The organism is Paracoccus aurantiacus, from assembly GCF_007993065.1.
Classification (GTDB): domain Bacteria; phylum Pseudomonadota; class Alphaproteobacteria; order Rhodobacterales; family Rhodobacteraceae; genus Paracoccus; species Paracoccus aurantiacus.
Genome location: NZ_VOPL01000002.1, coordinates 507,021 through 563,077, shown reverse-complemented (window position 1 = coordinate 563,077; position 56,057 = coordinate 507,021). Strand labels below are relative to the sequence as shown.

Below are 56,057 nucleotides of genomic sequence, written 5' to 3'. Positions count from 1 at the left end.
TCGCGAAGCTGCGGAAGAACAGCCCGATGTCATTGTCGACCGGAATGCCCTTCTCCAAAGCCTTGGCGATGACCGGGTTCGGGTTCGGGTAAAGATGCGGAATGCCGGGCGAGGTGATCAACGTCGCTATGCCCGTCCAAGCGTCATCGCGCGTCAGATCACGGACCTCCAGCCCCTCCGCCTCTGCCTGCGCCCGTGCCTCCTGCCCGTCATCCCAGACAACAACCTGCGCCCCGCCCGCCTGCAACGCGGCGGCGGTGGCCTTGCCGGAACGGCCGAGGCCCAGAACGGCGATTGTCTGATCGGTGACGCCTTGGACGGGGATCATGAATTAACGAGAACGTAGATGGCACACCCGGCGACACCAAAATATGTGACTGATGCCAGAACAGCGATTGCCGCCCTCACGAAGGGAACCAGTCCGGTATTGCTCACCTTCGCTTGCTCCTCACCGTGAACTCCCGGATTGCCAAAAAGGTAGTTGTACTGCTCCAACTGCCTAACACCCAGAAATGCTGTTAGAAGAGTGAAAACAATTCCTACAATGATATCTAGAGGCCCCCACCATGTAAGGTCTCCCGGCTTAAAAAACGCAGCGGCCAAGACTGCTGTGGCAGAACCGGAAAGAGCAGTCTCAACGATATTTCCGACGAGCCCCGTCTTCCCGTCTAAGAGTCTATAGTTTTTGGGCTTTGACAGGTCAAAGTTCATAGATCTCATCCTCTTAAATTACCTCAACTTCAGCGTCGACAACCCGATCAGCGCCAGCACAAGCGCAATGATCCAGAAGCGGATCACGATCTGGCTTTCCTTCCAGCCCTTCTTCTCGAAATGGTGGTGGATCGGGGCCATCAGGAAGACGCGTTTGCCGGTGCGCTTGAAATACAGCACCTGAATGATGACCGACAGCGCTTCGACCACGAACAGGCCGCCGACGATGGCCAGCACGATCTCGTGCTTCGTGACCACGGCCATTGCGCCGAGCGCGCCGCCAAGCGCCAGCGAGCCGGTGTCGCCCATGAAAACGGCGGCGGGGGGCGCGTTATACCACAGGAAGCCAAGGCCGCCGCCGATCAGGGCCGCGACGAAGATCACCAGCTCTCCCGTGCCCGGAACGCGGTGAACGCCCAGATAATCGGCAAAGGTGGCGCTGCCCACGGCGTAGGAGATGATCGCGAAGGTTGCGGCCGCGATCATCACCGGCATGATCGCCAGACCGTCAAGCCCATCCGTCAGGTTCACGGCATTTGCGGCACCGACAATCACGATCATCGCGAAGGGAACGAAGAACACCGACAAATTCAGCAGCAGATCCTTGAACAGCGGGAAGGCGAGCCGCCCAGAAAGCTCTGCCGGGTGCAGATACATGGTCCAGACCGCCGCCAGCAGCGCCAGCCCAAGCCCTAGCGCCATTCGGATGCGGCCCGGCACGCCCTTGGTGTTATGTTTCGAGACTTTCGCGTAATCGTCGGCGAAGCCGATCGCCGCATAGCCATAAGTCACTATCAGCACGATCCAGACATAGCCGCTGGACAGCCGCGCCCAAAGCAGCGTGCCGACCAGCAGCGCCGACAGGATCAGGATACCGCCCATCGTTGGCGTGCCAGCCTTCACAAAATGGCCCTCGGGCCCGTCATCACGGATCGGCTGGCCCTTTTTCTGCTGGCGGCGCAGCACGTCGATCAGAGGTTTGCCGAACATGAAGGCGAAGATCAGCGCGGTAAAAAACGCCCCTCCGGCGCGGAAGGTGATGTATTGGAACAGGTTGAATACGCCCTGTCCGCCTGTCAGGTCATAAAGCCAGTAGAGCATATGTCACGTCCCCGTTGCCGTGGCCGTGTCCCCGGCCTTTCGCAGCGCCTGAACGACGCGGCTGATGTAAGAGCTTTTGGAGCCCTTGATCAGCACCGTATCGCCCTCTTGAACCAATTCGTCCACCCGGCTTGCCAGATCATCGGCGGATTCCGACCAGATGCCGCGCTTCGCCTCTGGCAGCGCATCATAAAGGTTGCGCATCAGCGGGCCTGCGGCGTGGACCAGATCGACCGACGCCATGACCGGATCGGCGGCAAGGGCGCGGTGCTGTTCGGCCTCGTCCGGGCCAAGTTCAAGCATATCTCCCAGAATCGCGACGCGACGCTGCGCAGGCAAGCGTGACAGCGTGCCCAGCCCCGCGCGCATGGAATTCGGGTTGGCATTGAACGCATCGTCGATCAGGCGGATTCCGCCCAGTTGTTCGACCGCACCGCGTCCCTGCGGCGGAAGCCAGTCGCCAAGGCCCTTCGCGGCCTCGATCACATCGGCACCGATGGCACTGACCGTCGCCAGAACGCCCATCGCATTTTCCGCAAAATGCGGGCCGACCGAGCGCAGCGTGAAATTTATCGGCTTGCCCGACAGCGTGCCACGAAGTTGCAGCGTTTCACCTTCGGGCTGAGAAGAAAGAAGCCTCGCCTCTCCTTCAGGGCCGAAGGACAGGATCGGCGCACCGACATCATCTGCAGCCTGACGTAAAATCGCTGTGGTCGACAGCCCGGTCGGGATAATTGCCGCCCCCGCCGGAACCAGCCCCTGAAAGATCGCGGCCTTTTCATGCGCAATGCCGTCGATATGGCCAAATGCACCGATATGAGCGGGTGCGATTGTGGTAATCAGCGCCGCATGGGGCCGCGCCATTTTCGACAGGGGCGCGATTTCGCCTGGATTGCTCATCCCGATCTCGATGATCGCGAAATCGGTATCGGCGGGCATCCGCGCCAGCGTCAGGGGCACACCCCAGTGGTTGTTATAAGAGGCCTCGGCGGCATGAACGCGGCCCTGCTTTGCCAGCGCCGCGCGCAGCATTTCCTTGGTCGAGGTCTTGCCGACCGATCCGGTGACGCCAATCACCTTGCCGTTCATGCGCGCCCGCCCTGCACGGCCAAGCGCCTCCAACCCGTCCAGCACGTCGTCGACGATAAGCAGGGGCGCATCGTCCGCCACCCCGTCAGGCACATGGCTGACCAGTGCGGCCGCCGCACCCTTTTCCAGCGCCTGCGCCACGAAATCGTGCCCGTCGCGGACATCCTTCAGCGCAACGAAAAGATCGCCTTGCCTGATCGTGCGCGTGTCGATGCTGACCCCATTGGCCTGCCAGTCGCGCGTCGCATTGCCGCCGGTCGCCGCTACGGCATCTTCCGAAGTCCAAAGCGTCATCAGATTTTTCCATCCAGTGCAGCGACCGCGACCGAAGCCTGTTCGGCATCGTCAAAGGGAAACACGTCGCTGCCGACGATCTGGCCCGTTTCGTGCCCCTTGCCTGCGATCAGCAGCGCATCGCCAGGCTGGAGCGCGTCGACGCCGCGCAGGATGGCCTCGGCCCTGTCGCCGATCTCGACCGCGTCCTTGCCAGCGCCGGCCATGACTTCGGCGCGGATCGACGCGGGATCTTCGGTCCGGGGGTTGTCATCGGTGACGAAAACCACATCCGCGAAATCGCGCGCGGCCTGCCCCATCAGCGGGCGCTTGCCCTTGTCGCGGTCGCCGCCTGCGCCAAGAACAACGATGATCCGTCCCATCACATGCGGGCGAAGCGATTGCAGCGCGGCGATCACGGCACCAGGCTTGTGCGCGTAATCGACGAAAGCCACGGCACCATTATCGCGCTGCGCGACAAGCTGCATCCGGCCGCGCACGGTTTCGAGATGCGGCAGGGTGGCGAGCACTTCTGACGCATCGCAGCCAGACGCAATGGCCAGCCCCGCAGCGGCAAGCACGTTTTCGGCCTGAAAGCCGCCGATCAGGTTCAGGCGCACCATTTGCGTGGCGCCCCTGTAACTGAAGCGAAGCTCTTGTCCTGTCGCATCGTAACGCTGGCCAAGGATACGAAAGTCGCAATCGTCGCCCGACCCGATGGTTGTCAGAACCTCGTCCCGCTCTCGCGCGATATCGGCCATCTGGCGCCCACGCTCGCTGTCGACATTGATGACAGCGCCGTCGCCGGAATCCAGAATGTGGTTAAAAAGCAGCGCCTTGGCGGCGAAATATTCGTCAAAGCCTGCGTGATAGTCCAGATGGTCCTGGCTGAAATTCGTGAATGCCCCGGCCATGATCCGAACCCCGTCAAGGCGGCGCTGATCGAGCCCGTGGCTGGACGCCTCCATCGCGACATTGGTCACGCCTGCCTCGGCTGCGGCGGCAAGGATGCGGTGCAATGTCACGGGTTCCGGCGTAGTATGGGCCAGCTTCGCCTCGTAATCGCCCTGAACGCCCATCGTGCCAAGGCTGATCGCCTTCAGCCCAAGCGATTGCCAGATCTGCCGCGTAAAATTCGCGACCGAGGTCTTGCCCGAGGTGCCGGTCACAGCCACGATTCGTTCAGGCTGACGGCCGAACCACAATGCCGCAGCCCCGGCAAGCGCCTGACGCGGATCTTCCGCAACCACAAGCGCGCCGTCCCAGCCACGCAGTTCATTCGCAGCCAGCGCCGCGCCCGCCGCATCCGTAAGGATCGCCCCGGCATCCATGCGCAGCGCATATTGAATAAACTCTCCGCCATGGATCGCCGATCCGGGCAGGGCCGCGAACATGTGGCCGGGCTTGACCGTGCGGCTGTCGACCGAAATGCCGGTAATGTTCGGGTCTCGCCCGCCGATTGCGCTCAGACCCAACTGGGACAGCCGCTTGCCCGCTTCGCTCATGCTTGCCTCGTCACTGGTTCGCGGCGACCTTTACCTTGTTTTTGGGTGGCGCTTCAATGTCGGGAAGCGGCTTCACACCAACCGGACGCAGCCCGAGAATAGGGGCGAGCCGGCTGATGACATCCGCCGCGACCGGAACAGCCGTCGCCCCCGCGACCCGTGACTCGCCACCGCCAAGCTGACCTGTCGGTTCGTCGAGCGTCACGACGAGCACGTATTTCGGATCATCATAGGGAAAGACCGAAGCGAAATTGGCGACGACCTTGTTATCGTAGTAGCCACCGCCCGGACGAGGCTTGTCGGCGGTGCCGGTCTTGCCGGCAATCTCGTATCCCTCGACATTCCCGGCGCGTGCGGTGCCGCGCTTCACGACCTCTCGCAGCATGGCAAGCGCGAGGCTCGCAGCCTGTTCGGACACCACGCGCTCGCCCGCCGCGCGCTTCTTTCCATGAACCAGCGTCGGCGTCACCTTGCGCCCGCCATTGGCAAGCGTCGCATACGCCGCGGCAAGGTGCAGCGGGCTGGCCGCAAGGCCGTGCCCGAAGCTGACCGTGGCCGAGGTCACGGCAGGCCAGCGGGCCGGAACGATGGGCTTGCCGGTCGGGGCCTCGACCATCTCTATCGTGGTCGGTGCAAAGAAACCGAGCTTTTCAAGAAACGCCTTCTGACGCTCGACCCCGATCATCTGCGCGATCCGCACGGTGCCCACGTTCGAGGACTTCACGATGATGTCGGCCACCGAAAGGCTCGGGCCGTAATTGTGATAGTCGTTGATGCTGTATTTGCCGATCTTCATCGGCGTCGTCGAATTGATATGCGTGTTCGGATTTACCAGCTTCAGGTCCATCGCCTGCGCGACCGGGAAAATCTTGAAGGTCGAGCCGAGTTCGTATTGCCCCTGCACCGCCCGGTTGAAAAGCGGGCTGTCGGACGGATCGCCCTTCAGTGCCGGACGCGGGCGGTCATTTGGGTCAAAGTCGGGCAGGCTTGCCATCGCCACGATTTCGCCAGTGCCGATCTCCATCAGGATGCCGGCGGCACCTTTTGCATTCATGCGGCGCATGCCGGATGACAGCACCTCCTCCATCGCCGATTGCGCCGTCAGGTCGATCGAAAGCGTCAGCGGCGCGCCCTCGTTTGCGGGATTACGCAGCCAACCGTCAAACGCCTTTTCCACGCCCGCCGTGCCGATCACCTCGGCCGAGTTGACGCCTTCGGCGCCGAAAGCTGACCCGCCCAGGATATGGCTCGCGATCCGGCCATTGGGATAAAGCCGCATCTCGCGCGGGCCGAAAAGCAGCCCCGGCTCGCCGATATCGTGAACCGCCTGCATCTGTTCCGGGCTGAGCTTCTTTTTCACCCACAGGAACTTGCGCTTCGGATCGGTGAAATCCTTGACGAGCCTCTCATGATCCAGATCGGGGAAAATCTTTGCCAAAGCGTCGGCCGCGCGCTTGCCATCGACCATCTGGTTCGGCTGCGCATAAAGGCTGTGGGTCAGCATGTTCGTCGCCAGCACACGGCCCCGGCGGTCGGTGATATCGGCGCGCTGGCTGATGATCTGCGCGCCCGTTGCCTGCGCGCGCGGCTCGGCCGGATCGGACGCGGCAAGCGCACCCATGCGGAACCCGACCAGCCCGAACGCCGCGACGAAACCCAGCGCCATGAAGACAAGCCGCCCCTCTGCGCGTTTTCGGGCACGGTCCTGAATCTCGGCATGTCGTTCGGCGCGGTTCTCGGCCTCGATCACGTCGGGGTCCTGACCCGTTTCACGGGCGCGAAGAATGCGGGCCAGCGGGCGCAGCGGTTTCCGGATCATCATTGGGACTCCTGCTCGGAAGGGGTCGGGTCATCGTCAGTGATCGCGCCCTCGGTCGGGGGCACGAAGTTTTCGGGCCGGCGCGGCGGGTATTTCACCGGGGGCGGCGGATAATTGATCTTGGCGCTGTCAACGAACTGGTCCGAGGTAATCGGCCCGAGGTTCAGCTTGTCAGCATTCAGCTGAACCAGTTCGCGCAGCCGCTCGGGGCGGTTCAGATAGGCCCATTCGGCACGCAGCACGACAAGCTGCTCTCGCAGACCCGCGATTTCGCGCTGCACGTCTTCCATTTCGCTGAGCGAGTCCTGGGTGCGATAGTTCTCGCGGTAGGCCCAGAAAGCCAGGGACATCACCACCATCGCGATCAGCAGGTAAAGGATCGACCTCATCGACGCCCGCCTTTCTGCGGCAATCGCGGCAGCGCAATGGCATCGCGGTCGAGTGGGCGCGGCGGCGCTTCGGTGCGGAGCCCGACGCGCAGAAAAGCGCTGCGGGCGCGCGGGTTGACGGCAAGCTCGGCTTCATCCGCACCTGTTGCGCGGCGGTTGGGCTGCGTGAAGGTTGGCGCATCGACGATTTCGGCGGGCGCGTGGCGCGACCCACCGCCCGCGGTTGCCGAGCGTGACTGCAGGAAGCGCTTCACGACTCGGTCTTCCAGAGAGTGAAAGCTGACGACCGCCAGCTTTCCGCCGGGCAGGAGCGCCCGCTCCGCCGCCGCCAGACCTTCGGCCAGTTGACCGAACTCGTCATTTACCCAAATCCGAATGGCCTGAAAGCTGCGCGTCGCAGGGTGACTTTGTCCCGGCTTGGCGCGGGGCAACTGACTGGCCACCACCTCGGCCAGTTGCGCAGTGGTTTCCAGCGGCCGTGCAGCGACAATCGCCTTTGCAATGCGGCGAGAAGCGCGCTCCTCGCCATAATGATACAGCACATCCGCGATCTCGGTTTCATCAGCGCTGTTCAGCAGATCGGCCGCGCTCGGTCCATCATCGCTCATGCGCATGTCCAGCGGGCCTTCGCGCAGGAAGGAAAAGCCGCGCTCCGCCTGATCGAGCTGCATCGAGCTGACGCCAAGATCAAGCACCACACCATCGACAGGCGCAACGGCCAGCCGGTCCATATCGGAAAACGTACCCTCGATCAGTTGCAGCCGGTCCCCGTATTGGCCGGCCCATTCCGCAGCCATGTCGAAAACACGCGGATCGCGGTCTATGGCAATGACCTTGTCGGCACCGGCATCCAGCAGACGCCGTGTATAACCTCCGGCGCCGAAGGTGCCGTCTATCCACGTCCCGCCCACCGGCTCGACCGCCCGAATCAACGGGTCGATAAGAACCGGGATGTGAGGATCGGTGGAATTTGTGTCGGGCGTGGCCATCGCCTAGCCCTCCGGCCCTTCGGGGGCCTGCGCCCCGGACAGGAAGCTGCGCGGGTCGAAATCTTCGGGGAAGCGCGACATGAACGCCTCCAGCGAGCCACTGGATTCGGAATAGTTCGCCGGGCTCCAGACTTCGATGAAGTCACCCTTGGAGGTAAAGAAAGCCTCGTTATCCAGTCCGATCTTGTCGCGCAGCTTCTGGGGCAGAACCAGACGGCCGTCTGTATCGATCTCGGCCTCGGTGGCCATCCCGTTCATCAGGGTTTCAAGCCACAACCGCTCGTCAGAGCCGCGCGGAAGCTGGTCGATTTCCTCATCGATCCGGTCGGCGGCCGCGACGGTATAGAATTCAAGCTTCTTCCAGCTTTCCGGGCCATAAACGACGATCATGCGGGCACGTTCGGAGGGGTTCCAATCAGGATCGCCGGCTTCGAAGATACGGCGAAAGCGGGCCGGGATCGACATGCGACCCTTGCCATCCACCTTGACCTCTTCAGAGCCTCTGAACTTGCGCGCCACCGGCAAGCCTTTCCTTCGATCCTGTGCCTCCCTTCCGGCCCCTGCCGGAAAAGAAAGGCGGACCGGGCCGCTGCCACTGCCCGATCCGCCGCCCTCGTTCCCATTTCTGGGTCCCGCTCGTTGGCGGGCGCGGTCCCTGGTGCCACCTTGGGGGAGGTGCTGCTCGCACATGCGGGACCGTCGTGTTCGGAGCTGGGTGCCTGTATGAAGCCTGCTATCGCCTTCAGGGTCTTGAGCGCCCTTTGAGCCCGTCTCCGTGTTTTCTGTGATGACATGGGAATTCATGGGACGCAATGGAAAAGAATGGGCGATACCTGCGTGATCGTGCGTGAGCGGGCGTGAACAAGCTAAGAACATTCAAATTCGCCCACAGATCATGGGGCAGGTATAGAAGACAAATGCCACAAATTGACTAAATGTAGTGCGTCGAGCAGTGCTTCCACCAAATCCCGGATAATCCCAAAAAACTTTGCCAAGGCTGCATCCGGCGCATCAAGGCGCGTGGAAATTCGCCCATCCTGTCCCGAATCACGGACCCTCACGCCACGGTGATTCGGGATTGCCCGCTCTCATTCCCGCAGTTTCCCAGCCTGTTTTCTGGTCTTCGCCGTATTCCCATGCATTCCCGGATGCGCCGCCGTCGGTCGGCACCGAGTGCAAGGCCGCAATAAAAAGCTGCGCAAGCCCGCGTCGGGGCCTGAAGGAACCACCCACCTACAGTGTAGCCATGTATGGCAGTCAGCCAGATGAGCCCGCCAGCATGCGCGCGATCCTTCGCCGCGCAGCGTCCCATCTGCGTCAGCAAACAAGAATCCGACGCGATTCGCGGTTCGGATCGACGCGGAAACGGGACCGGCGAACGAGGATCGCGAGTCTTTTCGACGCTGGCGCGCAGAAAAAAGACTGGCCGATGCCGTTCAAGGGAATTCTCGTTGTGACGCAACGTCACAAGAAACTCGACCGATCTTATGCGGGATTTATCGGCAGTCGCTGAATCGAGGCCGTCAAAACCTGTCCAAAAGGTCAAAAATTACTAGCGCTAACAACAGAAGTCTTAAAATTCATGTAACAAATCCGTCACGTTATCGGGCGGCAGAAGCAGCGCAATGCATTTGCTGCATGGCAGCATTGAGGGAATGATCGTTGTGCAAGCGCAGCATTCGGGCCATCTTCATCCCAACGGCGCGGATGACCGCACCGACCGAAACAACTGAAGATGAAGCGATAGAAAAATGGCCGCGACGAACATTCTGACCCAACCCGCCCGCAAAGAGCGCGCTGCCGGCACCGGCATCATGGGGCTGATCGTGCGCTTGCAGGAAGCCCGCGCACGCCGTGCCGTGTATCGCCAGACCGTGTCCGAACTGTCCAACCTGTCGAACCGTGAACTGGACGATCTTGGCCTGCACCGCAGCATGATTACCCGGATCGCAACCGAAGCAGCCTGGGGCAAGTAAGAACAGAATACCCGACCCTCCCTCCTCCCTGGGTCCGGGTTAAGGTGGCGCCTCCCCTCCTCCTCCCTGGAGGCGCCACCGACCAGATACGACAACACCCTCTCCTCCTCCCTTGGGTTTTGTCGGTGTAGCGGCGGTTCCCGCCTCCTCCTCCCTGCGGGGACGCCGCTCAACACGATACGCTGGCCCCTCCTCCTCCCTGGGCTGGTGTAAGCGATGCAGGCGCCTCCTCCCTGCCTGTGTCGCAACCTATACGCGGACCCCTCCTCCTCCCTGGGTTCGCGTCGCGCGATGCAGGCTCTCCTCCTCCCTGCCTGCGTCGCAACCCATACGCGGCCCCTCCTCCTCCCTGGGCCAGCGTTGATGCGGCGGCACCCCTCCTCCTCCCTGGGTGCCGCCGCTTTTCTTTTCAGACAGGCTGCGGGATAAGGGCTGATGTTGTCGTATCAGCACATCTATCACGCCGGAAATGCGGCGGATCTGCATAAGCACGCGCTGCTGGCGTGGATGCTTAACTATCTGACGATGAAAGAAAAACCTTTCACCTATATCGAGACGCATGCCGGGCGCGGTCTGTATGATCTAAGCTCGGCAGAGGCACTGAAGACGGCCGAGGCCGCATCAGGGATCGGACGGGCCGAGGCTGACGGCTGGCTGGCGGCGGATCATCCGCTGATGCAGGCTTTGGCCTGGGTGCGTGCCGGTTATGGCGACGAGGCTTATCCCGGCTCGCCCTTGATTTCGCAGTATTTTATCCGCGAAAGTGACAGCATGCACCTGGCTGAACTGCATCCGGGCGAGCATGCGGCGCTGGCGCGTGTGGCGGATGAGGCGAAGCTTTACCGGCAGGACGGGTTCCAGATGGCCCGCGCGGTGACGCCGCCGACGCCCCGCCGCGGGCTTATGCTGATTGATCCAAGCTATGAGGTGAAGGCGGATTACACCGAAATTCCCCATTTTATTCAGGATATTGCGCGTAAATGGAATGTCGGCATCCTGACGCTCTGGTATCCGCTCCTGAGCGATGGGCGGCAGCAGGCGATGGTTGAAAAGCTGCGCAACACCTTCCCGGAAGCGCTGCTGTCAGAGGTTCGGTTTCCGCCTGCAAGGCCGGGTCACGGGATGGTCGGGTCGGGCATGTTCGTCGTGAACCCACCTTGGGGGCTGGATGCCGAGGCGGCGCGGATCGAGGCGCTGTTTCGCCGATGAGAGGGGCGAAAACCGCGCATATTTCACGTAAATAACCCGTCGATAATCCGTATATATCCCGTATATACGCCCGGCCGCCGACCGATCAGCCTTATCTTGCAGGGGGCTTTCCGTCTGCGTCGAGGATCATTTCGCCGTCTTCCTTGAACAGCGGACCTTTCGGCGGACTGTCGAGCAGATCCAGAACCGCCTCGGACGGCCGGCACAGCCGGACACCGCGCGACGTGCATACAATCGGGCGGTTGACCAGAACCGGGTGTGCGACCATCGCGTCAAGCAGGGCGTCATCGCTGACATCCGGGTCGGTCAGCCCAAGATCCTGCGCCGGCGATTTCGAGACGCGCAGCGCCTGCGCCGGCGTCAGGCCGGCGGCGGCGAACAGGCCCTGCAGCTGCGGGCGGGTCCAACCGGTTTTCAGGTACTCGATAACGACCGGCTCTGCCCCCGAGGCGCGAATGATCGCCAGAACATTGCGCGAGGTGCCGCAATCGGGGTTGTGATGGATGACAATGCTCATGCGGGCGTCCTTTCTGCAAACAGCCAGCGGCAGGCGGGAACCGCAATCGCGGCGCCGGCGAGCTGGGCCGCCACAAAGGCCGGAAGGTCGATCGGGCGAATGCCGGAAAACGTATCGGTCAGTGCGCGGGCAATCGCGACGGCGGGATTGGCGAAGCTGGTCGAGGCCGTGAACCAGTAGGCTGCCGTGATATACAGCCCCACAAGCGCCGGAATGGCGGCAGGGTTCGCACGCAGCCCCGCAAGGATGGTGGCAACGAGGCCGAATGTGGCGATGATCTCGGCCAGAAACTGATCCGGCCCGCTGCGAACCGTCTGGCTGATCTGAAGAAGCGGCAGATCGAACATGGCATGGGCCAATATGGCACCGGCAATCCCACCCGCGATCTGCGCCAGCGCGTATTGCACGGCATGCCGCGCCGAGATGTCGCCGCGCAACGCGAAGGCCAGCGTCACCGCCGGATTGAAATGCGCCCCGGATACCGGCCCGAGAAGTGTAATCAGCACATAGAGGATCGCGCCGGTCGGGATGGTATTGCCAAGCAGCGCAAGCGCCGTGTCATCCGTCAAGGCATCGGCCATGATCCCAGAGCCGATGACGGTGCAGACCAGAAAGCCCGTGCCGATCGCTTCGGCCACGAGGTTTCTGGAAAAGGGTTCAGCAGCAGGCACGTACGGTTTCCTTCGGCGCGGGGGCGCAGCACTGAAACGCGCCGTCGCAGCATTCGACCTGACCGGCGCAGCAGTCTTCCAGAAGATAGCCCATCAGTCCGCACATGCCGTCCATATCGGCAAAATAGCGGATGGTGCGGCCTTCGCGCTGTGATTTTACCAGCCCGGATTTGGCAAGAATCGACAGATGCGTCGAAAGCGTATTCTGCACAATGCCAAGGCTTTCGCTGATCTCGCCCGCTGCCATGCCCTTGTCCCCGGCGCGAACCAGAAGCCGGATGGTATCGAGGCGGCTTTCCTGACCAAGTGCTGACAGGGCGGAAAGTGCGTGCTGCTGGTCCATACGTTTCCCGTCCAATGATTCGATATATCCCGATTAGTCGAATTATATGCACTGGATAGGCGCTGCAGGCAATAAAAAACCCCCGGCGCAATGGCCGGGGGTCTTTTGATCTTGTCAGGGCTGGATCAAGCCGCGGCGAGGTTGCGCAGCACGTAATGCAGCACGCCGCCGTTCTTCAGGTAGTCGATCTCGACCTCGGTATCGATCCGGGCCTTGAGCTTGATCGTCTCCTCGGTGCCGTCGGCGCGCTTGATCTTGGCATCGACGATCTGCAGCGGCTTCACATCGCCCAGACCTTCGATGGTGATTTCCTCATCACCTTTCAGGTTCAGCGATTTGCGGGTCTGGCCGTCGGTGAACTCGAACGGGATGACGCCCATGCCGACGAGGTTCGAGCGGTGGATACGTTCGAAGCTTTCGGCGATGACCGCCTTGACGCCCAGAAGGTTGGTGCCCTTGGCCGCCCAGTCGCGCGAGGAACCAGCGCCGTATTGCTCGCCCCCGATGATGACCAACGGCGTGCCCTGCGCTTCGTATTCCATCGCGGCGTCATAGATCGCTTCCTGATCGCCCTTCGGCCCCTTGGTATAGCCGCCTTCGACGCCGTCCAGCATCTCGTTCTTGATGCGGATATTGGCGAAGGTGCCGCGCATCATGATTTCGTGGTTGCCGCGGCGCGAGCCGTAGCTGTTGAAATCCTTCGGCGGAACCTGACGTTCGGTCAGGTATTTGCCTGCCGGGGTCGAGGGCTTGAACGAACCGGCCGGAGAGATGTGGTCGGTCGTGATCATGTCGCCCAGCATGGCCAGCACGCGCGCACCTTTGATGTCGGCAATCTCGCCCGGCTGCTGCGACATACCCTGGAAGTAAGGCGGGTTCTGGATATAGGTCGAGGTCGGCGGCCAGTCGTAGACCTCGTTATCCGTCGTCTCGACCGCCTGCCAGCGCTCGTCGCCCTTGAACACGTCGGCATATTTTTCCTGGAACATCTCGCGCGTGACGACCTTGTCGACCATCTCGGCCACTTCTTTCGAGCTCGGCCAGATGTCTTTCAGGAAGACCGGCTTGCCGTCCTTGTCGTAGGCGAGCGGTTCGCTGGACAGGTCGATATTCATGTCGCCCGCGATCGCATAGGCCACGACCAGCGGCGGCGAGGCCAGATAGTTCGCGCGCACATCGGGCGAAATCCGGCCTTCGAAGTTCCGGTTGCCGGACAGCACGGCGGTCGCGATCAGGTCGTTATCGTTGATCGCCTTCGAGATCGGGGCATCCAGCGGGCCGGAATTGCCGATGCAGGTGGTGCAGCCGAAGCCGACCAGATCGAAGCCGAGCGCGTCGAGATCTTCCTGAAGGCCGGCGGCTTTCAGATAGGCTTCGACGACCTGCGATCCGGGCGCGAGCGAGGTTTTCACCCAGGGCTTGCGGTTCAGGCCAAGCGCACGGGCCTTGCGGGCGACCAGACCGGCGGCCATCAGCACATAGGGGTTCGAGGTGTTGGTGCAGGACGTAATGGCCGCGATCACGACCGATCCGTCATGCAGCTTGTAATCCTCGCCTTCGACGGACGCTTCGTGGAAGCCGTCCAGATGACCCGGCAGGTGGTCCGGTTCCGGCGCCCCGCCATCGGCGTTCCAGGTCTTTTCTTCGCGGCGCGTCGGCTCTTTCAGCTTGCGGTTGCCGCTGACATATTTGCCGAATTCATAGGCCGCATCGGTCAGCGCGACATGATCCTGCGGGCGCGAGGGGCCCGAGATCGCGGGCACGACGGTGCTTTGATCCAGTTCCAGCGTCGAGGTATAGATCGGGGCATAATCGGCGTCGCGCCAGAAGCCGTTTTCCTTGGCATAGGCTTCGACAAGCGCGATGCGGTCCTCATCCCGGCCGGTCTGGCGCAGATAGCGCAGCGTTTCGGCATCGACCGGGAAGAAGCCGCAGGTGGCGCCGTATTCGGGGGCCATGTTGGCGATGGTCGCGCGGTCGGCCAGCGGCATGTGGTCAAGCCCGTCGCCGTAGAATTCGACGAACTTGTTCACAACGCCATGTTCGCGCAGCATCTGCACGACTTTCAGCACCAGGTCGGTCGCCGTCACGCCTTCGGTCAGCGCGCCGGTGATCTTGAAGCCCACGACCTCGGGGATCAGCATGGAGATCGGCTGGCCCAGCATCGCGGCCTCGGCCTCGATCCCGCCGACGCCCCAGCCCAGAACGGCAAGGCCGTTCACCATCGTGGTGTGGCTGTCCGTGCCGACCAGCGTGTCGGGGTAAGCGACTTCGCGGCCGTTCTGGTCCTTGTCGGTCCAGACGGTCTGCGCCAGATATTCCAGGTTCACCTGATGGCAGATGCCGGTGCCGGGCGGCACGACGCGGAAGTTGTTGAACGCCGACTGACCCCATTTCAGGAAGGTGTAGCGTTCGATATTGCGTTCGTATTCGCGTTCGACGTTATAGGCAAAGGCGCGGGGCGTGCCGAATTCGTCAACCATGACCGAATGGTCGATGACCAGATCGACCGGGTTCAGTGGGTTGATCTTCTGCGCATCGCCACCCAGCGCGGTGATACCGTCACGCATCGCGGCAAGGTCGACAACGGCGGGAACGCCGGTGAAGTCCTGCATCAGGACGCGGGCCGGGCGATAGGCGATCTCGCGTGGGTTCTTGCCGCCTTTTTCCGCCCATTCGGCGAAGGCCTTGATGTCGTCGACAGACACGGTCCGGCCGTCATCTTCGAAGCGCAGCATGTTTTCCAGCACCACTTTCAGCGCGGCGGGCAGCCTGGAAAAATCGCCGAGTCCGGCTTCGGTGGCGGCGGGGATGGAATAGTAATCGACGCTTTGACCGGCGGCTTCTAGCGTGCGGCGGGTCTTGGCGGTGTCGGTTCCGGTAACGATCGGCATGGGGGCCTCCCTGTCGGTTGGATGGGTTCGGCGGTCGGTTCGCGCCTGAGATGCCCCATTCGGAGAGTCGTTTCAAGTGGGCGGGGCACAGTTTGTATGCGAATGTATACCAAACACGCGCTTGTTGCACAAGGGCAACGCGGCGCGGGCGCGTTCGGCGTCACGGTGCGTTGATTTGGGTTTTCGACCGCTATGACCTATCACCCAATTCGTTCGGGAAAGGCAGCGATGACGAAAACCAGACAGATAACGGCAGCACTGACGGCTTTGGCCCTTCTTGGCCTGCCGGCTTCTGCCGAGGGTCCGTCATCCGCCACGCGAAACGGCTTTACAGGTGGCGATTTCGGCACGCACTCACTGTCGCAGGAAAGCCGCGACGCATCGCATTACGACGACATGATGGACGATGTCGAGGCCGTCATCGACGCGATGGAGGGCGCGCATGACGAAGGCGTCGGCCGCTATGATGCCGCCCCTGCCGATGCACCGTCGCAATCCTTCGTTGCCGAAAATAACGCCAATCTTCGCAAGACAATGCCGGCCGGGCCGCACAGCCCGTCGCCCGTGGTCGTCGAATTGTTCACCGCGCAGGGCTGCGGCGGCTGCCCGCCCGCCGATGATCTGCTGGCCGATCTTTCCGGGCAGTCCAACATCCTCGCGCTCAGCTGGCATGTCGATTACTGGGACTATCTCGGCTGGCCGGACAGTTTCGCACGGCCAGAATTCACCGCGCGCCAGAAGGGTTATAACCTGGCGCGCGGGGCACGTTCGCTGTTCACGCCGCAATTCATCATCGGGGGCGAGGTCGCGATTGCGCGCCCGCAACCCGGAGAGCTGATGTCGGCGATCAAGCGCGAAATGGCCGAGGGCGACCACCTGTCGATCACCCGCAAGCAGGACGGCGCGCGGGTCGAGATCGAGCTGGCCCCGCGCGGCCCCCTGCCCCCCGTCATTGCCGTGCAACTTGTGCGCTATCTGCCCGAGCGCAGCATAGAGGTCGAGGACGGCGAGAATGACGGTCGCAGGCTGACGCTGCGGAATGTCGTGGCGGCGAGCGACGTTCTGGCGACCTGGGACGGCAAGGCGCCGTTGCGTCTGAACGTGACGCTTGGCGCGGGCAAGGCCGCCGATCTGCCCGGCGACACCCGCCACGCGCTGATCGTGCAGCGCATGCGGGATGGCCGCCCCGGCGAGATCTTCGCGGCACTGACGCTGGACTGACGCGCAGAGCCACGCTTTCGCGGCGGATGATCGCGGGCTCTGGACTGTTTCTGCGCGCGGGTCCATCAGTGCGGCATGACCGAATGGATCAACCAGATTTCCGGCACGCCAGAGGGCGCGCGCATCGCCTCGATGCTGGCGCTGTCGGCGGCATTCCTGCACGCCGTTTTCGGGGCGCTTCAGAAAGGCCGTCACGATCCCTGGATCAGCCGCGCGGCAATCGACATGGCCGTTGTCATTCTGGCGCTGCCGGTGGCGCTGTTTCTGGTGCCCTGGCCAAAGCCTTACATGTGGCCGATCTTTGCCGGGATGATGGCGATTCATATCGGCTATAAATGGTCGCAGGCACAGACATATCAGCGCGGTGCCTATACGGTCGTCTATCCGGTCGTGCGCGGGACCGGGCCGCTGGTTACGGTGGTCATGGCCAGCATCGTGTTCGGCGAGCGCTACAACCTGACACAATGGCTGGGCGTCGCGACGCTGGTGGCGGGAATCCTCGGGCTGGCGCTTTACAATTATCGCAAGCTGGATGTGGGCCGCGAGACGCTTGTTCCGGCGCTGATCTGGGCCGGCATCACAGGCGTCTTTGTCGCCGCCTACACGACCTATGACGCATGGGGCATCCGCCAGTCGCCCGATCCCTTTACGTTTCTGGCATGGTTCTTCCTGCTTGACGGTCTGTTCATGCCGGTTTTTGCACGGCGCCGCCTGCGCGCGCTTCCCGCATCCGAATGGAAGGGCCTCGCGCTGCGCGGCGTCATCGGCGCATTCGTCGCCTTTGCAAGCTTCGGTTCGATCATGATGGCCACACGTATCGACGAGGTCGGACGCGCCGCTGTGCTGAGAGAGACCTCGACCGTCTTTGCAGCCCTTGTCGGATGGCTCGTCCTGGGCGAAAAGGTGGGCCCGCGCCGGGTGGCGCTGATGGCGCTGATCGCCCTTGGCGCTGTCATCATGGAATTCGGCGCAAGGTAAGGAGAGGCCATGCAACCCGATAACCGAAAGCCTGTATCGCCGGGCGTGAAGGCCGCGCTGGAATACGGGCCGCTGATCGTCTTTTTCCTGGCCTTCATGCTGCTGCGCAACCGCAGCGTGACACTTGGCGGGACGGAATATGGCGGCTTCATCGTGGCCACGATGATTTTCGTGCCGGTGCTGGCGCTGACCACCTTTCTGTTGTGGCGGCTGACCGGCAAACTGTCGGCGATGCAGCTTTTGACGTTGGTTCTGGTCGTGGTCTTCGGGGGGCTGACGATCTGGCTGAACGACGAACGCTTCCTGAAGATGAAGGTCACGATCATCTATGCGATATTCGCCGGCCTGCTGGCGCTTGGGCTGATCCTTCGCAAGAACTGGCTGGAACTGGTCATGGGCGAGGCGCTGCCCATGCAGCACGAGGGCTGGATGAAGCTGACATTCCGCATGGTGCTGCTGTTCGCGGGCCTTGCCATTGCCAACGAATTCATCTGGCGGACCATGTCGGATACTGCTTGGGTCAACTTCAAGACATTCGGTCTGCCCGTCATCATGTTTGCCTTCTTCATGGGGAATGCGGGCCTGTTCAACCGCTATGCCCTTGACAAGAAAGACGACTGAGCAAGGCGCGGCGGCTGAAACAGCCGCGACCAGCGTCGGTTCTGGCTGATCGGCAGATGCGCGCGCAGCAGCGGCAGCGGCAAGGCCCAGGGCTGTGCCAGCGCAACCCGGTAGAAGTCGAAAAGCCCCTCGCGCGTATAGGGCGACCAGTGGCAGGCGCGGACGACGTCACCCGCGATGTCGAAACCCAGCGCGGCCAGCCCGGCCCGCGTTGCGGGCGCGTCGATCTGCAGATCAAGCCAGTTGCGGCGCGGTTCGGAAAGGCCGAAGCCCAGCGCCGGGCGGCGGGCACGGCCCAGCAACACCTGCGTCGCGAGGTCGAACAGGTCATTCTCACGCGAGGTGACGTTGATGATCTCGGCCTGCTGGGCGGCAGGGCTGTCCATCGCGGCCTCGGCCGCGGGACGCAATTCGGCACCTGCCATCAGCACCACGCGACCGACACTTCCGGGCGGCGCGGATGCCAGCGCCTGCAGCGCCACCCGCGCACCAAGGGAATGTGCGATCATCTGGACGGGCCGCCCGGCAGCCGCCGACAATTGACCGACCAGCGCGCCAAGCCCCTGCCCGACCGCCCCGGCCCGGCGATAGGCCTCACGAAGGCCGCCCCGCGCGTGCCAGCCGAAGGTGATGCCCAGCCCCTCCTCGGCCCCGTCCCGCGTAAAGCCAAGCGAGGACGGCCATGAACACATGCGCCGCGCGCCGGGACGATCAGGCTTCAGTGCCAGGATATGACGGTGCGGGTCGCTGGCCGGATCATGCGGCGAATAGCGAAAGCCGTGGATCATCACCACCAGCGGCGCGCCCCTTGGCAGCCGGGCGGCGCGGTGGATCAGTCCGGGCGGAAGCGGCTGATCGGCATTGACCGGGCAGATGGCCATGATCGTTTCGCACGCGGTTTCATTCGCCCGCGTCATAGCCCGGCCGCGCAACAGCCCCATGACCGCGACGTGACGGGCACGTAACAGCGGGCAAGTGCGCCCGCGCCCAGCAAATCCTTGCCATCGCCGGGACGCGGGTTTAACGCGGGGACGCAACACACGAGGCACATCATGAACAAACGCAATCTGCACAAGCGCAGCCTTGCCGTACACGCCGGCACCCGTCGCAGCCAATATGGCGAGATGGCCGAGGCGATGTTCATGACGCAGGGCTTCGCCTATGACACTGCCGAGCAGGCACAGGCACGGTTCGAAAAGGTGGGCGAGGATGAATTCATCTATGCCCGCTATGGCAATCCCACGAACCGCATGTTCGAAGACCGGATCGCAGCACTTGAAGGGACCGAGGACGCTTTCGCGACAACCTCGGGCATGGCCGCGGTCAACGGCGCGCTGATGGCGGTCTGCCAGCAGGGCAGCCATGTCGTCGCCGCCCGCGCGCTGTTCGGATCGAACCTTTATATTTTCGACGTGCTGAGGCGCTTCGGGGTCGAGGTTACGCTGGTGGACGGCACCGATCTGGATCAGTGGCGGGCCGCCGTGCGTGAAGGCACGGTCGCCGTCTTCTTCGAATCCGTTTCCAACCCGACGCTGGAAGTCATCGACATCGCCGCCGTCGCCGACATCGCCCATGAGGTCGGTGCGCTGGTGATGGTCGATAACGTCTTCGCCACGCCGGTCTTTTCCCGCGCGGTGGAACAGGGCGCGGATGTGGTGATCTATTCGACGACGAAGCATATCGACGGCGCAGGCCGGGCGCTTGGCGGGGTGATCTGCGGCACGCGGCATTTCGTGCGCGAGGTGGCCGAGCCCTATCTGAAACATTCCGGCGGCGCGATCAGCCCGTTCAATTCCTGGCTGATGCTGACCGGGCTGACGACGATGGACCTGCGCGTTCGCGCCATGGCCGACAGCGCCGAGGCCATCGCCAACGATTTGCGGGGGCATCCGAAACTGTCGAAGCTGATCTATCCCGGACTGCCGGATCATCCTCAGCATGATCTGGCAATGTCGCAGATGGAATCGGGCGGAACCATGATCGCGATGGAGATCGTGGGCGGCCGCGACGCAGCGTTCGAGGTGCTGAACCGGCTGGAGCTGATCCTGATTTCCAACAATCTGGGCGATGCCAAGTCGATCGTCACCCATCCGACCACAACGACGCACCAGCGGCTGAGCGAAGAGGACCGGCTTGCCCTTGGCATCACATCGGGTCTGGTGCGCCTGTCCGTCGGGCTGGAGCATCCCGACGATCTGATCGCCGATCTGCGTCAGGCGCTGGAATAAACGGCCAATCCCGGCGGGAGAAACGGCAATCTGTCCCTTTCCCGCCGGAACTCGTTGGATTTGGCGGAATTCATCATATATCCAAGCCGCGAACAGCCATGGAGCCGCCCGTGAACACGCCGCGCCCGCCGACCGTCTATCCCGCGCTTTCGCGCGAATACGACGCCGACTTCAAGGTCGATCCGCAATACAAGGCCAGCCTGCCCGACCTGCAGAACGGTCCGGCCAGCCTGATCGTCGGTGCGAATGTGCTGATCCAGCATGTCGGCATTTCGAATTTCCGCCTGCCCATCCGTTATCAGACCCGCGACGGCGGCGAGATCACGCTGGAAACCAGCGTGACCGGCACCGTCAGTCTGGAAGCCGACCGCAAGGGCATCAATATGAGCCGCATCATGCGCAGCTTCTATGCCCATGCCGACAAGGAATTCAGCCTCGACGTGCTGCAGACGGCGCTGGATGATTACAAGGACGATCTAGATAGCATGGATGCCCGCATCCAGATGCGGTTTTCCTATCCCGTGCGGGTGGATTCGCTGCGTTCGGGCCTGTCGGGCTGGCAGTATTACGACATCGCGCTGGAACTGATCGAACATCAGGGCCAGCGACGGCGGATCATGCATGTCGATTACGTCTATTCCTCGACCTGCCCCTGTTCGCTGGAACTGTCGGAACATGCCCGTGAAAGCCGGGGAAGGCTGGCGACGCCGCATTCGCAGCGGTCCGTGGCCCGCATCTCGGTCGAGATGAAGGGCCATGACCGGCTGTGGTTCGAAGACATGATCGAACTGTGCCGCGCCGCCGTGCCGACCGAAACGCAGGTCATGGTCAAGCGCGAGGATGAACAGGCCTTCGCTGAACTGAACGCCTCGAACCCGATCTTTGTCGAGGATGCCGTGCGCAGCTTTGCCGAGAAGCTGATCGCCGATTCGCGCATCGGCGATTTTCGCGTCATTGCCAGTCATCAGGAATCGCTTCACAGCCATGACGCGGTGTCGATGCTGGTCAACGGGCCGACCTTCGCGCAGGACAGCCTTGATCCGACGACCTTTGCCAGCCTGCTGCATCGAAGCTGACGGCGCGCACGAACAATTCAAGAACACCACTTTCCGACAGGGCGTTTCAGCGCTATGGTTCAGCCATGATGGATGACGATCCCTTCGAAGCCGCCGAGCGCAAGCTTAGCCTGTCGCAACGCGCCATGGGTGTGCCGGCTGGTCCCCCGCCCTATCTGGACGGGCTGAATGATGCACAGCGTCAGGCGGTTGAGGCGCTGGATGGCCCGGTTCTGATGCTGGCGGGTGCCGGCACCGGCAAGACGCGCGCGCTGACCACGCGAATCGCGCATATCATCGCGACGGGGCGGGCCTTTCCGGGGCAGATTCTGGCGGTGACGTTTACCAACAAGGCCGCGCGGGAGATGCGCGACCGGATCGGGCGGCTTCTGGGCGACGCGATTGAAGGCATGCCGTGGCTGGGGACATTTCACAGCGTCAGCGTCAAGATCCTGCGCCGCCATGCGGAACTGATCGGCGCGGGCAATCTGCATCTGAAGCCGACCTTCACCATTCTGGATACCGACGACCAGTTGCGGCTGCTGAAGCAGCTGATCTCGGCCGAAAATATCGACGAAAAGCGGTGGCCGGCGCGGCAACTGGCCGGAATGATCGACGGCTGGAAGAACCGCGCGCTGACGCCCGACAAGGTCTCGCGCGCGGAAGGCGCGGCTTACGATGGCAAGGGCGTGCAGCTTTACCGCGCCTATCAGGAACGCCTGCTGGCGCTGAACGCCGTCGATTTCGGCGATCTGCTGCTGCATTGCGTGACGCTGTTTCAGGCACATCCCGATATTCTGAAGCAGTGGCAGAACCGCTTCCGCTATATCCTCGTGGACGAATATCAGGATACGAACGTCGCCCAGTATATGTGGCTGCGATTGCTGGCGCAGGGGCATCACAATATCTGCTGCGTGGGCGATGACGATCAGTCGATCTATGGCTGGCGCGGGGCAGAGGTCGGCAACATCCTGCGCTTCGAAAAGGATTTTCCGGGCGCGCAGGTGATCCGGCTGGAACAGAATTATCGTTCCACCCCGCAAATCCTTGGGGCGGCGTCCGGGCTGATTGCAGCGAACAAGGGACGGCTTGTCAAGACGCTGTGGACCGACAGCACGGATGGCCCGCAAGTCCGCCTTATCGGACATTGGGATTCTGAGGCCGAAGCCCGCTGGATCGGCGAAGAGATCGAGGATTTTCACGCCGGCACCCGCCGCAGCATCGGCAAGCACGACCTGAACGACGTGGCAATTCTGGTGCGCGCCAGCCATCAGATGCGCGGGTTCGAGGACCGGTTCCTGACAATCGGCCTGCCTTACCGCGTGATCGGCGGGCCGCGTTTCTATGAACGGCAGGAAATCCGCGATGCGATGGCCTATTTCCGGCTGGCCGTCAGCCCTACGGACGATTTGGCTTTCGAGCGTGTGGTGAACACGCCTAAACGCGGGCTTGGCGACAAGGCGGTGCAGACCATCCAGAAAGAGGCGCGCGATCTGGGCGAGCCGCTGCTGATCGGCGCGCAATCCGCCGTCGCGAATGGCCTGCTGGGTGGCAAGGGTGCCGCGAACCTGCGCGAATTCGTCGATGCGATGGGGCGTTTTCATGCCGATGCGCTGGATAGCACCTTCAATCATGTCGAGCTGGCAGAGCGGATTCTGGACGAGTCCGGCTATACCGCCATGTGGCAGAACGACAAATCGCCTGACGCGCCGGGACGGCTGGAAAACCTGAAAGAACTGGTCAAGGCACTGGAAGAATTCGACAATCTTCAGGGTTTTCTGGAACATGTGGCCCTGGTGATGGACCGCGACAATGACGAGGCGCAGGACGCCGTGTCGATCATGACGCTGCATGCCGCGAAGGGGCTGGAATATCCCATCGTCTTCTTGCCGGGATGGGAAGACGGGTTGTTCCCCAGTCAGCGCAGCATGGACGAATCCGGCATGAAGGGGCTGGAGGAGGAGCGGCGACTGGCCTATGTCGGCCTGACCCGCGCCGAGAAGCTGGCCACGATCAGCTTTGCCGGAAACCGGCGGATGTATGGGCAATGGCAGTCATCCCTGCCCTCGCGCTTCATCGACGAATTGCCCGAGGAACATATCGACGTCCTGACCGCCCCCGGCCTTTACGGGCAGGGCTATGGCGCGGCGGCGGTGGCCGCAGGCTCACCCGATTTCGGGGCGTCCATGCACAGCCGGGCGGCGAATGCCGATGTCTACAACTCGCCGGGCTGGAAGCGCATGGCCGAACGCGGCGATCAACGGGCCAAGCCCCGCACCCCCGCCGCCGTGGTCATCGACGCCGAGGCCGTGGGGTTCAGCGTCGGCGACCGCGTGACTCACCCGAAATTCGGCGAAGGCACGGTGATGGGCATCGCCGAGGATACGCTGACCATCCAGTTCGAAGCCGGGTTCAAGAATGTGAAGGCTGGATATGTGCAGCCCGTGGGGGCCGAGGATGATGTGCCGTTTTGAGGAGGACCGAAAGTCAGCGATGCGGACGGAGCGCCAATTCGCTGCGGCTGCACGAATGGCTGCTTCTAGTGGTCAGAGTTCTCTCCGCCCAATGAACAGGATTTGTGCGGAATTACTGGAGAGGCTCGTGCGAGTAGTTAGTGAATATTCCCTCGCCTCCTCACGCCGATTAGTACGACCTCTCGGTACAAATTCACAATCGACGACCCTGTTTAAGGGAGTAGTCATAGTATCGGGCAATCTGCGAGATCGTCCAAGGCAAGGAGGTGTCAGACAATAAGCACGCCAGAAATTAAATGGCGCGAGCTAGCACCACAGCTAATTTCCACGACGATGAGTGCACCCTCTAAACATTTGAATTTGAGATGAACATTGACACGCTACCGGCTGCAATGTTCAAATGGCCAATAGTTCGATCTCGATGATCCGTGAGGACCGAGCGTTAGAAGTCTGATGGGTTCAGAAATTGGAGCATGCCGCGATGAAAATTTCTTGCTTGTTTTTTTCAGTGTTGGCTAGCTTACCAGCTACGTTGCACGCACAGGTCTTTGAAGTAAGGCCGCCCGAGGTAACCGTGGGTGCCGAGACACTTGTCATCCTTAGTTGTCTTGAGATGGATGAAGTCCCGGCAGAATATCGACAATCTCCCTACACAGTTGCACCCCACGCAATGCATCCAGCAGATAGTGGATTATTTCTCGCAACAGGAGCTAAAACGGCTATTGTTTTGACGAGCGAGGAATGCCTCTATAACGCTAAAGAAGCTTTTTCGTCACTTGGCGACCCAACCACCCTGTTGATAACGCAAAAATAAGGTGGAGTTTGATTAAATTTGGCGAAGCCGCCCTGCTAGAGCGGGATTATTGTAGCTCTATTTGAACAACGTGCAGCGATTGGGTCCGGCCAGCACCTAGAGTTCCGAGACAACAACTTGAGGCAAATCCTTGAAGCTTATCTACAGAAAATTCAAACTGTACCAGAAATATCTGCCATTCATGTAATGGGTTGAATTCGTCCTTGAAATACTGGTGGAATTGATGCTTTGTATTTTCTGACGCATAGCCCGAGATTTATACGTTGTGGTAGCCCTTGAATAAGCGGGCATTCCCACGCACCGCAGCATCGTCCAAAATGGGCTCGAAGCCGACCTTCGCATCAGCGCCGCGCACGGAACAAGGGCGCAGCCCGTCGGGCGAGCACCTGCCCGTCCCGGCGGGCAGGTGCTCGCCCTCTGTTGCGCTTTTCGTCCCGATGGGTTGGTATGTCCGGCGAGGGCGCAGCAAAAGCGGAGAGCATGTTGGTCAAGACTCAACACTTCACCCAATCCGAATGGGAACGCTTTCCCGAGACTTGGCGCGGCAGCCTGACGGGCGAGCGGATGGGGACTGAGATCACGCTGGCATTCTATGAGACTGACGAGATCGGCAAGGGGCCGGTGCTGCACACCCATCCCTACCCAGAGACGTTTATCGTGCTGGATGGTAATGGCCGCTATCAGGTCGGCGATCAGATGATTGATGCGGTGGCCGGCGATGTGCTGATCGGGCCGCCGGATGTGCCGCATAAGTTCTGGAATCTCGGGCCGGGGCGGCTGAGGACGGTGGATGTCCATCACAGCCCGGTCTGGATTCAGGACGATCTGGAATAGCGGCTATTCCGCCGCAAGCGCCTTTTCCAGTTCTGGAAGGAAGCGGTTCGTATAATCCTCGCGCACCAGAGGGCCGGCATGGCGGTAAAGGATGCGACCATCGGCGTCGATGATGAAGGTTTCCGGCGGGGCGGTTACACCCCAGTCGATCGCCGCGCGGCCACGCGGGTCGGTGGCGATGGCATGGAAGGGATTTCCGTCCTGGGCCAGAAAACGCAGGGCGTCGGCATCCTTATCGCGCAGATCGACGCCATAGACGGGCAGCCGCGCTGACAGCTCGGTCAGGGTCGGATGTTCGGCCCGGCAGGGCGGGCACCAGCTGGCCCAGAAATTCACCAGCTTAACGCCGGGCTGGCGCAGCATATCGTCGGTCAGTTGGGTATTGCCGGGCAGCGTCGTTTGCGGAACCGCAGGCGCTTGCCGGCCGATAAAGGTCGAGGGCAGCCCCGTCGGGTCATCGCGCTGCATTCCCCAGATGAACACAAGCGCGATGCCAAGAAAGATCAGCGGCGGCAGGAGCAGCAGGGGTTTAACGCGCATCGCGCTCGCCTTCCTGCTGTTCCAGCGCATGACGGGCGCGGGCATTGCGCGACAGGGTATTCCAGATCAGCAGCGCAAGAAGCGTCAGCCCGACGCCATAGGACAGAAGGACGGGGACGGCATATTTACCAAGCTCGGTCATTGGCGCGCCTCTCGGGCTTGCAGGGCCGCGGTGCGGCGCAGGCGGATCTCGGTGCGCGTGCGGATCAGCACCAGCGTCAGAAACAGCAGGAAAAAGCCCAGCATCGTGAGGTAAAGCGGATAGCGGTAGACCGCGCTCATCCGTTCGCCGGGCGCCACGGACAGGGACGATCCCTGATGGATGCCCTGGCTCCAGAACATGGCGGCATAGCGCGAGATCAGCGCGAAAACCGACCCGACAAGGCAAAGGATGCCGGTCAGATCGGCGGCGCTGTCAGGGTCTTCGACCGCCTCCCACAGCGCGATATAGCCGATATAGAACAGAAACAGGACAAGAAAGCTTGTCAGACGCGGGTCCCATTCCCACCACGTTCCCCATGTCGGCTGACCCCATGCCGCGCCCGTCACCAGCGCGATCACGGTCATGACCGCGCCGATCGGGGCGGCCGCCTTGGCGGCCAGCGCGCTGACATGGTGGCGGCGAATGAGCCAGATGAGCGAGGCGACCAGCATCATCAGCCAGATATTGATCGCCATCATGGCGGCCGGGACATGCAGGAACATGATCTTTACGGACGCGCCCTGCCGGTAGTCAGGCGGCGTCAAAACGCCCCAGACCAGCCCCGCGACAGTGCAAATCGCCGCGCCAGCGGCCACCCAAGGCAGGATCGCGCCCGAAAGGCGCATGAACTTGACGGGGTTGGCATATTCCCAGATCGACATGGGCTTTCCTTATCGCGCCCTGACGCGCTGGTGAAGGGTCTAGCGCAGGTTGATACGGATTGCCGCAGCCGCCGCGAATGGTATCAGCGCAACTGTCAGCAAAGTGATCGCGGCCAGAAAGACCAGCGGGGTGCTGGCATCCATGCCAGCCGCGCCGCGCCGGGTCGCCTCGGCCCCGAAAATCAGGGTCGGGACATAAAGCGGCAGCACGAGCAACGACAACAGCAACCCGCCGCGGCGCAGCCCGACAGTCAGCGCCGCGCCGAACGCGCCCAGCAAGGACAGCGCCGGTGTGCCAATCAGCAGCGACAGCACCAGCCAGCCATTCGCCGCAGCGGGCATCTGCAGCAGCACGCCGAACAGGGGTGCTGCCACGATCAGCGGCAGGCCAGAGGTCAGCCAATGCGCGGCAGCCTTCGCGATGACCGCGCATTCCAGCGGTATCGGCGAGGTGGCGATGAGGTCGAGCGAGCCATCTTCGAAATCGAGCGCGAAGATCCGGTCAAGCGACAAAAGGCAGGCGAGAAGCGCACCGACCCACAAAATGCCCGGCGCGATGCTTGCCAGCACGTCGGTATCCGGCCCGGTGCCAAAGGGAATCAGCGCGCAGAGGATCAGAAAGAAGCCAAGGCCCAGGCCGAAGCCCCCGCCCGCCCTGGTGGCCAGACGCAGATCGCGCAGCAGAAGCGCGATCATGTCGCCTGCCCCGGACAAGGCACCACGCGATGCCGCAAAGCCACGTGTCGCGGGCGGTCAGGACAGCGGACGGCATTGCCCGCCACGCGGGTATCTGGCGTCGCACCGCTCATGCGAATGCCTCGTTAAAGCCTGCGGGTCGCGCTGAGGGCGCACCGGGGTTGGCGCGGTACTCAGTCAGGTCGATCACCTGCGCCTGTGGCAAGGACAGGTCGATATGGGTGGCGATGACGGTCACTCCGCCTTGCGCCAAATGGCTGCGCACCACATCGGCGAATAATGCGGCCGACGCAGCGTCGAGCGAGATCGTCGGTTCGTCCAGAAGCCAGACCGCACGGCCCGTGACAAGCAGGCGCGCCAGACCAAGACGGCGCTTCTGCCCCGCGGAAAGGGTAGCCGCCGCGCGATCCCGCAGGCCCTGAAGGTTCATCGCCGCCAATGCCGGCGCGATGTCGGCGCGATCAAATATCCGCGCCCAGAATGCAAGGTTCTCTGCGACGGTCAGGGTCGATTTTAGACCATCTGCATGGGCAGCATAGGCGGCGCTGTCGGGCGCCATCTGAATGCGCCCCGCGACCGGCGGCTGCAGCCCCGCAAGGCATCGCAGAAGCGTCGTCTTGCCGATTCCGTTCGGTCCGCGCAGGATCAGCGCCTGCCCGGCATCCAGCGTGAAAGAAACCCCTTCAACCGCCCGCATCCCACCGCGCGCAACGGCAAGATCATGGACGGATAGCAGGCTCATACCGGGATAAGCGCGCAGGCGACGCGGCGCCCCTCGGCCAGAAGCACGTTATAGCTGCGCGCCGCCGACGGCGACGACATCGCCTCGGCCATGAGGCCGCGCGCGGCCAGTGCCTCGATCAGGTCGCGCGGCGGGATCGCGATATCGCCGCCCATGCCAAGAAACAGAACATCTGCATGATCCGCCAGCGCCAGAAGCGGGGCCCGGTCATCCAGCCCTGCCCAGCCCTGAACCCCCTTTGCCGAGACGATCACCCCACCCTCATGAAGCTTTCCGGCAACCCGGAAGAAGCCGGGGCCGTAGCCATCGACCGGCGTCATGTCAGAGGGGTATTCGGCCTCGGTCAACTGCATCAGGGTGCCTCGGTAAACTTCTCGGGCAGCGCCTCGGGGTCGGGCTTCGACCAGTCACGTTTCACCCCGAGCCACAGCACGATGTTCTTCGCGACATAGATCGAGGAATACGTCCCGATGACAATCCCGAAGGTGATCGCGAAAACGAAACCGCGGATCACGTCACCACCCAGCGCCAGCAGCGCGATCAGCGCCACAAGCGTCGTGCCGGAGGTCATCACCGTACGGCTGAGCGTTTCGTTCACCGACAGGTTCATCACGTCACGAAGCGGCATAGCCTTGAACTTCATCAGGTTCTCGCGAAGGCGGTCAAAGACGACGACAGTGTCGTTGATCGAATAACCAAGGATCGTCAGCAAGGCGGCGATGGTGGTCAGATCGAACTTGATCTGGAACAGGCTGAATATGCCAAGCGTGATCAGCACGTCATGGATCAGCGACACAAACGCCCCCATCGCGAACTGCCATTCGAAGCGCAGCCAGATATAGGCCGAAATCGCCGCGAGCGACGCCAGAACGGCCAGAACGGCGGTCTTGATAAGCTCGCCCGAGACTTTCGGGCCAACAGATTCGACCTGCGGAAACGTAATCGAGGAATCAACCGGCTTAAGCGCATTCTCGATCTGCGCGATCACCTCGGGGCTGGCGGCTTCCGAACCTTCTTGCGCCTGAATGCGGATCTGCGCGACATGCTTTTCCGCCCCGAAGGTCGGATCGAACACCTCGGTGATCGCCACATCGCCAAGGTTCAGCGGTGCCAGCGCCTGCCGATACGCACCGACATCTACCGGCTGGGCCGCTTCGGTGCGGATCGTGGTGCCGCCACGGAAGTCGATGCCGAAGTTCAGCCCCATCACCAGCAGGCAGATGACGGACCCGATTGCGAGCAGTGTCGAAAACCCGAAGGTTATGGTCTGCAAACGAAAGAAGTCGATTTTCGTATTGTCGGGGACGAGTTTCAGACGCCAGGCCATCTCACACCTCTATCTTCTTCGGGCGGGTGCGGTCAAACCAGACAACCATCAGCAGGCGCGTCACCCAAAGCGCCGTGAAGACCGAGGTTACGATCCCGATGGCCAGCGTCACCGCGAAGCCTTTGACCGGACCAGAGCCGAGGAAGAACAGGATCGCGGCAATAATCAGCGTCGTGACGTTCGCATCGACAATCGCCGACATCGCATGACGATAGCCAAGATCAATTGCCTTGGCCGGGCCCTTGGAACGGGTCAGCTCTTCACGAATACGTTCGAAAACCAGCACGTTGGCATCAACGGCCATGCCGATTGTCAGCACAATCCCGGCAATACCCGGCAGGGTCAGCGTGGCGCCGATCATCGACAGCACACCAAAGATCAGCCCGACATTCAGAAGCAGCGCGACCGAGGCAAAGACCCCGAACAGCCCGTAGCTGGCGACCATCAGCACGACAACCGCGATCAGACCGACAATCGAGGCGATCTTGCCCGCGTCGATGCTGTCCTGCCCAAGCTCGGGGCCGATCGTGCGTTCTTCCAGAAAGGTCAGTTCGGCGGGCAGTGCGCCCGCGCGCAGCAGGACCGCAAGCTGGGTCGATCCGGCCACATCCATCGAGCCCGATATCTGGCCTGAACCCGTGGTGATCGCGTCGCGGATAACCGGGGCCGAAATCACCTCGTTATCCAGGACGATGGCGAAGGGCTGTCCGATATTGGCCGCCGTATAGGCACCGAATTTACGCGCGCCCCCGGCGTTGAATGTGAAATCGACCGCCGGCTGGCTGTTCTGATCGAAGCTGGGCCGGGCATTGGTCAGTTCCTCGCCCGTCACGACAGGCGTATCCTCGACAATGTAGAAGACGCCCTGCTCGTCCATCGAGGGCAGCACGACATTGCCCATACCAGCGCGCGCATTGGCGTCGGTGGTCCGGCCCACGACAGGGTTAAATGTCAGCTTCGCGGTTGTCCCGATCAGCGCCTTCAGTTCAGAGGCAGAACCGATGCCCGGCACCTGAATCAGGATACGATCCGAACCCTGCCGCTGGATCGTCGGCTCTCTCGTGCCGACCTCGTCGACGCGGCGGCGAATGATCTCCAGCGATTGCTGGACAGTGCGGTCATCGGTGGCGGTCTTTTCAGCCTCGGAAAGCTGGATCGTCATGACCTTGCCGGACGCAGTGATGTCCAGATCGGACTGACCTGCACCGCTCAGCGAGACGACGGGCGTCGACAGGCCGCGCGCGATTTCGACGGCCTTCGCCATCTGGTCGGCATTCTCGATCTCGACCGACAGGCGGTCATCGGGGCCGGGCACGCGGCGCACGGCACCAATCACATCGCGCTGATCCGCAAGCGCGCGGCGCAGTTCCGGCCACAATGAATTCATCCGGGACTTGTACACATCCTCGATATGAACCTCGGCCAGAAGGTGCGCGCCGCCGCGCAGGTCGAGGCCAAGATTGACCAGCCCATTGGGCAGCCAGTTCGGCCAGCGGTCGATTGCCGCCTGTTGTTCGTCACTGACGAACCCGGCATTTTCCGAGGCCGCAACGGCGTCGTTATGCGCCTCGACCCGGCTGTAAAACAGGTTCGGTGCGGCCCAGATCAGGCCGATCACCACCACGCCCAGAATAAGGACGCGCTTCCAGAGCTGGATGTGCATCATGGCGAAAAAGCCTTAGGAATTGGCGGCGGCAGGCTTCGGCTGGGTCACGACCTGGGCGATTGTGCCACGCACCACGCGGACCTTGACGCCCTGCGCGATCTCGACGGTCACTTCCTCGTCCTTCACGTCCGTCACCTTGCCGATCAGCCCGCCCTGCGTCACGACCTGATCGCCGCGCTTCAGCGCAGAAACCATGTTGCGATGTTCCTTCATGCGCTTCTGCTGAGGGCGCAGGATCAGGAAATACATGATCACGAAAATCAGGATCAGCGGCACAAACTGGGTGATCGCGGCTGCGCCGCCAGCGCCTCCGGCGGCTTGAGCATAGGCGGGGGTGACGAACATCAGCGTTCCTTTCGCATGGTCGGGGGCGCGGATGGCCCGCGCGAGTTGCGGCGCAACCTAATATTGAGGCGTCAGGATAGCAAGGAAGCCCGCGCGTTTCGCGGCAAATCCCTGCGTGAAGATGGACTCCGCCCGGTGGCTGTGCGACGCCTTGCCAGAGAAGGAGCGACCGATGACCGCAAGGACCCGACCCGAAGCGAACCCCGACCCGATCCGCCGTGCCGAAACCGAGATTGCGCGCCTGATCGGCATCATGGCGGCGCTGCGTGACCCGAAAACCGGCTGTCCCTGGGATATCGAGCAGGATTTTGCGTCGATCTCTCCCTACACGATCGAGGAAGCGCATGAGGTCGCCGATACCATCGCGCGCGAGGCGTGGGACGAATTTCCATCTGAGCTGGGCGACCTTCTGCTGCAGGTCGTTTTCCATGCCCAGATGGCCGATGAAAAGGGAATGTTCGATTTCGCCGATGTGTCCGCGAAAATCTCGGACAAGCTGATCGACCGGCATCCGCATGTGTTCGGCGACGAATCGCGCGACAAGTCCGCAGCCCAGCAGGTCAAGGACTGGGAGGCGATCAAGGCAAAGGAACGCGCAGCCAAGGCCGAAAAGGGCGTGCTGGACGGCGTCGCACTTGGCCTTCCGGCGCTGACACGCGCGATCAAGCTGCAGAACCGCGCGGCGCGGGTCGGTTTCGACTGGCCCGGCGCCACCGAGGTCCTGGACAAGATCACTGAAGAAACGGCCGAGCTTGTCGAAGCACGTGACACCGCCGATCCGGCCCATCTGCGCGAGGAATTCGGGGATCTTCTGTTCGTGATGGCCAATCTTGCGCGGCATCTGGACATCGACCCCGAAGAAGCCTTGCGCGGCGCCAACGCGAAATTCACCCGCCGCTTCCAGTCGATCGAGGCCGCGCTGGCGCGCGAAGGCCGACGCCCGGAAGACTCTGACCTGGCCGAAATGGACCGTCTTTGGGACGATGCGAAGGCGGCAGAGAAAAATAATCGCGATCAGGGCGAAAATTTAACCGGATTGTAAGAATTCCTGCGCAATCTGGGGGCACGGATCGGTTTGGCAGGCCGATGAGTATCGAGACGACCCGCACCCTGCCCGGCCGCCAGTCCCTCAGGCAGCCGCAGCAGGGTGCAATCGCCTCCGCCCTCAGACCCGGCGGAAGGACATATAGGTCGGGGTCCGGCCCTCGCGCAGCGCCTTTTGTTCGTAACGGGTGGAAACCCAGTCCGGCCATGCGTCCGCGCGCAGGCTGACCAGTTCGAACCCGGCCTTCGGAACCTCGTCCAACGTCTGGCGAACATATGACGGGATGTCGGTCGCGACCCGGAACTCGGCACCGTGCGCCATGACGCGATGCAAGGGAATCAGATGTTCCGGCGTGACGAAGCGGCGGCGGTGATGACGGGTTTTCGGCCAGGGATCAGGATAATTCAGAAAGGCCTTTGCGATGACACCGTCTGGCAGCACATCCATCATGTCGCGCGCATCGCCCGGATGAACGCTGACATTTTCGACCCCCGCCGCCTTGATCTTGCCGACCAGCATCGCGACCCCGTTGATGAAGGGTTCGCAACCGATCATTCCGATATCGGGGTAAGCAGCCGCCATATGAACCATGTGTTCACCCCCGCCAAAGCCGATCTCCAGCCATAGCGGGCGATCGTCGCGAAAGATCGCGCCCGGATCGACGGGCGCGCGCCCCGGATTTTCCAGCGCAGTGATCCCGCGCGGACGCAGAGCGCCAAGATCCTCGGACAGATAGCCTTTCTGGCTACGCCGCAGGGTCTTGCCGTGGCGGCGGCCATAGAAATTGCGGTGCGGCGGGTTGGGGTCAAAGCTTTTGTCGGACATGACGCTCCCTTGCATCGGAGGAGGTGCTCTGGTCAAGACCGCAAGGGCGTGACAGGATCGGCCCACAGCCGGGCAGCGTATCCTCATGACAACCGAACAAGCGACCCTCTTCGCAATTTTTGCCGCCGTCCTGATCCTGATGATCTGGGGGCGCTGGCGCTATGATCTGGTGGCATTTGCGGGACTGATCGCGGGCGTGCTGGCCGGGATCGTGCCGGCCGAAGACGCCTTTTCCGGCTTCGCAAACCCCGCCACGATGACGGTCGCGCTGATCCTCGTGGTCACGGCCGGACTTCAGCGATCAGGCGTGGTCGCAATGCTGACGCGGCTGCTTTCGGGCGCAAAGCGCCCGGTTCCGGTGCATATTGCCATCATGGGCACGGTCGGGGCCGCGATTTCCGGCTTCATGAACAATGTGGCCGCGCTGGCCATCCTCATGCCCATCGACATCCAGACCGCACGCCGTGCGAAACGCAGCGCGGCGCTGACACTGATGCCTCTGGCCTTCGCGACCATCCTCGGCGGTATGACCACGATGATCGGCACGCCCCCTAACCTCATCGTGTCGCAGTTCCGACGAAACGAAACCGGCGAAGCCTTCCAGATGTTCGACTTCCTGCCCGTCGGCGGCACCGTCGCGATTGCAGGCGTATGCTTCATAGCGCTGATCGGCTGGCGGTTGCTGCCGCGGCGCGACGAAAATGACAGTGGTGCCGACAGCCGCGAAAAGCTCCGCGATTATGTCGCCCAACTGGTTCTGCCCGAAGCGAGCAGCGCGGTCGGCAAGTCGCTGGGAGAGATCGTCGAATCAACCGGCGAAGTCGTGATCCTTGCGGTCGAGCGCGAAGGAACCCGTTATTACCGCACGTCACGGATGATTGTGCTTCACGCCGGTGATCGGCTGATCATCGAAGCCTCGCCCGACGCGATCGAGGATTTTCGCACCGATCTTGGCCTCGCATATCCCGAAACCGAGACCGAGTCCGACGAAGACACGGCCGAGGATCGCAGCGCCCGGCTGGACGCTGGCGGGCGCGTTCTGGTCGAGGCGGTGGTGCCGCTGCGCTCGCGCCTGATCGGACGGCGCGCGGATCACCTGTTTCGCGGACACGAAGTCGATGGAATGCTGCTTGGCATTCTTCGCGAAGGGCAGACGCTGCGCGAAAAGCTGAATACGAAACGCGTCCGCCACGGCGATGTTCTGCTGCTGTTGCTGCCCGAAGAAAGCATGGCCGCCGCGCTCGACCCGCGCGAACTGATGCCGCTTGAAGGCGGGGCAACGCAGGTCACGAAAGAATCGCGTCTCTGGGCGGCGCTGGCGATTTTCACAGCCGCGATCACCCTGACGAGCCTTGGGCTGATCACCATGCCGATCGCACTTGGTGTCGTCATCGTCCTTTATGTGCTGGGCGGCATCCTGTCGCTTGAGGATATTTACGATCATATCGACTGGCCGATCATTGTGCTGCTGGGTGCGATGATCCCGCTTGGCCTGGCATTCGAAACAAGCGGCGGCTCGGCCCTGATCGCCAGCGGGCTGGAAAGCGTGACATCGGGCTTTCCGCCCTGGGTCGCGCTGGCGCTGCTGATGGTTGCCACGATGTGCATGTCGGACATCCTGAACAACAACGCGACGACGATTCTAGCGGCCCCCGTCTCGATTGATCTTGCCAATCAGATCGGGGTCAATTCCGACGCCTTCCTGATGGGTGTCGCCGTCTCGGCCGCCTGCGCCTTCCTGACGCCCATCGGGCATCAGAACAACACGCTGATCCTCGGCCCCGGCGGCTATCGTTTCAGCGATTACTGGCGCATGGGACTGCCGCTGGAAATCATCGTCATCCTCGTATCGGTGCCGATGCTTCTGATTACCTTCCCGCTTTAGCGGCCACGGATCTGGCGCAAGATGACAAGCGCTGCGACCGCAACGACATACATGACGATGCCATAGACCGCCGCCGCAACGCCCAGACTGCCGCCAAATCCGATAGCCAGCGGCACCGCGACATTCTGCATGCTGACCGAAAGTCCAAGGGTTAACCCATTGCTGCGATTCCGTGGGAAGAGCAGCAGGCCCGCCAGAACCGCCAGGCCGGCAAGCGTCAGGCAGCTTGCGATCAGCGCGAAATCGACCTGTCGCCAGCCGCCGATAAGGGTCGCGACCGCCAGAAGCCCGGTCAAGGCGGACCCGGCCAGTGCCGCGCGCCGTTCTATCTGCGCGGCCAGCGGGCGGTTTCGCCAGCCGATCCATATCCCCAGCAGCAGCGGGACCAGATAGGCGGCAATCGAGAGCGGCCAGAAATGCGCCGCGACCTCGCCAGCCGAGAGCGCCAGCATAACGGGAAGAAAAAGCACCGTCGAAAAGGCGGTCAGCACCCGTGACAGCCCGATATTGCCGCCACCCAGCCCGACCAATACGTGACTTGCCGCCGTGGCCGGTGCCAGCGCCAGAAGCGTCAGCCCGACGCCGATTTCAGCGGCAACGCCGGCGAATGCGCCGATCAGAAGCGCCGCGACCGGGAGGCAGAGCATCTGCATCGCCAACCCTGCAACGGCGGGGACAGGCTGGTCGCCCAAACGCCTGAAATCGCCGGCGCGAAGCAGCAATCCGGTGGCGAACATCACGCTCGCGAGTGTGATTGCGCTCAGCAATGCAAACATTCGGACCCCCTCTGCCCGACAGCCAAACCCGTCCCCGGCCCGGAGGTTCCGTTACGCTGCGGTCCTGCGCCGCTTTAAGGCGCGAGCCGGCTGATGATCGCGGTGACTTCGGGCTTCTTGCCGATTTCTTCCATCGTCACCTGACGGGTGATCTTGCGCACGACTTCTTCCAGCTTCTGATCGTCGCCGACCGTCTTGGGATCGGCGCGTTCAAGGAACTCTGCAAGCTCGCTTTCGATCTGCTGGGCGACCGGCGTGTTCGAGCGTCCCTTTTCAGGCAGACCCATCAGCTCGACCCAGGCATCCGGGAAGGGGTTGTCGCTTTCATCGACGATCACACTGACCAGGGCACTGCCGTTCAGCGCCATGCGGATGCGGTCGCGCACGACGCCATCCATCGCCCCGATCAGGACAGAGCCGTCCAGATAGATGCGACCGTGATCGGTCTCGTCGACGATGCGTGGCTTGTCGCCGGTGATATCGACCATGTTGCCATTCGTCGCGACGATCGAGGCGATGCCTTTCTTCTCGCCGATCAGGGCATGCTCACGCAGGTGCATATGTTCGCCGTGCATCGGGATCAGTATCTGCGGCTTCAGAAGGTCGTGCACGGCCTCCAGATCGGGGCGGTTCGCGTGGCCGGAGACATGGAACGTGCCGTCGTTATTGTCGAAGACATCGACCCCGATTTCCGAAAACTGGTTCATGATGCGGATCACACCCCGCTCATTGCCGGGGATCACGCTTGAACTGAACAGGAAGCTGTCGCCTTCCTTCATGCGGATCCCCAGATACGATCCACGCGCCAGTTGCGCGGTCGCTGCGCGACGTTCCCCCTGACTGCCCGTGACGATCAGCATGACCTCGTTGCGGGGCAGGTTTGCGGCCTCTTCGGGGCTGATCGTTGCGGGGAAATTCGTCAGAATACCGGTTTCCTGCGCAACCTGCGTCATGCGCCGCATGGAGCGGCCAAGAAGGCAGATCTTGCGGCCTGCGGCGGCGCCCGCCTCTGCCAGAGATTTCAGGCGGGCGATGTTCGAGGCGAAAGTCGTCGCAGCGATCATGTTCGGCTGGGCCATGACGAAATCCAGAAGCGGATTGGCAAGCAGTGCCTCGGACCGGCCGGGATGCAGGCTGAACACGTTCGTCGAATCGCAGGTCAGAACCTTCACCCCGCCGGATTCGCGCGCGATTTCGTGCCACATGATCGGATCGAAGGGCTCGCCCACGACCGGCGTGCCATCCAGCTTGAAATCGCCGCTATGGACGATCCGGCCCGCCGGCGTGTCGATGATCAGCGCAGAGCTTTCAGGGATCGAATGGCTGATCGGGACGAACTGCACCTTGAAGGGGCCTGCCTCGATCACTTCCGGGCGGGGTTCGTGAATCCGCACCGCATCGGGCGAAAGGCCGCGTTCTTCCATTTTCATGCGGGCAAGCGTGCCCGTGAACTTGCGGCAATGCACCGGCACGCCGATGCGGTCCCACAACAGGCCGAGCGCGCCGACATGATCCTCGTGCGCGTGGGTAATGAAGATCGCCTCGATCCGGTCCTTGTTGGCCTGAAGCCAGGCGACATCGGCCATGATGAGATCAATGCCGGGCGTGGTTTCCATATCCCCGAAGGTCACACCAAGATCGACTACGATCAGGCGTTCGCGGCCCGGCTCTCCATAGCCATAGACATAGGCGTTCATGCCAATTTCGCCCGCGCCGCCAAGCGGCAGATAAATCAGACGGTCAGACATTTTCCGCCTCCTTGTTGAAGTCATAGATCAGGCGCAGCCCGTGAACGGTCAGGTCATCCTCGATGCTGTCAAAAACATCGGTCCCCTGTTCGAACAACGGAGCAAGGCCTCCGGTTGCAATTACTTTCATGGGCCGGGCACGCTCGGCGCGGATTTTCCCGATAATTCCCTCGACCAGACCGATATAGCCCCAGAAGATCCCCGACTGGATGCAGGCGATCGTATTGGTGCCGACGACGCGTTCCGGGCGGGTCACATCGACATGGGGCAGCGAGGCCGCGCCCATATGCAGCGCTTCAAGGGACAGGTTCACCCCCGGCGCGATGACGCCCCCGATATAGGCCCCGTCGGTATCGGCCACGTCGAAGGTCGTCGCGGTGCCGAAATCGACGACGATCAGGTCGCCGCCGTGGCGGGCATGCGCGGCCCAGGTATTCACGATCCGGTCAGGTCCGACCGTCGCCCCCGCATCGACGCGCGGCTGAGCGGGCAGCAGGCAGTCGGGCTTGCCGACCACGAGCGGGCGGGTGTTGAAATAGCGGTTGCAGAGCACGCGCAGGTTGAACACCACGCGCGGCACCGTGGACGAGATGATGCAGCGGTCTATGTCCAGCTCGAAATGGGTGAGAGAGATCAGCGTCTCCAGCCATACGTAGTATTCATCTGCCGTGCGCGTATGGTCGGTCGCGATACGCCAATGCGACAGGAAACGCTCGCCATCCCAGATCGAGAAGACGGTATTGGTGTTGCCGGTATCAATACAGAGCAGCATCAGAAGAACACATCTGCCGCAGGCACCGCCTGCCGGCCCGCCGCGGTTGCCAGGATAAGCGCGCCGCTCGCGTCGATACCTTCGAAACGGCCGGTGATCTCGGCGGTGCCGGTGCGCGCGGTAATGATCTCTCCCAGCCGCGCCGCGCGGGCGAGGAAGGCCTTTCGGATCGGCTCGAACCCCTCGGAAAGAAGGCGCGATTCCCATTCGGCGAATGCGGGCGCAAGCTGGTCGAGGAAATCCTCGGGCGATACGGTGATGCCGGTTTCTTCGCGAATGCTGACGGGCGCAAAGGCTGCGGATTTATCGGCTGGCGGGGCTGCGAACAGGTTGACGCCGATGCCCACGGCAAGGGCGGTGACGCGCCCCGCCTGCCCACTGCTTTCCAGAAGTATGCCCGCAACCTTTCCGCCATTCAGCAGCACGTCATTGGGCCATTTCAGTGCCAGTCGCGCAGACGGCCCCGCAACCGCGGCAATCGCATCTGCCAGCGCAAGCGCGGCGACAAAGGAATAAAGCGCGGCCTGTCCCGGCTCTCCATCCGGGCGCAGGGCTAATGAGCCGGCGAAGTTTCCCTTCGGCATCTCCCAGTCGCGCCCGCGCCGGCCACGACCCTGAAACTGGTCATGCGTGATGATCCACGCCTTGCCCTCGATCTGAGGCGCAAGGCGCAGAGCGTCGCTGTTGGTCGAGGAGCTGCGCGGCAGCACATGCCGCGCGACGCCCTCGGGCCAGGTCGTCGCCGGATCACTCAACGGGACGGGTCGCCACTGCCGCAAGGCTCGCGGCGGGATTGGAATCAACGATCAGCAGTGTTTCGGCTGCGCGACCGGCAGCGCGGTCGATGCCGAACATGGTAATCGCCCCAAGCAGCACCGCCGCAGCCGACACCATCAGGAACCCATAGGACACCGCGCCCATCCGGCTTCCGACCGGTTCCACATCATTGCCGAAATACATGTAGTAGATGATGCGCAGATAGTAGAACGCACCGATCACCGAGGCGATGACCCCGGCCACGGCAAGCCAGCTCATCCCCGCATCCACGGCGGCGTTCAGAACGCCGAACTTCGCGAAGAAGCCCAGCATCGGCGGAACACCCGCGAGGCTGAAGAACAGGACCAGCACCGCCAGTGCCTTGACCGGCTCTGTCCGCGCGAACTGGTGCAGACCGTTCAGGTCCGCCACAGGCACCCCGTCACGTTCAAGCGACAGGATCCACGCGAACACGCCGATATTCATCACCGCATAGATCGCCATATAGATCAGCATCGCCTGAATGCCGAGCTCGGTTCCGGCAGCCAGCCCGACAAGCGCAAAGCCCATATGCGCGATCGAGGAATAAGCCATCAGGCGCTTGATATTGGTCTGCCCGATCCCCGCGATCGACCCGAGGAACATCGACAGCAGCGCCAGAACCGCGATGATCTGGCCCCAGTCCCCCGGCACACGGCCGAATGCGTCGGTCAGCACGCGCGCCAGAAGCGCCATTGCCGCAACCTTCGGCGCGGTCGCGAAGAAGGCCGTGACCGGCGTGGGAGAGCCTTCGTAAACGTCAGGCGTCCACATATGGAACGGCACCGCCGAAACCTTGAAGGCCAGACCGACGATCACGAACACCATGCCGAACAGCAGCCCGACGGGCAGCGCACCGCCCTGCACAACGTTTATGATGCCCGCGAAGTTCGTCGTTCCCGCGAAGCCATAGACAAGCGATGCCCCGTAAAGCAGCAGGCCAGAGCTGAGCGAACCGAGGACGAAATATTTCAGCCCCGCTTCCGACGACTTGGTCGAATCGCGGCGCATCGCGGCTACGACGTAAAGCGACAGCGATTGCAGTTCCAGACCGAGGTACAGCGTCAGCAGATCCCCGGCGGAAACCATGACCATCATGCCGATCACCGCAAGCGCGATCAGGATCGGGAACTCGAATCGCAGCATTCCGCGACGGTCCATATAATCCGCGCTCATCGCGAGAACGGCAGCGGCGGAAATCAGGATCAGGATCTTGCAGAAACGAGAGAAATAATCCGAGACGAACATGCCGTAAAAGGCCACGCCTTCGGGTGCGGCACCCAGTTCGACATAGAAGGCCAGCAGAAGGAACGCGGCAACAGTCACCCAAAGCAGGGTGCGCGCCAGCTTATCCTTGCCGAAATAGGCGCCCGCGAGCAGTGCCAGCAACGCGAAACCCGCCAGTAGGATCTCCGGCATGATGATCGTGAAATCGTTCGAAGTCATGACGGTCCTCTCAGTGCTCGGCGGCGGCCGCGTCGGCCCCGGTCGTGGCTTCGACCACGCGATAGGCGGCCGGGTCTTCGGGCATGGTTTCTGTTGCAGCGGCAACCTGCGTCACCAGCGCCTCGACGCTGGGTCCGGTAATGTCGGTCACGACGCGCGGATAGACGCCCAGCCACAGCGTCATGACGATCAGCGGCACGAAAATCCAGCGCTCGCGCGGGGTCATGTCAGTGATCGACTTCAGGCTTTCCTTCAGAAGCGCGCCAAGCGTCACGCGGCGATACAGCCACAGCGCATACCCGGCCGAGAAGATCACGCCGGTCGCCGCAACGAAGGCGACCCAGGTGTTTTCGCGGAAGGTGCCAAGCAGGGTCAGGAATTCGCCCACAAATCCTGACGTCCCCGGCAGGCCGACATTCGCCATGGTAAAGAACATGAACACCAGCGCGTATTTCGGCATCCGGTTCACGAGACCGCCATAGGCGTCGATCTCGCGGGTATGCATGCGGTCATAGATCACGCCGACCAGCAGGAACAGCGCACCAGAAATGAAGCCGTGCGACAGCATCTGGAAGATCGCACCGTCGATGCCGACCTGATTGGCCGCGAAGATGCCCATCGTGACATAGCCCATATGCGCCACGGACGAATAGGCGATCAGCTTCTTCATGTCGGACTGCGCCAGCGCGACAAGCGAGGTGTAGACGATGGCGATAGCCGACAGCCAGAAGACGACCGGCTGGAAGATGTCAGACGCCACCGGGAACATCGGCAGCGAGAAACGCAGGAAGCCGTAACCGCCCATCTTCAGCAGCACCGCCGCCAGCACGACCGACCCCGCCGTCGGGGCCTGAACGTGTGCATCCGGCAACCACGTGTGGACCGGCCACATCGGCATTTTCACCGCGAAGCTGGCGAAGAAGGCGAGGAACAGCAGCGTTTGCAGCCCGCCGAAGATCGTCCAGCCCAGAAAGTGCATCGGGGTCGAAGAAAAGTCGAAGGCCAGAAGCTGTTCGATATCCGTCGTCCCGGCAGCGCGATACATCGTCACCATCGCGACCAGCATCAGAACCGAGCCGAGGAAGGTATAAAGGAAGAACTTGAAGGCCGCGTAAATGCGGTTCTGACCGCCCCAGATGCCGATGATAAGGAACATCGGTATCAGCCCTGCTTCGAAGAACAGGTAGAACAGCACCAGATCAAGCGCGGTAAACACGCCGATCATCAGCCCTTCCAGCACGAGGAATGCGATCATGTATTCCTTGACGCGATTCTCGACTTCCCATGTGGACAGGATCGTCAGCGGCATCAGGAAGGTTGTCAGCATCACGAACAGGATCGAGATCCCGTCGACGCCCATCTTGTAGCGCAGGCCCATGATCCAGCTGCGATCCTCGACGAACTGGAAGCCGGTATTGCCGCGGTCGAATCCGATCAGAACGTAAAGCGAAATCAGGAATGTCGCCGTGGTCGCGATCAGCGCCAGCCATTTCGCGTTGCGGTTCGCCGCAGCGTCATCGCCACGCAGAAACACCGCGAGGATCAGCGCCGCGACCAGCGGCAGGAAGGTGATGATCGAGAGGATATTTGTCATCTTACATGCTCCCCCGTGCCATCACCCAGATCAGCAGCGCGACGATGCCAACCACCATCGCAAAGGCATAGTGGAACAGATAGCCCGACTGCATCCGGCCGGCGAAGCGCGTCAGCCGCGGGATCAGCCCCATGGCGACGCCATTGATCGCGCCGTCGATGACGCGCCCATCGCCCCCCGACCACAGCGAGCGGCCAAGCCACAGTGCGGGGCGCACGAAGACGCGGTCGTAGATTTCGTCGAAATACCATTTGTTCAGCAGGAAGTTGTAAAGCGGACGTTGCGTCGACGCGAGCTTCGCCGGCGCCTCGGGATAGCGGATATACATCATCCACGCCGTGAAGAAGCCGATCAGCATTGCGATGAAGGGCGAGACTTTCACCCATTTCGGCGCTTCATGGGCCTCGTGGATGACATGATTGTCGGGATGCATATAGATCGCACCGCCGACCGGGGCCGGGACATCGGTGCGCACATGACCGCCTTCGGCATGCTCGCCTTCGGCTGCGGCAGGTGCAGCAGCGTGTTCACCTTCGGCGGCGGGCGCCTCGGCTGTCGCGGTATCTGCAACGGCCGGTTCGGCGGCAGCGTGTTCGGCCGGCGCGGCATGACCTTCACCGCCGGGCGCTGCATCGGTGCCGTGTTCGGCCGGCGCAGCCCCGGAAGTTTCAGCAACGGCGGCATGTTCCTCGCCTCCGCCGAGATGGAAGAAGCTGTTCAGCTTGTCGCCGAAGAAGTCGCTGTACCAGACCATGCCCGAGAAGATCGCGCCAATCGCCAGCACACCAAGCGGCACCGTCATTACGGCAGGGGATTCATGGGCGTGGTCATGCGCATGATGATCGCCGCGCGGCTTGCCCCAGAAGGTCATGAACATCAGCCGCCAGCTGTAGAAACTGGTAAAGCCCGCCGCGATCACCAATGCCCAGAAGGCAAACTGATTGCCGACCCAGGCGCTTTCGATAATCGCGTCCTTGGACAGGAAGCCCGCAAACCCGATCGTGGTCAGCGGAATACCGACCCCGGTAATCGCCAGCGTCCCGATCAGCATCGCCCAGAAGGTCAGCGGGATTTTCTTGCGCAAGCCTCCGTAATTGCGAAGGTCCTGCTCGTGATGCATGGCATGGATGACGGAACCCGCGCCAAGAAACAGCATCGCCTTGAAGAAGGCATGCGTCAGCAGATGGAACATCGCCGCCGAATAGACGCCGACGCCAGCCGCCACGAACATGTAGCCAAGCTGCGAGCAGGTCGAATAGGCGATGACGCGCTTGATATCGTTCTGCACCAGCCCAACGGTCGCGGCAAAGAATGCCGTGCAGGCGCCGATAATGGTGATGAACAGCCGCGCATCGGTCGCGAATTCATATAGCGGCGACATCCGGCAGACGAGGAAAACCCCCGCCGTCACCATGGTCGCGGCGTGGATCAGCGCCGACACGGGCGTCGGGCCTTCCATCGCGTCCGGCAGCCAGGTGTGCAGGAAAAGCTGCGCCGATTTCCCCATCGCGCCGACAAACAGCAGGACGCCCAGCAGGTTCGCGGCGTTCCAGTCGGTCCACAGGAAATGCACATTGGTTTCGGCAATGGCCGGGACCTGCGCGAAGATCTCGTCGAACACGACGGTGCCGGTCAGCCACCACAGCCCGAATATCCCCAGCAGAAAGCCGAAATCGCCGACCCGGTTGACGATGAATGCCTTCATGGCGGCCGCATTTGCCGACGGCTTTTTATAGTAGAACCCGATCAGCAGGTAAGACGCGACGCCCACGCCTTCCCAGCCGAAGAACATCTGCAGCAGGTTGTCCGCCGTCACCAGCATCAGCATGGCGAAGGTGAAGAAGGACAGATAGGCGAAGAAACGCGCCTTGTAATGCTCGGAATGGTCCCAGTTATCGTCATGGGCCATGTAGCCGATGGAATACAGGTGAACCAGCGCCGACACTGTCGTCACCACGATCAGCATGATGGCGGTCAGCCGGTCCAGCCGGATTGCCCATTGCGAGATGAAATCGCCCGCAACGATCCAGTCCATGACCGGAATGTGCCGCGTCACGCCGTCAAAGCCCAGGAAAACGATCCAGCTGAGCAGGCAGCACAGAAACAGGATGCCGGTCGTCAGATACTGGGCGGCGGTCTCGCCGATGGTGCGCCAGCCGAAGCCCGCAATCAACGCACCGACAAGGGGCGCAAACAGGATGATCTGTTCCATGCTCGTCTTACCCCTTCATCACGTTGACATCTTCCACGGCAATCGAGCCGCGGTTGCGGAAGAACACCACCAGGATCGCAAGCCCGATGGCAGCCTCGGCGGCGGCGACGGTCAGCACGAACATGGTAAAGACCTGGCCTGCCAGATCTCCCAGATGCGCCGAGAAAGCGATGAAGTTCATGTTCACCGCCAGCAGCATCAGCTCGATCGACATCAGGATGACGATGACGTTCTTTCGGTTCACGAAGATGCCAAAGATGCCGGTGACGAACAGAATCGCCCCCACCACCAGAAAATGCGTCAATCCGATCATCGTCTTGTCCCTCGGTTCGTGTTCTGGGGCGTGTGGCCCCGGTCGTTCTTGTGGCGCTTATCGCGCGCCATATCTGTTACATGGGCCGGTATGCGCGCCTGCCAGCAGCGGCAGGTCCGGCGCGGTCCAGCCAGTGCGGGGCGCGTATGCCGTCGTGCCGGCTTCGTCGGGATCACGGGGATGAAACCTGATTTGCGCCAAGCCCGGCGCATGGGGAAACAACAGCCCTTCAGCCGCCGTCGTCACTCCAGTCGCTCGCTTGTCCCGTCTGAAGGCCATTGCCCCCACTTTCGCTTGCTTGCCGAGTCGGGGGCGAACCGGCCGCCCCGTCTTTTCGCGCTTACTGCCAGAGAAGATCGGCAGAGTGAAGCGCACACCCACACCGGGCACCCGGATTTCGCCCCGCATTGACACTTCCCTGCACCATGTCGGAACCGCACCCCCGCCGCCCGCCGCAAGGCTTGGGCGGCGCGCGGTGCGTGCAGGCCCCGTCGCGGCCAGTATCGTGGCCGCAGCGGATGTCACAGCCCCTGCCCCGGCTTTACGTCGCGCAGCTCCAGCTGCTTGTTCGGATCAGTCAGCATCTGCTTCATGACATTCTGGCGCTTGATGTCGCGACGGTGGCGCATGGTCAGCACGATTGCCCCGATCATCGCGACCAGCAGGACCAGACCGGCAAGCTGGAATGCAAGGAAATAGCGATCGTAAAGGATCATCCCGATCGAATGCGTGTTCAGCGTATTCCCGACGATCGGCGCGACGCGCAGATCGGCTGCGCCTTCGGCGCTTTGCCAGCCGGAATAGCTCATCCCCAGAACGGTCAGCATGACCAGGGCCACGACCAGCCCAAGCGGCAGGAACCTGGCGAGTTCGCTTCTGAGTTCAGCGAAGTCGATGTCGAGCATCATCACGACGAACAGGAACAGCACCGCGACCGCGCCGACATAGACGATAATCAGCAGCATCGCCACGAATTCCGCACCCTGCATCACGAACAGGCCGGCAGCGCAGAGGAAAGTCAGGATCAGCCACAGAACCGAATGGACCGGGTTTTTCGAAAGCACGACCATGAAGCCGGCGATGCAGGCTACGAGTGCGAAAAGATAGAATGCAAAGACGCTCATGCCTCGTCCTCCTCGTCATAGACACTGGCAGCGATATCCAGCGCCTTCTGCATGGCGGGCAGGCCCGCGAACATGCTCATCTGATAGATGGTTTCAGCGATCTCGCGCTTGGTCGCCCCGGCTTCCAGCGCGTGACGGATGGTCAGTCGCAACTGCGGTTCCGCAAGCGCACCCTGCACGGTGATCGCACCGATGGTCAGCAGCAGCCGCGTCTTCGCGTCAAGGCCTTCGCGATTGAAGGTGCGCCCGAACCACATTTCCAGCACATCCGCCGGCATGGTCGGAACCAGCTTCTCGAACGCGCGGGTATCGACATGTTCGAGCGCCGGATTGAAGGCGCGCGCCATCTCCTGCCCTGAGGCGAGCATCTGCTGAAACAGACGGGAGAAGGCATCGGTCATCGGTAGGGTGCGTCCAGATAAAGATTGCGGGCGATTTCGGGTTCCCAGCGGGCGCCGTTCTCCAGCAACCGCTCCTTGTCGAAGAACAGCTCTTCGCGGGTTTCCGTGGCGAATTCGAAATTCGGGCCTTCGACAATGGCATCGACCGGGCAGGCTTCCTGGCAGAAGCCGCAATAGATGCACTTGGTCATGTCGATGTCGTAACGCGTCGTGCGGCGGCTGCCGTCGTCGCGGGGTTCCGCGTCAATCGTGATCGCCTGGGCAGGGCAGATCGCCTCACACAGTTTGCAGGCGATGCAACGTTCCTCGCCCGACGGATAGCGGCGCAGCGCATGTTCGCCCCGGAAACGCGGCGAAAGCGGGCCCTTTTCATGCGGGTAGTTGATCGTCTCCTTGGGCGCAAAAAAGTATTTCACACCCAGACCGAAACCTTTGATGAAATCCCACAGGAAGAAATACTTCGTCGCGCGGGCAAGATCGAATGCCATGATCAGCGCTCCTTCAGGCGTTCGGCGACGAAGCGGTCGAATGCGGCAACAAGCGCACGGACATGCGCGGAATCACGGTCCAGCCCGGCATGATCGGCCAGGAAATGCGCGAATTCGGCCTTGTCGGTTTCGCTCGCATTTGCAAGCGCGGCTGCGATGGTTTGCTCCGACATGATATCAGCCTCCGGTGACGACGGTGCCGATGGGCACCAGGTGATCCCAGCGGGCCCAGAAGCCGCCGAGAATTTCATAACGTGCCAGGATCGAGACGAGCACGACCCAGCCAAGCGACAGTGGCAAAAAGACCTTCCAGCCGATCCGCATAAGCTGGTCATAGCGATAGCGCGGCACGATCGCCTTCACCATCGAGAACATCCAGAACCAGAACCACATCTTCAGCACCATCCACAGCACGCCATCGGGCAGACCGGGAATGGGTGACAGCCAGCCGCCGAAGAACAGCAGCGAGATCAGCGCGCACATCAGATACATGGCGATATATTCGCCCGCCATGAACAGCAGATACGGGGTCGATCCGTATTCGACCATGTGACCTGCAACCAGTTCCGATTCCGCTTCGGCAAGATCGAAGGGCGGGCGGTTGGTTTCAGCCAATGCGCTGATGAAGAACAGCGCCAGCATCGGCAGGTGCGGCAGCCAGTACCACGACAACAGCCCCGCCCCGCTTTGCGCATTCACGATAGCCGTCAGGTTCATCGACCCGGTCGAGATGATAATCCCGATGATGATAAGCCCCATCGAGACCTCGTAAGAGATCATCTGCGACGCGGAACGCAGCGACGCGAGAAACGGGTATTTGGAATTCGAGGCCCAGCCACCCATGATCGTGCCGTAAACCTCCAGGCTGGACATCGCGAAGATGAACAGGATGGCGACGTTTACATCGGCCATGACCCAGCCGGGCGCGAAGGGGATCGCCACGAACGCGATCAGCGCCAGCGTCATCGACAGGAACGGCGCAAGGAAGAACACGAACTTGTCGGACCCGGCAGGCACGACGATCTCTTTCAGCACGTATTTCAGTGCGTCGGCGAAGGTCTGCAGGATGCCCCACGGTCCGACCACGTTCGGGCCGCGCCGCATCTGCACGGCGGCCCAGATCTTGCGGTCGCCATAGACCATGAAGATCAGCGAGATCATGACGAACGCGATGACCGCCAGCCCCTGCGCGAGCAGGATGATCGCGTGACCCAAACCGGATGCCCAGAATTCAGCCATTCTTATCTGTCCCTTCCACCGGCCCGGCCGCTGTCACGCGGGCGGGAATACCGTGCGCCCTGCAATCGCGCAGGGTCTGTTCTCTTTCCATGACCCGAAGGCCGATTGGCGATTTCTTCGACATGGTGAAGATGGATTCAACCGTCTTGGTGCCTTTTGCCTCGGTCCCGATGGTCCGTATATGCCGCGCATAGGGCGTATCGGTCGTCCTGGCCCAGGCGGCTAGCGTGCAGGTGGCATAGGCAAAGGCAGCGCTTTCGTCCACCCCTTCCCGCAACTGGACATGCACCGCCACCAGATCCTGCGGCGTCTTCTGACCGGCGATGCTCAGAAGCGTGACCGTTGCGCCAAGAAAGGCCTCGGGCGGGGTCGCGGCGATCTTCGCAGGCAGCGCCGAACGACGGCGCTTGGCGAATTCCTCCATCGCGATTTCCTGCGCGGTCGGAGGTTTGGGAAGATCATCCACGATGATGCTTTCATCTTCGACAAGAACGTCCGAGAGGTTGAACATCGCGTCCCCGCCACGCCCGAGCGCCTGCTGACCACGCGCCGAATCGAGCTTCGTCGTCGTCACGGTGCCGTCGTTTTCAAGGATCATCAATTCGCCATTCTTGGTCGAGATCCCTGCCAGAACCGAAGTATCGGCCGTCGGCCCCTCCAGCTGAAGCGGCAACGTCGCGGGCTTGGCGCGCGGAGGCTCTGCCAGGCCGCGATCCTGCGCAGCGCAGCCCGACAGGACGGCCATTGCCGTCATTGCCGCCCCGCTGATGATGTGGCCTTGCCGCATCATGTCCCCTTACTCTGCCGCCAGTTCACCAAGCTCGGCACGTGCCGCCGCCATTGCCGACAATTCGCCCATCAGCGCAGATGCACGTGCAATCGGGTTCGTCAGATAGAAATTCCTGATCGCATAGGAGAAATCGCCGCCCGACATCGCGGCTGACGGCAGCGCCTGCCACGTATTTTCGGGCACCGAATCCAGGTCCGCGAGATGCGGGACAGCCTCGATCAACGCGCGGCGCAGACCGGCAAGACTGTCCCAGGGAAGTGCCTGCCCACATTCCGCCGAAAGCGCGCGCAGGATCGCCCAGTTTTCCTTGGCGACACCCGGCGCGAAGTTTGCGCGCATGGCCAGTTGCGGCCGGCCTTCGGTATTGACGAAAAGCCCCGACTCCTCGGTATAGCAGGCGGCGGGCAGGATGATGTCGGCGCGATGCGCGCCCCGATCGCCATGGCTTCCCTGATAGATCACAAGGGCACCTTCCGCGATCTCGACCTCGTCCGCGCCGAGGTTGAAAATCACGTCCGCACCATCCAGCGCCGCCTCGATCCCGCCTTCGGTCACTGCGCCCACATCCATCGCGCCGACACGGCCCGCTGCGGTTTGCAGCACCAGCAGCTTCGAATTGCTGTTCTCGGCCAGCGTCATGGCATGGGCCAGAACTGCCTCACCATCCGCGCCCTGAATTGCGCCCTGCCCGACAATCACTAGCGACGGCGTGTCCTTCGTTTCCTGGCTGATCTCTAGCGAGGAAAGCTTTTCCAGCGCCGCGCGGTCATTGCCGACATGCGCATAGTCATAGGTCAGATCGACCGGTTCGCCGACAAGTCCGACCTTCGCACCGCGCGTCCAAGCAGCACGGATGCGCGAATTCAGCACCGGCGCTTCCGTCCGGGGGTTGGTCCCTATTAGCTGGATCATCTTCGCGCCGTCGATATCGGCGATGCTGGCCGTCCCGACATAGCCCGCGCGATTGCCGGCAGGCAGCTTCGCACCATCGACACGGCATTCAACGGTGCCGCCCAGCCCCTCGACCAGCTGCTTGAGACTGAATGCCGCCTCGGTCGGGGCCAGATCGCCGACCAGACCGGCCAACTTCTTCGCATCTTTCATCGCGGCTGCGGCGGCGGCAAGCGCCTCGCCCCATGCGGCGGGCCGCAGCCTGCCATTCTCGCGGATATAAGGCTTGTCGAGCCGCTGACGGCGCAAACCGTCCCAGATGAAGCGGGTCTTGTCGTTGATCCATTCCTCGTTCACGCCGTCATTGTTGCGCGGCAGGATACGCATCACTTCGCGGCCCTTGGTATCGACGCGGATATTGCTGCCAAGCGCATCCATCACGTCGATGCTTTCGGTCTTGGTAAGCTCCCACGGACGGGCGGTAAAGGAATAAGGCTTCGACACGAGCGCGCCGACCGGGCACAGGTCAATGATATTGCCCTGCATGTTCGAATCGAGCGTCATGTTCAGATACGAGGTGATTTCGCTGTCCTCGCCGCGCCCGGTCTGGCCCATCTGCGTGATGCCCGCGACCTCGGTCGTGAAACGGACGCAGCGCGTGCAGGAAATGCAGCGCGTCATATGCGTTTCGACAAGCGGGCCAAGGTTCAGATCTTCGGACGCGCGCTTGGGTTCGCGATAGCGCGAGAAGTCGATGCCGTAGGCCATCGCCTGATCCTGCAGGTCGCATTCTCCGCCCTGATCGCAGATCGGACAGTCAAGCGGATGGTTGATAAGCAGGAACTCCATCACGCCCTCGCGGGCTTTCTTGACCATCGGCGAATTGGTCAGAATCTCGGAAGGGGCACCTTCAGGGCCGGGCCGCAGGTCCTTGACCTGCATCGCGCAGGACGCGGTGGGCTTCGGCGGCCCACCGACGACTTCGACCAGGCACATGCGGCAATTGCCCGCGATGGACAACCGCTCGTGATAGCAGAAACGCGGTATCTCGATCCCGGCCTGTTCGCAGGCCTGAATCAGGGTCAGGTTCGGATCGACCTCGATTTCCTTGCCGTCGATCTTGATTTTGCGCAGATCTGCCATCTTTACGTCCTTACTTGGCCACCAGCAGAGAACCGGCGACCGACTTGCTTGCGATTTCGTTCTGACCGATGCGGCAGAAGGACTGGGCGTCCCCCTTACGCGCGCCATTTCGGTTCAGATACTGTTCGGCGGCGGCATAGATCCGCGCCTTGTCCTGCTTGCTGTCAAGAAATGCGTCGATCTGGGCCGAGGAATAGCCCTTGTCCCGCGCATATTTTTTCAACGCGCGCGCCTGACTCCAGGCGTAAACGATACGCGCGTCGATGGACGGGCATTCGCGGCGCACGCGGTCAGCGACCCGCGCGGCGATCAGCCGGTCGTTCACATAATTCTCCTGCGCCAGCGGCTCCAGCGCGGCCGCGGGCGCTGCCAGCGACGCTGCGGTCAGGGCGAGTGCGATCAGTTTCTTCATGGCGTCTGCCTCCATTCATTTATGGAGTGAGCCTTACCATAGCAGATCGCCAGCGGCCCGACACGGAGGGGTGAGCGGTTCGTGAGGGTAGTACCCCCGCGCCGCGCGCGCCGTCCCGCATATGCCGCATCTTTCGCCATTCCCGCCACTTACTCTGCCGCCATGGCGCCCATGCGCCCGGTTTTCTTCGCTTTCAGACGGTCTTCGATCTCGCCCCGGAAATTGCGGATCAGACCCTGAATTGGCCATGCCGCCGCGTCGCCAAGCGCGCAGATGGTGTGGCCTTCGACCTGCTTGGTGACGTCCAGCAGCATGTCGATTTCCTCGACCTCGGCATCGCCTTTGACCAGACGTTCCATGATCCGCATCATCCAGCCGGTGCCTTCGCGGCAGGGCGTGCATTGGCCGCAGCTTTCGTGCTTGAAGAACTTGGACAGCCGCCAGATCGCCTTGATGACATCGGTGTCCTGATCCATCACGATCAGGCAGCCGGTGCCGAAGCTGGACCGCAGTTCCTTCATGCCGTCATAGTCGAGGATCGCGTTCTCGCACTGCTCGGCATTCAGGATCGGGCAGGACGCGCCGCCGGGGATCACGGCTTTCAGGTTTTTCCAGCCGCCGCGCATGCCGCCACCATGCTTTTCGATCAGCTCTTTCATGCTGATGGACATGGCTTCCTCGACCACGCAGGGGGTGTTCACATGGCCAGTCAGGCCGAACAGCTTGGTGCCTGCATTGTTCGGACGCCCGAAACCCGCAAACCATTCGGGCCCGCGACGCAGGATGGTCGGGACGACAGCGATGGATTCGACGTTGTTCACGGTCGTCGGGCAGCCGTAAAGTCCCGCGCCGGCCGGGAAAGGCGGCTTCATGCGCGGCATGCCCTTCTTGCCCTCGAGACTTTCGAGCAGCGCGGTTTCCTCGCCGCAGATATAGGCGCCGGCGCCGTGGTTCAGATACAGGTCGAAGTCCCAGCCCGATTTGGCAGCGTTCTTGCCCAGAAGCCCGGCCTCGTAGCACTCGTTTATGGCGTTCTGCAAAGCCTCACGTTCGCGGATATATTCGCCACGGATGTAGATATAGCAGGCATGCGCGTTCATCGCGAAGCTGGCAATCAGGCAGCCTTCGATCAGCGTATGCGGATCGTGCCGCATGATCTCGCGGTCCTTGCAGGTCGCGGGCTCGGATTCGTCGGCATTCACCACCAGATAGGCCGGACGCCCATCCGATTCCTTGGGCATGAAGGACCATTTCAGGCCGGTCGGGAAGCCCGCCCCACCACGCCCGCGCAGGCCCGACGCCTTGACCTCGTCGATGATCTTGTCGCGGCCCCGGCCGATGATCTCGGCGGTGTTGTCCCAACATCCGCGCGACTGCGCGCCCGCCAGAGAGCGATCGCCCATTCCGTAGAGGTTCTGGAAAATCCGGTCCTGATCCTTCAGCAACATTGCCTTGTCTTCCTTAATTGTCCGACGGCGTCCTGCGCCGCCAGATACGCCAGGTCACAAGCAGCGACCAGACAAAACCACCCATCGCGGCCAAATCCGCGAGGAACGCATATTTCGCAGGCCAGGCATAGCGCTGCCCGGCCCAGTTCGCAGCCAGCCACAGAAGCGCCGTCGCGGCCATGACGACCGCCGCCAGCCGAAGCTGGAAGGCATCCTGGGCGGCGCGGTCGGCCATCAGTAGACCTCGCCCTTCTCGACCCGTGCCGAGAATTCAGTCTCGCCGCCCGATGCCAGAACCTTCGCCTGCGCGACCCAGTCATCGGACCGGATGCGCCCGCCCATCCGGCCGATCAGTTCGGCGAAATGGTCAATATCGGCGTCGCTCCATCCGGCGATCTGCGCGAAGCTGACAATGTCGTTTTCGTGCAGCAGCTTTTCCAGCTGAGGGCCGATGCCCTTGATCTCTTTCAGGTCGTCAGCCGCTTCCGGCTTGGCGTCGCCCTTCACAGGCTTCTGTTTGTCCGGCTTCGCCGCCTTCTTCGGGCCCGGCTTCGGATCAGCATCAGCCTCGCTGGCTTTCGCCTTTGCCGTAGGTTTCGGCTTGCTTGCCGTTGCTTTATCTGCCGCGTCGTCGCGGCCCTCCGCCGCCGAGGCCGGGGTCGGGATCGCGGCGCGACCGCCGGGCGACACAGTATCCGACCCTGCATGTGTCGGCGCGCCGTCGTCCGCAGGTTCGACAATGAGGTCATCACCCGCGTCTTTGTCGCTCGACGGGCCTGCGCCGATCCCGTCAGCGGAATCTGGCGTTTCGGTTTCCGCGACAGCACTGCTTTCGGCTTTGCCGCGTTCCGCAAGCGCCGCAAGCGCTGCTTTTGTATCCGCGACATGCGCCGCGTCATCATGCGGCCCACCATCATCGGCGCCAGCCTGCGTCAACTCCGCTTTGCCATCCTTCGAGGTCCGGTCGCCCGACGCCTCGGCAGCCTTCTCATCATCTGCATCGTGACCGGCATTCTCGCGCCGCTCGCGCAGCGCCTCGCGGCCTTTTTCGACAGCGGCAACTGTGCTGGCGGCGAAGGCAGCGCTGGCATTGACGACCGCCGCTTCCGCACGGTCGAGCACGCCGCCATCATGTTCCGGCGTCGTATGCGCAGCAGCCTCGGCGCCAAGCACATCGGCGCTTTCGCTCAGGCCGCCGCGGCCCTGACACAGCGCCCAGACCAGAAGGCTGCCCAACAGGAAGAACGTCAACAGACCAAGGATCAGGCCACCGAAGAACATGCCGCCGAACATGTTGAACAGCCAGACCAAAAGCCCGGCCACGGCAGCGGCGAGCCAGCAGTTCCGAGTACACTCGTTCTTCAGCATCTTTCTTCCCCGTCGTTGCAGTTAATCCTAGCTGGAGGCTCCCTTGTCGTCGTTGCGAAGCTCGCGGGCCTGCTTCACCCATTCATCGCGGGTGACACGGCCCTTGAAGCCTTCCAGGTTTGCGTCGATCCAGGCGATCTCGTCGGAATCCCAGCCAGCGATCTGGTCGAAATGATAGATGCCCAGTGAATGCAGCAGCTCTTCCAGCTTTGGCCCGACACCGGAAATCCGCTTCAGATCGTCGGCCCCGCCCTCGCGCGGCGCGCTGAAGCCTTCGGGTTTGCGGCCGGTCGGCTCTACCTCGCCCTCGGCTTCGGTCGGCGTGTCGGCTTCTTCGCGGGATTCGCTCGTCAGCTCAGGCTGCGCGGCACCGTCCCCGGTCTTCGCGGCATCCGCCGACGCGCCAGACTTGCCCAGCCAGGGCGTCAGGATCGGGACTTCGGTCCCGTCAATTCGCTTGAGAGTGTCGCCAAGCTCCAGTGCCAACGCAACCGAGGCGTTATCGGCCTCGGACGGCGGCAGAAGGTTCGTCAGGGCGTTCTGGCCCTCTTTCGCTTCCGAGGAGAAGCGCCCGTCCTGCGGACCGGGACGCGGGACATTGCCCGCCGCCATATCATCGATCAGCTTCGCTAGCTTTTCCGCCGTCAGGTCTTCGTAATAATCCTTGCCGATCTGCGCCATTGGCGCATTCGCGCAAGCGCCCAGACATTCGACCTCTTCCCATGAAAACTTGCCGTCATCCGACAGGGTGTGCGGCGTCGGCGAGATCTTTTCACGGCAGATCGCAATAAGCTCTTCGGCGCCGCAGATCATGCAGGTCGTCGTGCCGCAAATCTGGATATTGGCAATGCGTCCAACGGGATGAAGCTGGAACATGAAGTAGAAGGTCGCAACCTCCAGCACCCGGATATAGGCCATGCCCAACAGGTTGGCGACATATTCGATGGCCGGGCGTGACAGCCAGCCTTCCTGTTCCTGCGCGCGCCACAGCACCGGAATGACCGCAGATTGCTGGCGGCCTTCGGGGTATTTCGTCATCTGCGCCTGCGCCCATTCAAGGTTCGCTGGCGTGAACTCGAACGAGTCCGGCTGGATGGGGGAAAGGCGGCGCAGCATTAGCGGCAGTTCTCCGTCTTGAGAGTCAGAACGTTGCCTTTCAGCATCGCCCGCTCCTCGATTATCAATTCGCCGATGAAACGGTCGGTTTCGTCGGGTGTAAATTCAAGCATCTGTGGCAGGGTTTCGGCCTGTTCATCCGTGACCGAACAGCCAAGGCTTTCGATCGTCGCAATAAACTGGGCCTTGCGATCGCCTTCCGCCTGCTGCGCAGTGGCCGCCGGGCCGCATGCGGCAAGCGCAAGCAGCACCAAAGCCGGAGGGCGGTGGACGCTCACCTGTCGACCTCGCCGAACACGATGTCCAGCGTGGCGATGAAGGCGGGGATGTCTGAC

General features: G+C 62.3%; 59 protein-coding genes (2 of these 59 cut by a window edge). 12 read left to right on the top strand and 47 right to left on the bottom strand.

The window, feature by feature from the left end; translation table 11 throughout:
• The 9 genes in view from murD to mraZ are tightly spaced (at most 18 nt apart) and all read right to left on the bottom strand, a layout consistent with a single transcriptional unit that may run on beyond the window.
• Positions 1-328, bottom strand: the start of a protein-coding gene (gene murD / locus FQV27_RS08250; protein WP_147097367.1) for a UDP-N-acetylmuramoyl-L-alanine--D-glutamate ligase. The gene continues 1,067 nt to the left of window position 1, outside the view; the window shows 328 of its 1,395 coding nt (coding positions 1-328); its start codon is at positions 326-328; its stop codon lies beyond the left edge, outside the window.
• A complete protein-coding gene (locus FQV27_RS08245; protein WP_147097366.1) occupies positions 325-711 on the bottom strand; it encodes a hypothetical protein in 387 nt (128 codons plus the stop codon). The genes murD and FQV27_RS08245 overlap by 4 nt, the downstream gene beginning before the upstream one ends.
• An 18-nt stretch (positions 712-729) precedes the next feature.
• Entirely contained in the window at positions 730-1,812 is a 1,083-nt protein-coding gene (gene mraY, locus FQV27_RS08240) for a phospho-N-acetylmuramoyl-pentapeptide-transferase (protein ID WP_147097365.1), read from the bottom strand.
• A 3-nt stretch (positions 1,813-1,815) separates the two neighbouring features.
• Positions 1,816-3,195 carry a UDP-N-acetylmuramoyl-tripeptide--D-alanyl-D-alanine ligase gene (locus FQV27_RS08235; RefSeq protein WP_147097364.1) on the bottom strand — a complete coding sequence of 460 codons (1,380 nt, stop codon included), beginning with the start codon at positions 3,193-3,195 and terminating at the stop codon, positions 1,816-1,818.
• The gene (locus FQV27_RS08230) at positions 3,195-4,679 is read right to left on the bottom strand and encodes a UDP-N-acetylmuramoyl-L-alanyl-D-glutamate--2,6-diaminopimelate ligase (protein ID WP_147097363.1); all 1,485 of its coding nucleotides are present in this window, start codon (positions 4,677-4,679) and stop codon (positions 3,195-3,197) included. The genes FQV27_RS08235 and FQV27_RS08230 overlap by 1 nt, the downstream gene beginning before the upstream one ends.
• Positions 4,680-4,689: 10 nt before the next feature.
• Positions 4,690-6,498 carry a peptidoglycan D,D-transpeptidase FtsI family protein gene (locus tag FQV27_RS08225; protein WP_147097436.1) on the bottom strand — a complete coding sequence of 603 codons (1,809 nt, stop codon included), beginning with the start codon at positions 6,496-6,498 and terminating at the stop codon, positions 4,690-4,692.
• Positions 6,498-6,887, bottom strand: a complete 390-nt coding sequence (gene ftsL, locus FQV27_RS08220) for a cell division protein FtsL (RefSeq protein ID WP_147097362.1) — start codon at positions 6,885-6,887, stop codon at positions 6,498-6,500. The genes FQV27_RS08225 and ftsL overlap by 1 nt, the downstream gene beginning before the upstream one ends.
• The gene (gene rsmH / locus FQV27_RS08215) at positions 6,884-7,876 is read right to left on the bottom strand and encodes a 16S rRNA (cytosine(1402)-N(4))-methyltransferase RsmH (RefSeq protein WP_147097361.1); all 993 of its coding nucleotides are present in this window, start codon (positions 7,874-7,876) and stop codon (positions 6,884-6,886) included. The genes ftsL and rsmH overlap by 4 nt, the downstream gene beginning before the upstream one ends.
• Before the next feature lie 3 nt (positions 7,877-7,879).
• Entirely contained in the window at positions 7,880-8,395 is a 516-nt protein-coding gene (mraZ, locus tag FQV27_RS08210) for a division/cell wall cluster transcriptional repressor MraZ (protein ID WP_147097360.1), read from the bottom strand.
• 1,295 nt (positions 8,396-9,690) lie between these two features.
• On the opposite strand from mraZ, the gene FQV27_RS08205 reads away from it, so the two are divergent.
• Complete coding sequence (locus tag FQV27_RS08205; RefSeq protein ID WP_246133048.1) at positions 9,691-9,852, top strand: DUF1127 domain-containing protein; 162 nt, start codon at positions 9,691-9,693, stop codon at positions 9,850-9,852.
• Between the two features lie 435 nt (positions 9,853-10,287).
• Positions 10,288-11,061, top strand: coding sequence for a 23S rRNA (adenine(2030)-N(6))-methyltransferase RlmJ (locus FQV27_RS08200; protein ID WP_147097358.1), 774 nt, complete (start codon positions 10,288-10,290; stop codon positions 11,059-11,061).
• A 91-nt stretch (positions 11,062-11,152) separates the two neighbouring features.
• Here the strand turns inward: FQV27_RS08200 and arsC are convergent, their stop codons facing one another.
• The 4 genes from arsC to acnA all read right to left on the bottom strand — a co-directional run bounded on the left by arsC (position 11,153) and on the right by acnA (position 15,486).
• Positions 11,153-11,578, bottom strand: a complete 426-nt coding sequence (gene arsC / locus FQV27_RS08195; RefSeq protein ID WP_147097357.1) for an arsenate reductase (glutaredoxin) — start codon at positions 11,576-11,578, stop codon at positions 11,153-11,155.
• Positions 11,575-12,249 carry an aquaporin gene (locus FQV27_RS08190; RefSeq protein ID WP_147097356.1) on the bottom strand — a complete coding sequence of 225 codons (675 nt, stop codon included), beginning with the start codon at positions 12,247-12,249 and terminating at the stop codon, positions 11,575-11,577. The genes arsC and FQV27_RS08190 overlap by 4 nt, the downstream gene beginning before the upstream one ends.
• Positions 12,236-12,592 carry an ArsR/SmtB family transcription factor gene (locus FQV27_RS08185; RefSeq protein WP_147097355.1) on the bottom strand — a complete coding sequence of 119 codons (357 nt, stop codon included), beginning with the start codon at positions 12,590-12,592 and terminating at the stop codon, positions 12,236-12,238. Before FQV27_RS08185 ends, FQV27_RS08190 begins: the two co-directional genes overlap by 14 nt.
• Positions 12,593-12,717: 125 nt before the next feature.
• Positions 12,718-15,486, bottom strand: coding sequence for an aconitate hydratase AcnA (acnA, locus tag FQV27_RS08180; RefSeq protein WP_147097354.1), 2,769 nt, complete (start codon positions 15,484-15,486; stop codon positions 12,718-12,720).
• Between the two features lie 228 nt (positions 15,487-15,714).
• Here acnA and FQV27_RS08175 point away from each other — a divergent pair, with 228 nt between their 5' ends.
• The 3 genes from FQV27_RS08175 (at position 15,715) to FQV27_RS08165 (ending at position 18,306) form a co-directional block, all read left to right on the top strand.
• Complete coding sequence (locus FQV27_RS08175; protein ID WP_186827255.1) at positions 15,715-16,707, top strand: DUF1223 domain-containing protein; 993 nt, start codon at positions 15,715-15,717, stop codon at positions 16,705-16,707.
• A gap of 75 nt (positions 16,708-16,782) precedes the next feature.
• Positions 16,783-17,685: an EamA family transporter gene (locus FQV27_RS08170; RefSeq protein WP_147097352.1), complete on the top strand. Its 903-nt coding sequence runs from the start codon at positions 16,783-16,785 to the stop codon at positions 17,683-17,685.
• Positions 17,686-17,694: 9 nt separating this feature from the next.
• A complete protein-coding gene (locus tag FQV27_RS08165; protein ID WP_147097351.1) occupies positions 17,695-18,306 on the top strand; it encodes an inner membrane-spanning protein YciB in 612 nt (203 codons plus the stop codon).
• Here the strand turns inward: FQV27_RS08165 and FQV27_RS08160 are convergent.
• Positions 18,279-19,223: an alpha/beta fold hydrolase gene (locus FQV27_RS08160; RefSeq protein ID WP_147097350.1), complete on the bottom strand. Its 945-nt coding sequence runs from the start codon at positions 19,221-19,223 to the stop codon at positions 18,279-18,281. The genes FQV27_RS08165 and FQV27_RS08160 overlap by 28 nt on opposite strands.
• 135 nt (positions 19,224-19,358) lie before the next feature.
• Between FQV27_RS08160 and metZ the strand changes: the two genes are divergently transcribed.
• The 5 genes from metZ to FQV27_RS08135 all read left to right on the top strand — a co-directional run bounded on the left by metZ (position 19,359) and on the right by FQV27_RS08135 (position 25,711).
• The gene (gene metZ, locus FQV27_RS08155; RefSeq protein ID WP_147097349.1) at positions 19,359-20,534 is read left to right on the top strand and encodes an O-succinylhomoserine sulfhydrylase; all 1,176 of its coding nucleotides are present in this window, start codon (positions 19,359-19,361) and stop codon (positions 20,532-20,534) included.
• A gap of 98 nt (positions 20,535-20,632) precedes the next feature.
• Complete coding sequence (folE2, locus tag FQV27_RS08150) at positions 20,633-21,610, top strand: GTP cyclohydrolase FolE2 (protein ID WP_147097348.1); 978 nt, start codon at positions 20,633-20,635, stop codon at positions 21,608-21,610.
• Positions 21,611-21,675: 65 nt separating this feature from the next.
• Entirely contained in the window at positions 21,676-24,063 is a 2,388-nt protein-coding gene (locus FQV27_RS08145) for an ATP-dependent helicase (protein ID WP_147097347.1), read from the top strand.
• A 481-nt stretch (positions 24,064-24,544) separates the two neighbouring features.
• Entirely contained in the window at positions 24,545-24,877 is a 333-nt protein-coding gene (locus FQV27_RS08140) for a hypothetical protein (RefSeq protein WP_147097346.1), read from the top strand.
• A 480-nt stretch (positions 24,878-25,357) separates the two neighbouring features.
• Complete coding sequence (locus FQV27_RS08135; protein ID WP_147097345.1) at positions 25,358-25,711, top strand: cupin domain-containing protein; 354 nt, start codon at positions 25,358-25,360, stop codon at positions 25,709-25,711.
• A 3-nt stretch (positions 25,712-25,714) separates the two neighbouring features.
• Here the strand turns inward: FQV27_RS08135 and FQV27_RS08130 are convergent, their stop codons facing one another.
• The 9 genes from FQV27_RS08130 to yajC form a co-directional block, all read right to left on the bottom strand.
• On the bottom strand, positions 25,715-26,251 hold the full coding sequence (locus tag FQV27_RS08130) for a DsbE family thiol:disulfide interchange protein (RefSeq protein ID WP_246133036.1): 537 nt from the start codon (positions 26,249-26,251) through the stop codon (positions 25,715-25,717).
• Entirely contained in the window at positions 26,241-26,393 is a 153-nt protein-coding gene (ccmD, locus tag FQV27_RS08125) for a heme exporter protein CcmD (RefSeq protein WP_147097344.1), read from the bottom strand. The genes FQV27_RS08130 and ccmD overlap by 11 nt, the downstream gene beginning before the upstream one ends.
• The gene (locus FQV27_RS08120; RefSeq protein WP_147097343.1) at positions 26,390-27,115 is read right to left on the bottom strand and encodes a heme ABC transporter permease; all 726 of its coding nucleotides are present in this window, start codon (positions 27,113-27,115) and stop codon (positions 26,390-26,392) included. The genes ccmD and FQV27_RS08120 overlap by 4 nt, the downstream gene beginning before the upstream one ends.
• Before the next feature lie 39 nt (positions 27,116-27,154).
• Positions 27,155-27,811 (bottom strand): heme exporter protein CcmB, encoded by a 657-nt coding sequence (gene ccmB / locus FQV27_RS08115; protein WP_147097342.1) that lies wholly within the window; start codon positions 27,809-27,811, stop codon positions 27,155-27,157.
• A 109-nt stretch (positions 27,812-27,920) separates the two neighbouring features.
• Positions 27,921-28,553, bottom strand: coding sequence for a heme ABC exporter ATP-binding protein CcmA (gene ccmA / locus FQV27_RS08110; protein WP_147097341.1), 633 nt, complete (start codon positions 28,551-28,553; stop codon positions 27,921-27,923).
• On the bottom strand, positions 28,550-28,906 hold the full coding sequence (locus FQV27_RS08105) for an Mth938-like domain-containing protein (RefSeq protein ID WP_147097340.1): 357 nt from the start codon (positions 28,904-28,906) through the stop codon (positions 28,550-28,552). Before FQV27_RS08105 ends, ccmA begins: the two co-directional genes overlap by 4 nt.
• The gene (gene secF / locus FQV27_RS08100; protein ID WP_147097339.1) at positions 28,906-29,880 is read right to left on the bottom strand and encodes a protein translocase subunit SecF; all 975 of its coding nucleotides are present in this window, start codon (positions 29,878-29,880) and stop codon (positions 28,906-28,908) included. The genes FQV27_RS08105 and secF overlap by 1 nt, the downstream gene beginning before the upstream one ends.
• Position 29,881: 1 nt before the next feature.
• Entirely contained in the window at positions 29,882-31,546 is a 1,665-nt protein-coding gene (secD, locus tag FQV27_RS08095) for a protein translocase subunit SecD (RefSeq protein WP_147097338.1), read from the bottom strand.
• A gap of 12 nt (positions 31,547-31,558) precedes the next feature.
• Positions 31,559-31,891 (bottom strand): preprotein translocase subunit YajC, encoded by a 333-nt coding sequence (gene yajC, locus FQV27_RS08090; protein ID WP_147097337.1) that lies wholly within the window; start codon positions 31,889-31,891, stop codon positions 31,559-31,561.
• Positions 31,892-32,063: 172 nt separating this feature from the next.
• On the opposite strand from yajC, the gene mazG reads away from it, so the two are divergent.
• Positions 32,064-32,933, top strand: coding sequence for a nucleoside triphosphate pyrophosphohydrolase (mazG, locus tag FQV27_RS08085; RefSeq protein WP_147097336.1), 870 nt, complete (start codon positions 32,064-32,066; stop codon positions 32,931-32,933).
• A gap of 123 nt (positions 32,934-33,056) precedes the next feature.
• Here mazG and trmB read toward each other — a convergent pair whose 3' ends face one another.
• A complete protein-coding gene (gene trmB, locus FQV27_RS08080) occupies positions 33,057-33,761 on the bottom strand; it encodes a tRNA (guanine(46)-N(7))-methyltransferase TrmB (protein ID WP_147097335.1) in 705 nt (234 codons plus the stop codon).
• A gap of 85 nt (positions 33,762-33,846) precedes the next feature.
• Between trmB and FQV27_RS08075 the strand changes: the two genes are divergently transcribed.
• On the top strand, positions 33,847-35,646 hold the full coding sequence (locus FQV27_RS08075; RefSeq protein WP_147097334.1) for an SLC13 family permease: 1,800 nt from the start codon (positions 33,847-33,849) through the stop codon (positions 35,644-35,646).
• Here the strand turns inward: FQV27_RS08075 and FQV27_RS08070 are convergent.
• The 23 genes from FQV27_RS08070 to FQV27_RS07965 all read right to left on the bottom strand — a co-directional run.
• Positions 35,643-36,422 carry a bile acid:sodium symporter family protein gene (locus FQV27_RS08070; protein WP_147097333.1) on the bottom strand — a complete coding sequence of 260 codons (780 nt, stop codon included), beginning with the start codon at positions 36,420-36,422 and terminating at the stop codon, positions 35,643-35,645. The genes FQV27_RS08075 and FQV27_RS08070 overlap by 4 nt on opposite strands.
• Before the next feature lie 74 nt (positions 36,423-36,496).
• A complete protein-coding gene (locus FQV27_RS08065; RefSeq protein ID WP_147097332.1) occupies positions 36,497-38,170 on the bottom strand; it encodes a ribonuclease J in 1,674 nt (557 codons plus the stop codon).
• Positions 38,163-38,942, bottom strand: coding sequence for a type III pantothenate kinase (locus FQV27_RS08060; protein ID WP_147097331.1), 780 nt, complete (start codon positions 38,940-38,942; stop codon positions 38,163-38,165). The genes FQV27_RS08065 and FQV27_RS08060 overlap by 8 nt, the downstream gene beginning before the upstream one ends.
• The gene (locus FQV27_RS08055; protein WP_147097330.1) at positions 38,942-39,697 is read right to left on the bottom strand and encodes a biotin--[acetyl-CoA-carboxylase] ligase; all 756 of its coding nucleotides are present in this window, start codon (positions 39,695-39,697) and stop codon (positions 38,942-38,944) included. The genes FQV27_RS08060 and FQV27_RS08055 overlap by 1 nt, the downstream gene beginning before the upstream one ends.
• Positions 39,690-41,183: an NADH-quinone oxidoreductase subunit NuoN gene (nuoN, locus tag FQV27_RS08050; protein WP_147097329.1), complete on the bottom strand. Its 1,494-nt coding sequence runs from the start codon at positions 41,181-41,183 to the stop codon at positions 39,690-39,692. The genes FQV27_RS08055 and nuoN overlap by 8 nt, the downstream gene beginning before the upstream one ends.
• A gap of 10 nt (positions 41,184-41,193) precedes the next feature.
• Positions 41,194-42,777, bottom strand: coding sequence for an NADH-quinone oxidoreductase subunit M (locus FQV27_RS08045; protein ID WP_147097328.1), 1,584 nt, complete (start codon positions 42,775-42,777; stop codon positions 41,194-41,196).
• A 1-nt stretch (position 42,778) separates the two neighbouring features.
• Positions 42,779-44,989 (bottom strand): NADH-quinone oxidoreductase subunit L, encoded by a 2,211-nt coding sequence (gene nuoL / locus FQV27_RS08040; RefSeq protein WP_147097327.1) that lies wholly within the window; start codon positions 44,987-44,989, stop codon positions 42,779-42,781.
• Positions 44,990-44,996: 7 nt separating this feature from the next.
• Positions 44,997-45,302, bottom strand: coding sequence for an NADH-quinone oxidoreductase subunit NuoK (nuoK, locus tag FQV27_RS08035; RefSeq protein WP_147097326.1), 306 nt, complete (start codon positions 45,300-45,302; stop codon positions 44,997-44,999).
• 57 nt (positions 45,303-45,359) lie between these two features.
• Positions 45,360-45,710, bottom strand: a complete 351-nt coding sequence (locus FQV27_RS08030) for a hypothetical protein (RefSeq protein ID WP_147097325.1) — start codon at positions 45,708-45,710, stop codon at positions 45,360-45,362.
• Positions 45,711-45,823: 113 nt separating this feature from the next.
• On the bottom strand, positions 45,824-46,426 hold the full coding sequence (locus tag FQV27_RS08025) for an NADH-quinone oxidoreductase subunit J (RefSeq protein WP_147097324.1): 603 nt from the start codon (positions 46,424-46,426) through the stop codon (positions 45,824-45,826).
• Complete coding sequence (locus tag FQV27_RS08020) at positions 46,423-46,827, bottom strand: carboxymuconolactone decarboxylase family protein (protein ID WP_147097323.1); 405 nt, start codon at positions 46,825-46,827, stop codon at positions 46,423-46,425. The genes FQV27_RS08025 and FQV27_RS08020 overlap by 4 nt, the downstream gene beginning before the upstream one ends.
• A complete protein-coding gene (gene nuoI / locus FQV27_RS08015; RefSeq protein ID WP_147097322.1) occupies positions 46,824-47,315 on the bottom strand; it encodes an NADH-quinone oxidoreductase subunit NuoI in 492 nt (163 codons plus the stop codon). Before nuoI ends, FQV27_RS08020 begins: the two co-directional genes overlap by 4 nt.
• Positions 47,316-47,317: 2 nt before the next feature.
• Complete coding sequence (locus FQV27_RS18850) at positions 47,318-47,488, bottom strand: hypothetical protein (protein ID WP_186827254.1); 171 nt, start codon at positions 47,486-47,488, stop codon at positions 47,318-47,320.
• A gap of 4 nt (positions 47,489-47,492) precedes the next feature.
• On the bottom strand, positions 47,493-48,554 hold the full coding sequence (nuoH, locus tag FQV27_RS08010) for an NADH-quinone oxidoreductase subunit NuoH (protein ID WP_147097321.1): 1,062 nt from the start codon (positions 48,552-48,554) through the stop codon (positions 47,493-47,495).
• Positions 48,547-49,341 (bottom strand): hypothetical protein, encoded by a 795-nt coding sequence (locus tag FQV27_RS08005; RefSeq protein WP_147097320.1) that lies wholly within the window; start codon positions 49,339-49,341, stop codon positions 48,547-48,549. Before FQV27_RS08005 ends, nuoH begins: the two co-directional genes overlap by 8 nt.
• Positions 49,342-49,350: 9 nt before the next feature.
• Positions 49,351-51,378: an NADH-quinone oxidoreductase subunit NuoG gene (nuoG, locus tag FQV27_RS08000; protein WP_147097319.1), complete on the bottom strand. Its 2,028-nt coding sequence runs from the start codon at positions 51,376-51,378 to the stop codon at positions 49,351-49,353.
• 10 nt (positions 51,379-51,388) lie between these two features.
• The gene (locus FQV27_RS07995; protein WP_147097318.1) at positions 51,389-51,790 is read right to left on the bottom strand and encodes a DUF5333 domain-containing protein; all 402 of its coding nucleotides are present in this window, start codon (positions 51,788-51,790) and stop codon (positions 51,389-51,391) included.
• 149 nt (positions 51,791-51,939) lie between these two features.
• Entirely contained in the window at positions 51,940-53,235 is a 1,296-nt protein-coding gene (gene nuoF / locus FQV27_RS07990) for an NADH-quinone oxidoreductase subunit NuoF (RefSeq protein ID WP_147097432.1), read from the bottom strand.
• 16 nt (positions 53,236-53,251) lie between these two features.
• The gene (locus FQV27_RS07985) at positions 53,252-53,473 is read right to left on the bottom strand and encodes a DUF5337 family protein (protein ID WP_147097317.1); all 222 of its coding nucleotides are present in this window, start codon (positions 53,471-53,473) and stop codon (positions 53,252-53,254) included.
• Positions 53,473-54,606 carry an NADH-quinone oxidoreductase subunit E gene (locus FQV27_RS07980; protein ID WP_147097316.1) on the bottom strand — a complete coding sequence of 378 codons (1,134 nt, stop codon included), beginning with the start codon at positions 54,604-54,606 and terminating at the stop codon, positions 53,473-53,475. The genes FQV27_RS07985 and FQV27_RS07980 overlap by 1 nt, the downstream gene beginning before the upstream one ends.
• 27 nt (positions 54,607-54,633) lie before the next feature.
• The gene (gene nuoE / locus FQV27_RS07975) at positions 54,634-55,722 is read right to left on the bottom strand and encodes an NADH-quinone oxidoreductase subunit NuoE (RefSeq protein ID WP_147097315.1); all 1,089 of its coding nucleotides are present in this window, start codon (positions 55,720-55,722) and stop codon (positions 54,634-54,636) included.
• On the bottom strand, positions 55,722-56,000 hold the full coding sequence (locus tag FQV27_RS07970; protein WP_147097314.1) for a hypothetical protein: 279 nt from the start codon (positions 55,998-56,000) through the stop codon (positions 55,722-55,724). The genes nuoE and FQV27_RS07970 overlap by 1 nt, the downstream gene beginning before the upstream one ends.
• Positions 55,997-56,057 carry the final stretch of an NADH-quinone oxidoreductase subunit D gene (locus FQV27_RS07965; protein WP_147097313.1) on the bottom strand. It continues 1,175 nt past the right edge of the window, so 61 of the gene's 1,236 nt are visible here — the last part of the coding sequence; its start codon lies beyond the right edge, outside the window; the stop codon is at positions 55,997-55,999. The genes FQV27_RS07970 and FQV27_RS07965 overlap by 4 nt, the downstream gene beginning before the upstream one ends.

Coding starts and splice junctions, on each gene's coding strand:
- FQV27_RS08245 (WP_147097366.1), bottom strand. CDS start 711: ATGAACTTTGACCTGTCAAAGCCCAAAAACTATAGACTCTTAGACGGG.
- mraY (WP_147097365.1), bottom strand. CDS start 1,812: ATGCTCTACTGGCTTTATGACCTGACAGGCGGACAGGGCGTATTCAAC.
- FQV27_RS08235 (WP_147097364.1), bottom strand. CDS start 3,195: ATGACGCTTTGGACTTCGGAAGATGCCGTAGCGGCGACCGGCGGCAAT.
- FQV27_RS08230 (WP_147097363.1), bottom strand. CDS start 4,679: ATGAGCGAAGCGGGCAAGCGGCTGTCCCAGTTGGGTCTGAGCGCAATC.
- FQV27_RS08225 (WP_147097436.1), bottom strand. CDS start 6,498: ATGATCCGGAAACCGCTGCGCCCGCTGGCCCGCATTCTTCGCGCCCGT.
- ftsL (WP_147097362.1), bottom strand. CDS start 6,887: ATGAGGTCGATCCTTTACCTGCTGATCGCGATGGTGGTGATGTCCCTG.
- rsmH (WP_147097361.1), bottom strand. CDS start 7,876: ATGGCCACGCCCGACACAAATTCCACCGATCCTCACATCCCGGTTCTT.
- FQV27_RS08205 (WP_246133048.1), top strand. CDS start 9,691: ATGGGGCTGATCGTGCGCTTGCAGGAAGCCCGCGCACGCCGTGCCGTG.
- FQV27_RS08200 (WP_147097358.1), top strand. CDS start 10,288: ATGTTGTCGTATCAGCACATCTATCACGCCGGAAATGCGGCGGATCTG.
- arsC (WP_147097357.1), bottom strand. CDS start 11,578: ATGAGCATTGTCATCCATCACAACCCCGATTGCGGCACCTCGCGCAAT.
- FQV27_RS08185 (WP_147097355.1), bottom strand. CDS start 12,592: ATGGACCAGCAGCACGCACTTTCCGCCCTGTCAGCACTTGGTCAGGAA.
- acnA (WP_147097354.1), bottom strand. CDS start 15,486: ATGCCGATCGTTACCGGAACCGACACCGCCAAGACCCGCCGCACGCTA.
- FQV27_RS08175 (WP_186827255.1), top strand. CDS start 15,715: ATGACGAAAACCAGACAGATAACGGCAGCACTGACGGCTTTGGCCCTT.
- FQV27_RS08170 (WP_147097352.1), top strand. CDS start 16,783: ATGACCGAATGGATCAACCAGATTTCCGGCACGCCAGAGGGCGCGCGC.
- FQV27_RS08165 (WP_147097351.1), top strand. CDS start 17,695: ATGCAACCCGATAACCGAAAGCCTGTATCGCCGGGCGTGAAGGCCGCG.
- FQV27_RS08160 (WP_147097350.1), bottom strand. CDS start 19,223: ATGACGCGGGCGAATGAAACCGCGTGCGAAACGATCATGGCCATCTGC.
- metZ (WP_147097349.1), top strand. CDS start 19,359: ATGAACAAACGCAATCTGCACAAGCGCAGCCTTGCCGTACACGCCGGC.
- folE2 (WP_147097348.1), top strand. CDS start 20,633: ATGGAGCCGCCCGTGAACACGCCGCGCCCGCCGACCGTCTATCCCGCG.
- FQV27_RS08145 (WP_147097347.1), top strand. CDS start 21,676: ATGATGGATGACGATCCCTTCGAAGCCGCCGAGCGCAAGCTTAGCCTG.
- FQV27_RS08140 (WP_147097346.1), top strand. CDS start 24,545: ATGAAAATTTCTTGCTTGTTTTTTTCAGTGTTGGCTAGCTTACCAGCT.
- FQV27_RS08135 (WP_147097345.1), top strand. CDS start 25,358: ATGTTGGTCAAGACTCAACACTTCACCCAATCCGAATGGGAACGCTTT.
- FQV27_RS08130 (WP_246133036.1), bottom strand. CDS start 26,251: ATGCGCGTTAAACCCCTGCTGCTCCTGCCGCCGCTGATCTTTCTTGGC.
- ccmD (WP_147097344.1), bottom strand. CDS start 26,393: ATGACCGAGCTTGGTAAATATGCCGTCCCCGTCCTTCTGTCCTATGGC.
- FQV27_RS08120 (WP_147097343.1), bottom strand. CDS start 27,115: ATGTCGATCTGGGAATATGCCAACCCCGTCAAGTTCATGCGCCTTTCG.
- ccmB (WP_147097342.1), bottom strand. CDS start 27,811: ATGATCGCGCTTCTGCTGCGCGATCTGCGTCTGGCCACCAGGGCGGGC.
- ccmA (WP_147097341.1), bottom strand. CDS start 28,553: ATGAGCCTGCTATCCGTCCATGATCTTGCCGTTGCGCGCGGTGGGATG.
- FQV27_RS08105 (WP_147097340.1), bottom strand. CDS start 28,906: ATGCAGTTGACCGAGGCCGAATACCCCTCTGACATGACGCCGGTCGAT.
- secF (WP_147097339.1), bottom strand. CDS start 29,880: ATGGCCTGGCGTCTGAAACTCGTCCCCGACAATACGAAAATCGACTTC.
- secD (WP_147097338.1), bottom strand. CDS start 31,546: ATGATGCACATCCAGCTCTGGAAGCGCGTCCTTATTCTGGGCGTGGTG.
- yajC (WP_147097337.1), bottom strand. CDS start 31,891: ATGTTCGTCACCCCCGCCTATGCTCAAGCCGCCGGAGGCGCTGGCGGC.
- mazG (WP_147097336.1), top strand. CDS start 32,064: ATGACCGCAAGGACCCGACCCGAAGCGAACCCCGACCCGATCCGCCGT.
- trmB (WP_147097335.1), bottom strand. CDS start 33,761: ATGTCCGACAAAAGCTTTGACCCCAACCCGCCGCACCGCAATTTCTAT.
- FQV27_RS08075 (WP_147097334.1), top strand. CDS start 33,847: ATGACAACCGAACAAGCGACCCTCTTCGCAATTTTTGCCGCCGTCCTG.
- FQV27_RS08070 (WP_147097333.1), bottom strand. CDS start 36,422: ATGTTTGCATTGCTGAGCGCAATCACACTCGCGAGCGTGATGTTCGCC.
- FQV27_RS08065 (WP_147097332.1), bottom strand. CDS start 38,170: ATGTCTGACCGTCTGATTTATCTGCCGCTTGGCGGCGCGGGCGAAATT.
- FQV27_RS08060 (WP_147097331.1), bottom strand. CDS start 38,942: ATGCTGCTCTGTATTGATACCGGCAACACCAATACCGTCTTCTCGATC.
- nuoN (WP_147097329.1), bottom strand. CDS start 41,183: ATGACTTCGAACGATTTCACGATCATCATGCCGGAGATCCTACTGGCG.
- FQV27_RS08045 (WP_147097328.1), bottom strand. CDS start 42,777: ATGACAAATATCCTCTCGATCATCACCTTCCTGCCGCTGGTCGCGGCG.
- nuoL (WP_147097327.1), bottom strand. CDS start 44,989: ATGGAACAGATCATCCTGTTTGCGCCCCTTGTCGGTGCGTTGATTGCG.
- nuoK (WP_147097326.1), bottom strand. CDS start 45,302: ATGATCGGATTGACGCATTTTCTGGTGGTGGGGGCGATTCTGTTCGTC.
- FQV27_RS08030 (WP_147097325.1), bottom strand. CDS start 45,710: ATGCGGGGCGAAATCCGGGTGCCCGGTGTGGGTGTGCGCTTCACTCTG.
- FQV27_RS08025 (WP_147097324.1), bottom strand. CDS start 46,426: ATGAGCGTCTTTGCATTCTATCTTTTCGCACTCGTAGCCTGCATCGCC.
- FQV27_RS08020 (WP_147097323.1), bottom strand. CDS start 46,827: ATGACCGATGCCTTCTCCCGTCTGTTTCAGCAGATGCTCGCCTCAGGG.
- nuoI (WP_147097322.1), bottom strand. CDS start 47,315: ATGGCATTCGATCTTGCCCGCGCGACGAAGTATTTCTTCCTGTGGGAT.
- FQV27_RS18850 (WP_186827254.1), bottom strand. CDS start 47,488: ATGTCGGAGCAAACCATCGCAGCCGCGCTTGCAAATGCGAGCGAAACC.
- nuoH (WP_147097321.1), bottom strand. CDS start 48,554: ATGGCTGAATTCTGGGCATCCGGTTTGGGTCACGCGATCATCCTGCTC.
- FQV27_RS08005 (WP_147097320.1), bottom strand. CDS start 49,341: ATGCGGCAAGGCCACATCATCAGCGGGGCGGCAATGACGGCAATGGCC.
- nuoG (WP_147097319.1), bottom strand. CDS start 51,378: ATGGCAGATCTGCGCAAAATCAAGATCGACGGCAAGGAAATCGAGGTC.
- FQV27_RS07995 (WP_147097318.1), bottom strand. CDS start 51,790: ATGAAGAAACTGATCGCACTCGCCCTGACCGCAGCGTCGCTGGCAGCG.
- FQV27_RS07985 (WP_147097317.1), bottom strand. CDS start 53,473: ATGGCCGACCGCGCCGCCCAGGATGCCTTCCAGCTTCGGCTGGCGGCG.
- FQV27_RS07980 (WP_147097316.1), bottom strand. CDS start 54,606: ATGCTGAAGAACGAGTGTACTCGGAACTGCTGGCTCGCCGCTGCCGTG.
- nuoE (WP_147097315.1), bottom strand. CDS start 55,722: ATGCTGCGCCGCCTTTCCCCCATCCAGCCGGACTCGTTCGAGTTCACG.